Source organism: Pseudoflavonifractor sp. MSJ-30 (genome assembly GCF_018918045.1).
GTDB lineage: Bacteria > Bacillota > Clostridia > Oscillospirales > Oscillospiraceae > Faecousia.
In genome coordinates, this window is the sequence record NZ_JAHLPU010000018.1 from 56,518 (window position 1) to 112,774 (window position 56,257).

Annotated in this window: 57 protein-coding genes, 1 tRNA gene and 2 riboswitches (2 of these 60 running past the window's edge); of the genes, 14 read left to right on the plus strand and 44 right to left on the minus strand. The window is 55.7% G+C overall.

The window, feature by feature from the left end; all coding sequences use genetic code 11:
* On the plus strand, nt 1-287 hold the 3' portion of the coding sequence (gene thiI, locus KQI10_RS02530) for a tRNA uracil 4-sulfurtransferase ThiI (protein WP_216565834.1). 904 nt of this gene lie to the left of the window's left edge; only the last 287 of its 1,191 coding nucleotides appear in the window; the start codon falls outside the window, past its left edge; it ends in the stop codon at nt 285-287.
* Nucleotides 268-732, plus strand: coding sequence for a CinA family protein (locus KQI10_RS02535; protein ID WP_216565835.1), 465 nt, complete (start codon nt 268-270; stop codon nt 730-732). Before thiI ends, KQI10_RS02535 begins: the two co-directional genes overlap by 20 nt.
* Before the next feature lie 50 nt (nt 733-782).
* On the opposite strand, the gene KQI10_RS02540 is transcribed toward KQI10_RS02535, so the two are convergent.
* Nucleotides 783-1,295 (minus strand): hypothetical protein, encoded by a 513-nt coding sequence (locus KQI10_RS02540; RefSeq protein ID WP_216565836.1) that lies wholly within the window; start codon nt 1,293-1,295, stop codon nt 783-785.
* A gap of 14 nt (nt 1,296-1,309) precedes the next feature.
* Nucleotides 1,310-2,359, minus strand: a complete 1,050-nt coding sequence (locus KQI10_RS02545) for a low specificity L-threonine aldolase (protein ID WP_216565837.1) — start codon at nt 2,357-2,359, stop codon at nt 1,310-1,312.
* 128 nt (nt 2,360-2,487) lie between these two features.
* Here KQI10_RS02545 and KQI10_RS02550 point away from each other — a divergent pair, with 128 nt between their 5' ends.
* The gene (locus KQI10_RS02550) at nt 2,488-2,736 is read left to right on the plus strand and encodes a sporulation transcriptional regulator SpoIIID (protein WP_216565838.1); all 249 of its coding nucleotides are present in this window, start codon (nt 2,488-2,490) and stop codon (nt 2,734-2,736) included.
* Nucleotides 2,737-2,770: 34 nt separating this feature from the next.
* Here KQI10_RS02550 and KQI10_RS02555 read toward each other — a convergent pair whose 3' ends face one another.
* Nucleotides 2,771-2,917 (minus strand): hypothetical protein, encoded by a 147-nt coding sequence (locus KQI10_RS02555; RefSeq protein ID WP_216565839.1) that lies wholly within the window; start codon nt 2,915-2,917, stop codon nt 2,771-2,773.
* Between the two features lie 102 nt (nt 2,918-3,019).
* On the opposite strand from KQI10_RS02555, the gene KQI10_RS02560 reads away from it, so the two are divergent.
* The 3 genes from KQI10_RS02560 to KQI10_RS02570 all read left to right on the plus strand — a co-directional run bounded on the left by KQI10_RS02560 (nt 3,020) and on the right by KQI10_RS02570 (nt 5,529).
* Nucleotides 3,020-3,502 carry a 23S rRNA (pseudouridine(1915)-N(3))-methyltransferase RlmH gene (locus tag KQI10_RS02560; RefSeq protein ID WP_216565840.1) on the plus strand — a complete coding sequence of 161 codons (483 nt, stop codon included), beginning with the start codon at nt 3,020-3,022 and terminating at the stop codon, nt 3,500-3,502.
* A gap of 105 nt (nt 3,503-3,607) precedes the next feature.
* Entirely contained in the window at nt 3,608-3,946 is a 339-nt protein-coding gene (locus KQI10_RS02565; RefSeq protein ID WP_216565899.1) for a PadR family transcriptional regulator, read from the plus strand.
* The gene (locus tag KQI10_RS02570; RefSeq protein WP_216565841.1) at nt 3,943-5,529 is read left to right on the plus strand and encodes a DUF4097 family beta strand repeat-containing protein; all 1,587 of its coding nucleotides are present in this window, start codon (nt 3,943-3,945) and stop codon (nt 5,527-5,529) included. Before KQI10_RS02565 ends, KQI10_RS02570 begins: the two co-directional genes overlap by 4 nt.
* Nucleotides 5,530-5,573: 44 nt before the next feature.
* Here the strand turns inward: KQI10_RS02570 and KQI10_RS02575 are convergent, their stop codons facing one another.
* From KQI10_RS02575 to KQI10_RS02625, 11 genes are all read right to left on the minus strand, one after another.
* Entirely contained in the window at nt 5,574-6,299 is a 726-nt protein-coding gene (locus tag KQI10_RS02575) for a 16S rRNA (uracil(1498)-N(3))-methyltransferase (protein ID WP_216565842.1), read from the minus strand.
* A 249-nt stretch (nt 6,300-6,548) separates the two neighbouring features.
* Nucleotides 6,549-6,631: transfer RNA gene (locus KQI10_RS02580), tRNA-Leu, on the minus strand.
* Between the two features lie 37 nt (nt 6,632-6,668).
* Nucleotides 6,669-7,226, minus strand: a complete 558-nt coding sequence (locus KQI10_RS02585) for a histidine phosphatase family protein (RefSeq protein ID WP_216565843.1) — start codon at nt 7,224-7,226, stop codon at nt 6,669-6,671.
* The gene (locus KQI10_RS02590; protein ID WP_216565844.1) at nt 7,223-7,591 is read right to left on the minus strand and encodes a bifunctional adenosylcobinamide kinase/adenosylcobinamide-phosphate guanylyltransferase; all 369 of its coding nucleotides are present in this window, start codon (nt 7,589-7,591) and stop codon (nt 7,223-7,225) included. Before KQI10_RS02590 ends, KQI10_RS02585 begins: the two co-directional genes overlap by 4 nt.
* Nucleotides 7,592-7,601: 10 nt before the next feature.
* The gene (locus tag KQI10_RS02595) at nt 7,602-8,342 is read right to left on the minus strand and encodes an adenosylcobinamide-GDP ribazoletransferase (RefSeq protein WP_216565845.1); all 741 of its coding nucleotides are present in this window, start codon (nt 8,340-8,342) and stop codon (nt 7,602-7,604) included.
* On the minus strand, nt 8,339-8,884 hold the full coding sequence (locus tag KQI10_RS02600; RefSeq protein ID WP_216565846.1) for a bifunctional adenosylcobinamide kinase/adenosylcobinamide-phosphate guanylyltransferase: 546 nt from the start codon (nt 8,882-8,884) through the stop codon (nt 8,339-8,341). Before KQI10_RS02600 ends, KQI10_RS02595 begins: the two co-directional genes overlap by 4 nt.
* Nucleotides 8,881-9,969 (minus strand): nicotinate-nucleotide--dimethylbenzimidazole phosphoribosyltransferase, encoded by a 1,089-nt coding sequence (gene cobT, locus KQI10_RS02605; RefSeq protein ID WP_216565847.1) that lies wholly within the window; start codon nt 9,967-9,969, stop codon nt 8,881-8,883. The genes KQI10_RS02600 and cobT overlap by 4 nt, the downstream gene beginning before the upstream one ends.
* A gap of 2 nt (nt 9,970-9,971) precedes the next feature.
* Nucleotides 9,972-10,730 carry a sugar phosphate isomerase/epimerase gene (locus tag KQI10_RS02610; protein WP_216565848.1) on the minus strand — a complete coding sequence of 253 codons (759 nt, stop codon included), beginning with the start codon at nt 10,728-10,730 and terminating at the stop codon, nt 9,972-9,974.
* Nucleotides 10,727-11,437: an ECF transporter S component gene (locus KQI10_RS02615; RefSeq protein ID WP_216565849.1), complete on the minus strand. Its 711-nt coding sequence runs from the start codon at nt 11,435-11,437 to the stop codon at nt 10,727-10,729. Before KQI10_RS02615 ends, KQI10_RS02610 begins: the two co-directional genes overlap by 4 nt.
* Nucleotides 11,434-13,092: an ABC transporter ATP-binding protein gene (locus KQI10_RS02620; RefSeq protein WP_216565850.1), complete on the minus strand. Its 1,659-nt coding sequence runs from the start codon at nt 13,090-13,092 to the stop codon at nt 11,434-11,436. Before KQI10_RS02620 ends, KQI10_RS02615 begins: the two co-directional genes overlap by 4 nt.
* A complete protein-coding gene (locus tag KQI10_RS02625) occupies nt 13,065-13,934 on the minus strand; it encodes an energy-coupling factor transporter transmembrane protein EcfT (protein WP_216565851.1) in 870 nt (289 codons plus the stop codon). The genes KQI10_RS02620 and KQI10_RS02625 overlap by 28 nt, the downstream gene beginning before the upstream one ends.
* 181 nt (nt 13,935-14,115) lie before the next feature.
* Here KQI10_RS02625 and KQI10_RS02630 point away from each other — a divergent pair, with 181 nt between their 5' ends.
* Nucleotides 14,116-14,544, plus strand: coding sequence for a DUF4430 domain-containing protein (locus tag KQI10_RS02630; protein WP_216565852.1), 429 nt, complete (start codon nt 14,116-14,118; stop codon nt 14,542-14,544).
* 133 nt (nt 14,545-14,677) lie between these two features.
* Nucleotides 14,678-16,360, plus strand: coding sequence for a phospho-sugar mutase (locus KQI10_RS02635; protein ID WP_216565853.1), 1,683 nt, complete (start codon nt 14,678-14,680; stop codon nt 16,358-16,360).
* Nucleotides 16,361-16,406: 46 nt separating this feature from the next.
* Here KQI10_RS02635 and KQI10_RS02640 read toward each other — a convergent pair whose 3' ends face one another.
* From KQI10_RS02640 to KQI10_RS02665, 6 genes are all read right to left on the minus strand, one after another.
* A complete protein-coding gene (locus KQI10_RS02640) occupies nt 16,407-17,570 on the minus strand; it encodes a S41 family peptidase (protein WP_216565854.1) in 1,164 nt (387 codons plus the stop codon).
* A 72-nt stretch (nt 17,571-17,642) separates the two neighbouring features.
* A complete protein-coding gene (locus KQI10_RS02645; protein ID WP_216565855.1) occupies nt 17,643-18,938 on the minus strand; it encodes a murein hydrolase activator EnvC in 1,296 nt (431 codons plus the stop codon).
* A 107-nt stretch (nt 18,939-19,045) separates the two neighbouring features.
* Nucleotides 19,046-19,933: a permease-like cell division protein FtsX gene (gene ftsX, locus KQI10_RS02650; RefSeq protein ID WP_216565856.1), complete on the minus strand. Its 888-nt coding sequence runs from the start codon at nt 19,931-19,933 to the stop codon at nt 19,046-19,048.
* Nucleotides 19,934-19,939: 6 nt separating this feature from the next.
* Nucleotides 19,940-20,608 carry a cell division ATP-binding protein FtsE gene (gene ftsE, locus KQI10_RS02655; RefSeq protein WP_216565857.1) on the minus strand — a complete coding sequence of 223 codons (669 nt, stop codon included), beginning with the start codon at nt 20,606-20,608 and terminating at the stop codon, nt 19,940-19,942.
* A gap of 315 nt (nt 20,609-20,923) precedes the next feature.
* Nucleotides 20,924-22,012, minus strand: a complete 1,089-nt coding sequence (locus KQI10_RS02660; RefSeq protein ID WP_216565858.1) for a CdaR family transcriptional regulator — start codon at nt 22,010-22,012, stop codon at nt 20,924-20,926.
* A 223-nt stretch (nt 22,013-22,235) separates the two neighbouring features.
* Entirely contained in the window at nt 22,236-22,934 is a 699-nt protein-coding gene (locus KQI10_RS02665; RefSeq protein WP_216565859.1) for a pseudouridine synthase, read from the minus strand.
* 73 nt (nt 22,935-23,007) lie between these two features.
* On the opposite strand from KQI10_RS02665, the gene KQI10_RS02670 reads away from it, so the two are divergent.
* Complete coding sequence (locus KQI10_RS02670; protein ID WP_216565860.1) at nt 23,008-23,526, plus strand: DUF4830 domain-containing protein; 519 nt, start codon at nt 23,008-23,010, stop codon at nt 23,524-23,526.
* 70 nt (nt 23,527-23,596) lie between these two features.
* A riboswitch (FMN riboswitch) is annotated at nt 23,597-23,712 on the plus strand.
* Between the two features lie 67 nt (nt 23,713-23,779).
* Nucleotides 23,780-24,523 (plus strand): ECF transporter S component, encoded by a 744-nt coding sequence (locus tag KQI10_RS02675; RefSeq protein ID WP_216565861.1) that lies wholly within the window; start codon nt 23,780-23,782, stop codon nt 24,521-24,523.
* A gap of 175 nt (nt 24,524-24,698) precedes the next feature.
* Here KQI10_RS02675 and KQI10_RS02680 read toward each other — a convergent pair whose 3' ends face one another.
* The 9 genes from KQI10_RS02680 to KQI10_RS02720 form a co-directional block, all read right to left on the minus strand.
* Nucleotides 24,699-25,919 carry a metallopeptidase TldD-related protein gene (locus KQI10_RS02680; protein WP_216565862.1) on the minus strand — a complete coding sequence of 407 codons (1,221 nt, stop codon included), beginning with the start codon at nt 25,917-25,919 and terminating at the stop codon, nt 24,699-24,701.
* A gap of 11 nt (nt 25,920-25,930) precedes the next feature.
* Nucleotides 25,931-27,268, minus strand: a complete 1,338-nt coding sequence (locus KQI10_RS02685; protein ID WP_216565863.1) for a TldD/PmbA family protein — start codon at nt 27,266-27,268, stop codon at nt 25,931-25,933.
* Between the two features lie 17 nt (nt 27,269-27,285).
* Nucleotides 27,286-28,164, minus strand: a complete 879-nt coding sequence (locus KQI10_RS02690; protein WP_216565864.1) for a polyprenyl synthetase family protein — start codon at nt 28,162-28,164, stop codon at nt 27,286-27,288.
* Nucleotides 28,151-28,384 (minus strand): exodeoxyribonuclease VII small subunit, encoded by a 234-nt coding sequence (xseB, locus tag KQI10_RS02695; protein WP_216565865.1) that lies wholly within the window; start codon nt 28,382-28,384, stop codon nt 28,151-28,153. The genes KQI10_RS02690 and xseB overlap by 14 nt, the downstream gene beginning before the upstream one ends.
* Nucleotides 28,359-29,588 carry an exodeoxyribonuclease VII large subunit gene (gene xseA, locus KQI10_RS02700; protein ID WP_216565866.1) on the minus strand — a complete coding sequence of 410 codons (1,230 nt, stop codon included), beginning with the start codon at nt 29,586-29,588 and terminating at the stop codon, nt 28,359-28,361. The genes xseB and xseA overlap by 26 nt, the downstream gene beginning before the upstream one ends.
* A 1-nt stretch (nt 29,589) precedes the next feature.
* Nucleotides 29,590-30,513 (minus strand): DNA-binding protein, encoded by a 924-nt coding sequence (locus KQI10_RS02705; protein WP_216565867.1) that lies wholly within the window; start codon nt 30,511-30,513, stop codon nt 29,590-29,592.
* Nucleotide 30,514: 1 nt separating this feature from the next.
* On the minus strand, nt 30,515-30,976 hold the full coding sequence (nusB, locus tag KQI10_RS02710; RefSeq protein ID WP_216565868.1) for a transcription antitermination factor NusB: 462 nt from the start codon (nt 30,974-30,976) through the stop codon (nt 30,515-30,517).
* 10 nt (nt 30,977-30,986) lie between these two features.
* Nucleotides 30,987-31,352, minus strand: coding sequence for an Asp23/Gls24 family envelope stress response protein (locus tag KQI10_RS02715; protein ID WP_216565869.1), 366 nt, complete (start codon nt 31,350-31,352; stop codon nt 30,987-30,989).
* A gap of 144 nt (nt 31,353-31,496) precedes the next feature.
* Nucleotides 31,497-32,192 carry a ClpP family protease gene (locus tag KQI10_RS02720; protein WP_216565870.1) on the minus strand — a complete coding sequence of 232 codons (696 nt, stop codon included), beginning with the start codon at nt 32,190-32,192 and terminating at the stop codon, nt 31,497-31,499.
* A 101-nt stretch (nt 32,193-32,293) separates the two neighbouring features.
* On the opposite strand from KQI10_RS02720, the gene ybaK reads away from it, so the two are divergent.
* Together ybaK and KQI10_RS02730 are read left to right on the plus strand one after the other, a co-directional pair.
* Nucleotides 32,294-32,767, plus strand: a complete 474-nt coding sequence (ybaK, locus tag KQI10_RS02725) for a Cys-tRNA(Pro) deacylase (RefSeq protein WP_216565871.1) — start codon at nt 32,294-32,296, stop codon at nt 32,765-32,767.
* A gap of 32 nt (nt 32,768-32,799) precedes the next feature.
* Entirely contained in the window at nt 32,800-33,054 is a 255-nt protein-coding gene (locus tag KQI10_RS02730) for a TIGR03905 family TSCPD domain-containing protein (RefSeq protein WP_216565872.1), read from the plus strand.
* Nucleotides 33,055-33,098: 44 nt separating this feature from the next.
* Here the strand turns inward: KQI10_RS02730 and KQI10_RS02735 are convergent, their stop codons facing one another.
* The 9 genes from KQI10_RS02735 to KQI10_RS02775 form a co-directional block, all read right to left on the minus strand.
* Nucleotides 33,099-34,565, minus strand: coding sequence for a hypothetical protein (locus KQI10_RS02735; RefSeq protein ID WP_216565873.1), 1,467 nt, complete (start codon nt 34,563-34,565; stop codon nt 33,099-33,101).
* 105 nt (nt 34,566-34,670) lie between these two features.
* Complete coding sequence (locus tag KQI10_RS02740) at nt 34,671-36,164, minus strand: sodium:alanine symporter family protein (RefSeq protein ID WP_216565874.1); 1,494 nt, start codon at nt 36,162-36,164, stop codon at nt 34,671-34,673.
* 98 nt (nt 36,165-36,262) lie between these two features.
* Nucleotides 36,263-36,358, minus strand: a riboswitch (glycine riboswitch).
* A 209-nt stretch (nt 36,359-36,567) separates the two neighbouring features.
* Nucleotides 36,568-37,128, minus strand: a complete 561-nt coding sequence (locus tag KQI10_RS02745; protein WP_216565875.1) for a flavin reductase family protein — start codon at nt 37,126-37,128, stop codon at nt 36,568-36,570.
* A 91-nt stretch (nt 37,129-37,219) separates the two neighbouring features.
* A complete protein-coding gene (ftsH, locus tag KQI10_RS02750) occupies nt 37,220-39,097 on the minus strand; it encodes an ATP-dependent zinc metalloprotease FtsH (RefSeq protein ID WP_253285076.1) in 1,878 nt (625 codons plus the stop codon).
* 26 nt (nt 39,098-39,123) lie between these two features.
* The gene (gene hpt, locus KQI10_RS02755; protein ID WP_216565876.1) at nt 39,124-39,666 is read right to left on the minus strand and encodes a hypoxanthine phosphoribosyltransferase; all 543 of its coding nucleotides are present in this window, start codon (nt 39,664-39,666) and stop codon (nt 39,124-39,126) included.
* 15 nt (nt 39,667-39,681) lie between these two features.
* Nucleotides 39,682-40,941 carry a tRNA lysidine(34) synthetase TilS gene (gene tilS / locus KQI10_RS02760; RefSeq protein ID WP_216565877.1) on the minus strand — a complete coding sequence of 420 codons (1,260 nt, stop codon included), beginning with the start codon at nt 40,939-40,941 and terminating at the stop codon, nt 39,682-39,684.
* A complete protein-coding gene (gene dnaB / locus KQI10_RS02765; RefSeq protein WP_216565878.1) occupies nt 40,931-42,268 on the minus strand; it encodes a replicative DNA helicase in 1,338 nt (445 codons plus the stop codon). The genes tilS and dnaB overlap by 11 nt, the downstream gene beginning before the upstream one ends.
* A gap of 31 nt (nt 42,269-42,299) precedes the next feature.
* Entirely contained in the window at nt 42,300-42,746 is a 447-nt protein-coding gene (rplI, locus tag KQI10_RS02770) for a 50S ribosomal protein L9 (protein WP_216565879.1), read from the minus strand.
* 13 nt (nt 42,747-42,759) lie between these two features.
* A complete protein-coding gene (locus KQI10_RS02775) occupies nt 42,760-44,727 on the minus strand; it encodes a DHH family phosphoesterase (protein ID WP_216565880.1) in 1,968 nt (655 codons plus the stop codon).
* 466 nt (nt 44,728-45,193) lie between these two features.
* Between KQI10_RS02775 and KQI10_RS02780 the strand changes: the two genes are divergently transcribed.
* Complete coding sequence (locus KQI10_RS02780) at nt 45,194-46,849, plus strand: ribonuclease J (protein ID WP_216565881.1); 1,656 nt, start codon at nt 45,194-45,196, stop codon at nt 46,847-46,849.
* 49 nt (nt 46,850-46,898) lie between these two features.
* The gene (locus tag KQI10_RS02785) at nt 46,899-47,843 is read left to right on the plus strand and encodes a tRNA-dihydrouridine synthase (protein ID WP_253285078.1); all 945 of its coding nucleotides are present in this window, start codon (nt 46,899-46,901) and stop codon (nt 47,841-47,843) included.
* A 54-nt stretch (nt 47,844-47,897) separates the two neighbouring features.
* Here the strand turns inward: KQI10_RS02785 and KQI10_RS02790 are convergent, their stop codons facing one another.
* The 6 genes from KQI10_RS02790 to tgt all read right to left on the minus strand — a co-directional run.
* The gene (locus KQI10_RS02790) at nt 47,898-49,583 is read right to left on the minus strand and encodes a [FeFe] hydrogenase, group A (protein WP_216565882.1); all 1,686 of its coding nucleotides are present in this window, start codon (nt 49,581-49,583) and stop codon (nt 47,898-47,900) included.
* 12 nt (nt 49,584-49,595) lie between these two features.
* Entirely contained in the window at nt 49,596-51,485 is a 1,890-nt protein-coding gene (locus tag KQI10_RS02795) for an NADH-ubiquinone oxidoreductase-F iron-sulfur binding region domain-containing protein (RefSeq protein WP_253285081.1), read from the minus strand.
* Nucleotides 51,482-51,958 (minus strand): NAD(P)H-dependent oxidoreductase subunit E, encoded by a 477-nt coding sequence (locus KQI10_RS02800; RefSeq protein WP_216565884.1) that lies wholly within the window; start codon nt 51,956-51,958, stop codon nt 51,482-51,484. Before KQI10_RS02800 ends, KQI10_RS02795 begins: the two co-directional genes overlap by 4 nt.
* 278 nt (nt 51,959-52,236) lie before the next feature.
* Complete coding sequence (locus tag KQI10_RS02805) at nt 52,237-54,141, minus strand: alpha-amylase family glycosyl hydrolase (protein WP_216565885.1); 1,905 nt, start codon at nt 54,139-54,141, stop codon at nt 52,237-52,239.
* A 93-nt stretch (nt 54,142-54,234) separates the two neighbouring features.
* The gene (locus KQI10_RS02810; protein WP_216565886.1) at nt 54,235-55,494 is read right to left on the minus strand and encodes a cell wall hydrolase; all 1,260 of its coding nucleotides are present in this window, start codon (nt 55,492-55,494) and stop codon (nt 54,235-54,237) included.
* Nucleotides 55,495-55,636: 142 nt separating this feature from the next.
* Nucleotides 55,637-56,257: the 3' portion of a tRNA guanosine(34) transglycosylase Tgt gene (tgt, locus tag KQI10_RS02815; protein WP_216565887.1), read on the minus strand. The gene runs 510 nt beyond the window's last position; the window shows 621 of its 1,131 coding nt (coding positions 511-1,131); its start codon lies beyond the right edge, outside the window; it ends in the stop codon at nt 55,637-55,639.

The following is a 56,257-nucleotide window of genomic DNA, read 5'->3' on the forward strand; positions in this document are numbered from 1 at the left end:
TGACCGTTACCGGCGCCGTGGTGAATATGCCCATTTTCATGCCCCTGGTTGGCATGGACAAGGAAGAGATTGTCACCATCGCCCGGAAAATCGGCACTCTGGAGACTTCCATTCTCCCCTACGAGGACTGCTGCACCGTCTTTACCCCCAAGCATCCCAAGACAAAGCCAACTCTGGGCCAGGTTATCCATGCGGAGCGGAATCTGGACCGGGAGGCTCTGATTACCCGGGCACTGGAAAGCGTTGAGAAAATCAAGGTGGCATACCATGACGAGCCTCTGCTGTAAGGTTCTGGAAGCGTTGCGGGGCAAAACCCTCGTAACTGCGGAAAGCTGCACCGGCGGCGGCATCGGCGCGGCCCTGACCGCCGTTCCCGGAAGCTCCGCCGTCTACAAGGGCGGCATCATCAGCTATACAAACTGGGTCAAGCACAACCTTCTGGGGGTGGATCAGAAACTGCTGGATACTTTGGGCGCCGTTTCCGCCCCCGTGGCCGAGGCTATGGCAGAGGGGGCCCGAAAGGTATTGCGGGCCGATATTGCTGTATCCGTTACGGGCCTTGCCGGTCCCGGCGGAGACGAGTTCGGCAACCCCGTTGGGCTGGTCTTTATCGGCTACAGCGATTGCCGCAAAACCCTCTCCCGCCGCTTCCTCTTCCCCAGTGACCGGGAGGCTGTCCGGCAAAACGCTTGCCGGGAAGCCCTGAAGCTGGTGCTGGAAAACAACGCGTAACAAAAAGGAAGGATCGCATTCCGAAAACGGTTTGCGGCCCTTCCTTTTTATCATTCTCTCGGATCCGATTTTTCGTCCGATTCACAGGCGCGGTAGGAGACAAAGAGTTCCCCGACCCTATTCTGAAAAGCATCCCAGCGGGCACGGTTTTCCATTTCTGCCTTGCGCATAAGCTCCTCACACTGCCGGTTGACCTGTGCAAGCTGCTGCTGCGCGGCGGCGTTGATTCCGTCTGCCTGCTGCTGGGCCTTTGCCACAATTTCCGCCGCCTGACGGTTTGCATCCTCCAGAATATGCTGGGACATGGTTTCTGCGTCCGCGCAGCCCGCCCGGACGGAGCGGAGGTAGTCGTCCGCGGCATTCTGGGCTGCCGTAAATACATCGTTCAGAGCCAAAGCCGCTTCGGCAATGGAGCCGGTGGAATCCATCCGGATCTGCCGGTCCGCTAGCTTCTGCCGCAGTGTCTCCTTCTCCGCCTCCAATGTCTCTTCCCTCTTTTTCAGCTCATAAATGATCTCAATCAGTTCTCCGCGGCCAAGGCGGCGCAGCTCTTTGTCTGTCATGGTGTCTCTCCTTTTTACGCCTGCCGTGCCAATAGCTTTTCCAGCTCCCGGCACAGGGCATCCACGTTTTCCGGCTTTGTCGCCCAGCTGGTACAGAAGCGAACGGCCCGATGGCCGTCATCCACCCGGCACTGTTCGGAAAACACAAATCTCTTTTTCAGTTCTGTCAGAACGTCGTCCGGGAGAATGGGAAAAATCTGGTTTGTCTCATTCCGCACCAGCAGAGGTACATGGTTTTCCGCAAGGCATGACCGTATTCTGTCCGCCATAGCGTCTGCGTGGCCGGAAATTTCGAAGTAAAGTCCATCCTCCAGCAGTGCCTCAAACTGCACCCCCAGCAGCCGCCCTTTGGCAAGCATACCGCCGTGCTGTTTGATCAGATAGCGGAAATCCTCCTTCAAAGCCGGGTTGGAAATCACAACGGCTTCGCCGAACATGGCCCCAACCTTTGTGCCGCCGATGTAGAAGACATCACAGAATTTTGCCAGATCCGGCATCGTCACATCATTGCCGTTTGCTGCCAGACCGTAGCCCAACCGGGCGCCGTCCAGGAAAAGATACAGTCCCAACTCGCCGCAAACCCGATGCAGCGCCTCCAGTTCCCTGCGGGTATACAGTGTACCCAGTTCTGTAGGATTGGATATGTAGACCATTTTCGGCTGGACCGTGTGCTCAAAGCTCTCGTCAGCCCGATGGGCCAGGACGCAGCTGCGCACCTGCTCCGCCGTAATCTTTCCGTCCGCGTTCGGCAGCCAGAGTACCTTGTGGCCCGTTGCCTCGATGGCTCCGGTCTCATGGACATTGATATGGGCGGTATCCGCGCCCAGTACGCCCTGGTGAGGCCGCAGGGCTGCGGCAATCACCGTCAGGTTGGTCTGGGTACCGCCCACCAGAAAGTGAACGTCCAGGCTTTCGTCCCGGCACAGCCCCCTGATCAACTGGGCGGCCCGGGCACAGTGGGCATCCATGCCGTAACCCGGCGTCTGCTCCATATTGGTCTTTGTCAGGGCTTCCAGCACCTTGGGATGGCAGCCCTCGGAATAGTCGTTGTTGAAATAGATCATTTCGGCACCTCATTTCTCTGTGTTCCCATTTTAGTGCCCCAGCCGTTTTTTGTCAAGCTGTCATAAGATCCTTTCCGGAAGAATACCCATGGTAGTGCGGAATCTATCAGCATCGGAGGGGACGCCCGATGAACGACGAGATGGAGCGAAGGACCTGTGAACTGGCTGCCTATGTGATCGAAACCGGCGCCACCGTGCGCGCCGCTGCCCGGAAATTCGGCATTTCCAAATCTACGGTGCATAAGGACCTGACCCAGCGGCTGCCAAAGACCCACTCCGGACTCTCTGAGCAGGTCCGGGAAGTCCTGGATTGGAACAAGCAGCAGCGCCATATCCGGGGCGGTCTCGCCACCAGGCGAAAATACAAAGGGAAATGATCGTGCGGCAGCCGAATTGGGGCTGCCGCCTTTGCTACAGATCGTCCACATCCTGGACGGGTTCTTCCAGAATTTCCTCCGGACGGCCCGTATAGCTTCCCTGGGGATCTGTCTGAATGCTGCCGGAGATGCCGCCCTCCGGGGGCAGAAACAAAGGCGGCAGCTTGCGTTTGCTTTTCATGGTTATCCCTCCCCTGCCAGTCTGCGCAGTTGCCGGAGAAAGATACCCTATTGCGTTCTTTTTTCTCCTATGGTATGCTATGGACGCAAGGAGGACGGAACAATGTTCGAAATCACTTTGATCACCATGGGCAAGCTGAAGGAGAAATTCTATATTTCCGCTGCTCAGGAATATGCCAAGCGGCTTTCCGGCTACTGCCGGTTTACCCTTCTGGAATTGCCGGAGTACCGGCTGCCGGAAAATCCCAGCCCGGCGGAGATTGCCGCGGGGCTGGAAAAAGAGGCGGAGGATATTCTCTCCCGCATCCCAAAGGGCGCCTGGTTCTGTGTTTTTACGCCGGAAGGAAAAGTCATCAGCAGCGAGACCTTCGCTGAAAAGCTGGCTTCCGTCAAGCTGTCGGGCAAGAGCAGCGCCTGTTTTCTCATCGGCTCATCCTTCGGCATGGCCCCAAGAGTCAAGGAGAAAGCGGATTTTAAGCTCTCCATGGGGCCGATGACCTTCCCCCACCATCTGGCCCGGATCATGGTACTGGAGCAGCTGTACCGGGCGGAAGCCATCCAGGCGGGAAGCCGGTATCATAAGTAACGTATTCGGCGGCGGGATGTTCCTGCCGCTGCCTTTTTCTTGCGAGATACCTTGACAGGTGAGGTATCTCATGATAGTATGGGTTTCAGAAAGGTGGTGCTGGCCATGTCAATTGCCGGAGATTTGATCCGTGGGCACACGGACGCAATCATACTGGCCCGTCTGCTGCAATCCGACAGCTACGGCTACGAAATCAACAAAACCATCTCCACCATGACCGGCGGCAAATTTGAGCTGAAAGAGGCCACGCTCTACACGGCCTTCAAGCGCTTAGAGGAGCAGGACTATATTCGCTCCTATTGGGGCGACCAGGGCAGCGGCGCCCGGCGGCGGTACTACTCCATCACCCCGGAAGGTCGGGAAGCCTGCCACCGGCTGCAGCTGGAATGGCTGGAGACACGGCAAATCATGGATCATCTGTTGGAAGGGAAGGATACCTTATGAGAGAAAAGCTGAAAGAATACGTTCACCTGCTCTTTGCCGGAACCGTGGGCAAAGAGGATATGGAGCAGGAGATTTTGCAGAATACATTGGACCGGTTTGACGACTGGGTTTCCAGAGGCTTCTCCGAGGAGGATGCCTACCGGAAAGCGGTCTCCGGCATTGGGGATATCGATGCCCTTCTGGGAAAGGCCGCCTCCCCGGAACGGGAAGATGCCTCCGGCTATGTTCCCCTGGGAAAGCGGATTTGCAATGCCGTGGCTGTTTTCCTGTACATTACCTGCCCCATTCCCCTATTCATTTTTCAGAACGAAATTGGACTGTGCTGTCTGCTGGCGATGGTTGCCTGCGGTGTGGTGATTCAGATTCTCGCCGGAAAGCTGATGGATTCTTTGGAGACATACAACCCCATCTCCGGAGGGACACGGGTCGCCTTGACCGTTATCGCCATTTTCTTTTATATTCTCTGCCCGGTACCCCTGTTTCTTCTGCAGGATGAATTTGGGCTGTGCTGTTTGCTCTCCATGGTAGCGCTGGGTGTGGCCATGCAGCTCATTGCCGGAAAAAGCACCGGGCAGCCAATGAAAGCTGAAGAAGGCCTACAAAGCGAAGTACAAAAGAGTGTCCGTTCCCTGCTGTGGCTGCTAACCCTTGGGGTATACCTTCTCGTCAGCTTCCGCACCCATGCCTGGTGGATCACCTGGATTCTCTTCCCCATTGCGGATTCCCTGACGAAGCTGGTGTTCGCCCTGCTGGGAAAGCATTCCCTGCGCAAGGCAGCCCTCAGCGTCCTGCTGACTGTGGTTCTTTGTGCCTTCCTTTTCAGCATCCCCGTAAAGCGCCTGACCGTTGGCGCGCTCTCCATCAGCAATTCTGCAAACCGCGGCACGGAATCCGCGAGCCAGAGCTTTGACGCCTCCCAGGTGCGGTCCCTGGAAATTGACTGGGTGGACGGCTCGGTCTCCATCCGGCAGGACACCGGGGACACCCTGCGCTATGCCGTCTCCGGCGGCGACGCGGACAGCACCGCATACTCCCTGGAGGATGGGAAACTCACCATCAGCGCCATGGAAAGCAGCGTTCTGAATTTTGGCAGCCACAGAGGTGCGGACCTGACGGTGCTGGTTCCAAAGGGTTGGACGCCAAAGGAGCTTTCCGTAGAGAGTATTTCCGCTCCCATTCAGATTGAAAACCTGACGGGAACGGAATTGGACGTGGACACCGTATCCGGTGTGATGGAATTGAAGGACATCCGGTCCGACAAGCTGAGCCTTTCCACCATTTCCGCAAAGATCACCTGCTCCGGCGCGGCCCATGAGATTTCCCTGGAAACCACCTCCGGGAACTGCGCTCTGGAGCTGACGGAACGCCCCGAGAAAATCGACCTGGATTCCGTCTCCGGGGATTTGGAGCTGTTCCTGCCAAAAACAGCGGGCTTCACCCTGAGACAGGACACCGTCAGCGGCAAATTCCGCTCGGATTTTGACTATACCTGTCCTTCCGAAAGCCGCTATGTATCCGGTGACGGCAGCTGTGCCATCAGTGCCGATACGGTTTCCGGAAATGTAAACATCCGGCAGAAATGAATTTACGGCGTACCGCCTGAGCTGCGGTACGCCGTTTCCGTTATTCAATACTCCCCTGCCGCGTACATGACGGCGGAGAGGGCGCACAGCGGGGCTGTCTCACAGCGCAGTATGCGCTTGCCGAGGGTGCAGACCGTCAGACCGGCGTCCAGCGCCTGAGAGACTTCCCGCTCCTCCAGACCGCCCTCCGGGCCGGTCAACAGGCTGACGGTCTTCCAGTGGCCGCTATCCAGAGCGTCGTGCATGGTGACGGTATCCTCATGCTCGTAAAAAAGCAACGCCTTATCTGCCTGTGCCGCCCGGCGCAGCGCTTCAGCATAGGATCCCAGCACCAGCACCTCCGGGATCAGCCCCCGGCCGGATTGCTCGGCTGCGGAGGCGGCAATCTTCTGCCAGCGCTCCAGCTTCTTTTTCAGGCTCTTTTCATCCGGCCGGGACACGCAGCGCTCCGACGGGAACGCTACGATCTCTACGGCCCCAAGCTCTGTGGCTTTCTGGATCACATGCTCCAGCTTGTCTGCCTTGGGAAAAGCCATATACACACTGACCCGGACCGCGGCCTCGCTCTCCGAAGGGCGGCATTCTCCACAGGTAAGGGTCAGCACCTCCGGGTCCTCTACCCGGCACAGACATTCCCTGCCCTGCCCGTCACAGAGCAGGACTTCCTCACCGGCTTTCAGCCGCAATACCCTGGCGTGTTTGGCGTTTTCTCCGGTCAGCTGACAGGAGGGACCGGAAAGCGCCTCCTGCGTTACAAAAAATCGAATCATACTTGGGCCTCACTTTTGTTTTTCCCCAGTATAGCATACCTTCCCCGGATGCGCAAGCGTCGGAAGTTCAACCGCACGTTTGGTCTTCTCAAGAAGCGGTTCATCGTTTTTCCTTAATTGCAGGGCAGCAGTAGATTTTGTTTTCGTACCGCAGACCGGGGGCAAAAGACCCGCTGTCCAGCCGCCGACGATTTATTCAGAGTTTCCGTAACAAAAAAGAGCAGGTCACTCTTCAGAATGACCTGCTCTTGGTGCGAGAGAGGGGACTCGAACCCCCACGGCATAACCACACGCACCTCAAACGTGCTTGTCTACCATTCCAACACTCTCGCAAGTGCCTGTGTATTATACCGTAGATTTTCTGTTTTGTCAATCCTTTTTTCCGGGAATCGCCCGGTAGGAATTTCCCTCAATCAAATACCCATGCCCGGGGTCGGGCTGCCACTGATAGCGGCTCTTATTCTCCTCCGGGAAAAGATGCTCCATGATGGCGGCGATTACGCCGCCGTGGGTCACAAGCACGGTATCCTCCTGCCGCAGCTCCTGCAGAGCTGCCAGGACACGAGCAAGCATCTGGTTTCCGCTCTCCCCTTTTGGGGGGACGTTTGCCATATTGTCGCCGGTGATCCAGTCCAGATAGGCCGGATCATTTTTCAGTTCTTCATATGTGTGCATTTCGAAAACACCGAAATCCACTTCCCGAAAGGCTGGCCTTTTTTCGTGAGGGACGTCCCCGAAGAGCGCGGCGAGTGTCTGTTCCGTGCGCAGCATGCCGGAGGTCAGGAAACGGACATTGGAGATCTCATAATGCAGTCCCTTCAATTCTTCCCGCCCTGCTTCTGAAAGGGGCAGATCTGTAGACCCGCAGTAGCGGTGCCGGAGATTCGCCTCCGTCTTGCCATGGCGAATGAGGTAAAGTCTGCTCATTTCAGCTTTTGCTCCAATCCGCAGTATATCCGGTACACGTTGTCCGCGTTTTTGGCCAGGTACTGGCATACAAGTCCTGTAGTGTGCCGCCACAGCCGCATCGTCGCGTCGATGGGCACAACACCGCAGAAAATATCCATGCAGATAATGACCTTATCCGATAGGTCCTGCTGCTTCAGCTTTTCCAGAGGATCGATACCTGCCTGAACGCAGGCAAGAACATACTCCTCCAATCTGTCGATACAGGGCCTGGAAAAATCGATGGCCGTATCGGTGCAGAGGAAAATCTGTTCCTCAGAGAACCCAAATTTCTCTTTTGCAAAGGCGTGTTTGCCCTGATAGGCGCCGCCGATAATCAGTTTCATAGAAGCCTCCTTACAGAATGGCCAGAGCCCCCAGGGCCGCCAGCTCAGAAATGGTCAGTGCGTAACCGGAAATATCCCCGTTCATCCCCTCCAGCGACCGGTAGGCTCTTCGAAGGGCCAGGGCGTACCCCGCCATCTGAACAAGCGGCACAAGCCCGGCGCGAAGCCCCAGGCAAAACGCAAAGGTCAGGGCCGCCGCCAGAAAAGCGCAGGGAATCAGCACATCCGCCGGTTTCGCCCGCTTCTCTACATACTGGCTGGTGGACATCTTCGGCAGTACGGAAACAGCCAATGCGCTGCCGCAGCGGCTGACTACCGGAATGACGATCAGCACCCGAAGCTCCGTTTCCTTGTCAAACGATGCGCAGAAAGCAAATTGGCACAGGATCAGCAGCACAACGCCGATAACGGCGAAGGAACCTACATGAGAATCCTTCAGAATCTCTCTGCGCCGTGCCAGATCCCGGTAGGATCTTACGGCATCGGTCACATCCATAAAGCCATCCAGATGTATGAAGCCTGTCGCGAAAAAGGGTATCGCGCACAGAGCAATGCCGGTCACCGCCTGAGGAAGGCCCAGCAGGCCGCACAGCAGCCCCAAAGCCCACCAGAATAACCCGATCTCCAACCCTACCAGAGGCAGGCACCACAGGAGCTTATCCCGGGCATCCTCATCCCAGATTTTACAGGGACAGGGAATGGCGCAGAACATAGACTGGCACATGAAAAAAGCGTGCAGGAACTGCTTCATAGCCCGATGCCCCCTTTGTGAATAATATGGCTTCCGGCGCTGACTTCAATGACCGTATCCGAAATCCCTGCCAGAAACCGATCCAGCTGAGCAAGGCCCCGCCGGTAAATCTCCGTTTCCTCGCCGTATTTCATAGCGTCGGAATAGATATAATCACTGACCAGCACTATATTTTTAACCTGGCCGCAAAGCGCTTCCAGCCCTGCCTGGCACCGGTCCGGGGCCGCCGGATCCAGCTTCCATGTCGTCGGGTCCGGGTAAAGCTCATTCAGCAGCAAGGCTGTGACGCTGTCCAGCAGGAAGGTTCCCTCCTTATCGGTGTGCTCCAGGCATTTGGCAATGTCCCTTCCCTGTTCCAGCGTCTCAAAGCCCAGCCCGGCCCGGTCGACCAAATGATGCCGGATGCGGTCCCGGTCCTCTTCGTCGCAGGGAATCATGGTGGCAAGGTAATAGTGCTTCCCGCCATTTGCCAGCTTCACCGCCAGGTCCTGGGCGTAGGAGGATTTGCCGTTTTTGGCTCCGCCCGTAATGAAGACGATCATTTTGGGTCCTCCACAGTGAACTTGTCCCCTTCCCGGATCTCGTCCAGGTAGCCATCGTCAATGCCCGCCTGGTCAAAGGTCGCCATGTCGTTGATAACGGCGCAGGCGGCGTCCAGAACCTGAAACGCCAACGGGCAGCCGCTGCCTTCGCCCAGTCGCATCCCCAGCAGGAAGATGGGCTGCAGGCCCAAGGCCTCCATGGCGAGCTTGTAGCCGATTTCATAAGAGGCGTGGCTGGGCACCAGGTAATCCCTGACTGTGGGGCACAGCCGCACAGCGCACAGGGCCGCCACCACGGAGATAAAGCCATCAATGACCATAGGCCGATGGCTCGCCGCGCCGCCCAGGAACGCGCCGCACATGGCGGCCAGATCAAAGCCGCCAACCTTCCGCAGCACATCCACGGGATCCGCAGGATCAGGCTTGTTCAGCGCGATGGCGTCAGCGATGACCTGCTTCTTCTTCCGGAAGGATTCGTCCGTAATGCCGCCGCCCCGGCCTGTGACCGTCTCCACGCCGACACCCAGCAGAACAGCCAGGACTGCCGAGGAAGTGGTCGTATTGCCGATGCCCATTTCGCCAACGCCCATGGCATCGGCGTCCGTCTGCATGGCAAGCTCCGCACCGGTCAGAATGGCCTGGATGGCTTGTTCCCGGGTCATGGCGGGTCCCCTGACGATATTCTGGGTTCCGAAGGCAATTTTCTTATTCAGGACCTTCGGTTCATGAATGACGGCATTGACGCCCACATCACACACCGTAATGCCGGAACCAAAGTGCTTCGCCAGCACGGAAGCCCCGGTCTTCGCCCGGGTCAGATTGATGGTCTGCATCAGGGTCACAGACTGGGGGGCACTGGAAACGCCCTCTTCCACAACGCCGTTGTCCGCGGCAAACACAAGCAGGTGGGTCTTGTTCATGGAATTATGGACCTCTCCGGTGATGCCTGCCAGCTGAATGGACAGTTCCTCCAGCCGCCCCAGGCTCTCGGGGGGTTTGGCAAGCGCTGCCTGCCGAAGCTTCGCGGCGGCCATAGCCTCCTGAGAGAGAGGCTGAATGGATGCAAGTAAGTTTTCCAGCGTCATTTTTATTCCTCCAATATTCCCTGCTGAAGCAGCCACTGGGCACCTTGTTTGCCGTCTATCACTTCCAGTGTGTAGCTGGCGTCGGGGCACAGGGCCTCCGCCCGGGTCAAAAATTCTTTCATTGAGATTGTCCCCTGATCCAGGGGGCTGTGGGTGTCAGAATTACGGTCATTGTTGTGGATATGGAAATGACCAAGCCAGGGAGACAGCGTATCCAGCCACTGCTCCACCGGGATTTCGGAACAGATATGGGCATGGCCCACATCCAGGCAGAGCCGGAACCGGGGGTCATCCACCCCGGCAGCAATGTCTGCCATCCACTGCGGATCAGATTCCATGACGTTTTCAATGTAGAGGGTCACATTCTCCGGGATCTTTTTCAGAAAATCCTTCCAGAAAAGAATGGACTGCTCCGTATACCAGCAAGGATAATAGACGTGGGGCAGATAGCCGCCGTGAAAAACCATTCTTTTCGCACCGTAAACCATGGACATCTGAACAGCCTGCAAATAGCGCTTTGCCGCAAGGTCTCGGGCAAGCGAGTCAATGGCACAGGGGAAAAGCTCGTTGAAGGGGCCATGAAAGACCCGATTGGAAACATTCCGAACCTGTGCGTCCACTTTCGGCTTTGTTTCCGACAGAAGCATATCCATATTCATGGCCGTGCAGTAATCCGCAATTTCTATGCCCACCCCAAGCTCCCGAGCGGCGGCCCCGGCCTTTGAATCTATCGTGGAAAGAAAGAGCTGTTCCCGTTTCATAAATTGCCCTCTTCTTTCTGCATCATGCCGTATTTTTTCTGAATGCGGTTCAGCTTATACAGCAGGGGTTTGGTCAGCACCATCAGCGTCACACCGCAGCCCAGGCCGTGGATCAGGTTCACCGGCACACCCCGGCCGAAAATGACCAGCGCATTGGCCCAGGTCAGCTTGCTGAGTACCGTGAACACAGTACAGCAGTCCAGCAAGGGGCCCACGATCAGCAGAATGGACAGAAATCCGAAAACACCCAGCAGCCAGGGCCTGCACCACTTCTGGCGGCCATAGAAAACCAGCCCTGCCCAGAAGCCGGCAAAGCCATAGGCAAACATCTGCCATGGAGTCCAAGGGCCCTGGCTGAAGAAGAAGTTGCTGGCAAAAGCGGAGATGGCCCCGGTCAAAAAGCCCGCCTGAGGGCCAAAGGCGATGCCCGTAATCATAATAACGGCGGTAATTGCTTTGAAATAGGGAATAAACGCAAAGGCCACCCGGGAAGCCGTCGCCAGCGCCGCCATGACCGCCAAGGTCACAAGCTCCCGGGATTGAGGCTTTCTGGATTCAAAGGAGGCAAAGAAGGGCAGCATAATTTCGATGATCACCAGCGTACTGGTCAGGTAGTACCAGCGCCCTTTGATATGGCTGCCGAAATAGAGCGTCGCCGGAATCAGCAGAAAAATGGTCAGGATGGAAAACAGGGTGGATTTTTTCATTGCCCATCCCCCAGATTCTCTTTGTACAACGCTGTTACATCCTCCGCGGTGACGGCATTTTCAAAAATACAGCGGCTCATGCGGTTAGAGGACGTGGTATAGAAGCTGTTGGAGCCGAAGAATTCTCTGGGGCGGCCGGAGGCAATGATCTGCCCGTCAAAGAACATGGCGGCAATGTCCGCATGCTCCGCGCAGAACTCAATATCGTGGGAGACCATAACGATGGTCATCCCCTCCCCTGTCAACCGCTTCAATGTCCTGGCGAACCGGGCCTTAAAGCCGCAGTCCAGGCCTTTCGTAGGCTCGTCCAACAGAAGGAGCCTGGGATTCGTCAGCAGCACCTTGGCCAGAGCCACCCGCTGCTGCTCGCCGCCGGAGAGGTCATAGGGGTGGGCATCCAGCAAGTGGGTGATCTCACACAGCTCCGCAGCATGAATTTGTGCCTGCTTGTCCGGGTTCATCTCCTCCAGCTCCTCCCGAACATTCTGCTTCACAAACAGATTGGTGGGGTCCTGCGGCAGCATGGAAAGGCAGTTCCGGAACAACTCGCCCCGTGGGTATTTCTTAGTCTCTTTTCCAAAGACCTGGATTTTCCCGCGGTAGGGCTTGCTGGCTCCGCAGATTGTCCGCAGGGTGGTGGATTTTCCCACTCCGTTGCCGCCAACAATGGTATACAGGCATCCGGAGGGAACCGTCATGGTCAGGCCCTTCAGAACATCCGGGGACTGCTTTTCGTAGCGCAGCCATACATTCTCAATGTGCAAAGCCGGTTCGGTTTTCGGCAGCTCCGGTAATGGCGGCAGGGTGCGAACCGCGGGCTTTTTTTCGCCGAAGACATCCGTAAGCCAATTCCGCCCTTCCCGGACGGTCAACGGCGCTGTCCCGGTGCCGCCGCACTGGTAAAACGAACGCATGGGCGCCGGGAGCATGGGGAACAGCGGACTTCGGGCGTCAAACAGACTGTGTCCGATCTCCCTGGGACCGGCGTTTGCCGCCAGATGCCCTTTCTCCATCACAAGGACTCTGTCCGCTACCGGAAAAATGTCCTCTGCCCGATGCTCTGTGATCAGGACGGTAATTCCCAATTCCTGATTGATCTTTTTCAGGGTGTTCAGGAAATCCGACGCGGCAATTGGATCCAGCTGGGCTGTCGGTTCATCCAGGATCAGGATTTCCGGCTGCATGGCCATAATAGAAGCCAAATTCAGCAGTTGCTTCTGGCCGCCGGAAAGCTGAGAAATGTCCCGATGGTACCAGCTTTGAATGCCGAAAAAGCTGGCCATTTCCGCTACCCGCAGACCGATGGTCTCCCGGGAGACACCCAGATTTTCCAGACCGAAGGCCAGCTCATGCCAGACTTTATCGGTGACGATCTGATCATCGGGATTCTGCATAACATAGCCGATGGCCGAGGCCTGCTTTGCCCCATCCACCTGCTCCAAAGGGACGCCGTTGTAGAGAATTTCTCCCCGGCAGCTTCCGGTCGGGGTCAGGACGGATTTCAGATGCCGCAAAAGCGTGGTCTTTCCGCAGCCGCTGTTGCCGCAGAGCAGCACATACTCACCTTTGCTGATGGAAAAAGACACGTCCACAATGGTTTCCCTGACCGCGTCCGGATAGGAAAAGCTCAGGTTTCGAATTTCAAGTTGTTCCATACAATTGCCTCCCGAAGATACATGATCGAAGGGACCAGCAGCAGCGCACAGTAGGCCGGAAATCCCAGGGTAACATAGTCGCAGTAAAAATAAGGGGTAAAGCCCGCTTCCGTGCCCCCAAGGGCCAACACAAGAGCAGCGAGCAACGCAATAAGACCAACCAGAAAGGCGTCACTTTTGCGGAAACAATAGATGTGGAAATTGGTACGTTTGGCGCAGCCATAGCCCCGGGCCCGCATGGAGTCTGCCGTCACGATGCTCCCCTCTAATGCCCAGTCTGTCAAGGCAGAAACAATACTGATTCCGCTTTTGATCTGGTCCTTCCGGGACTCTGTAGCGTCCGCGCCCTTACCGATGGCGCTGCGGGCCACAATAATCTGTTTGGTTTTTCTGGTAAAGGACGGAATCAGCCGCAGCACCATCACCAGCAGCAGCGACAGCGCCGGGATCAGATTTCCAAAGAGCGCCGTGAATTTATCGCTGGTCAAAACCTCGCTGTAGCAGCCGAACCAGATCATCGTCAGGGCAAAAATAACGCCCAGAGCCGCGCCGTAGGCCATGGCCTCCAGGGTATAAGGTCTTCCAAAAAGGCGGAACAGGATATGCTCTCCGGATGTATTGATCAGAGGATTCAGCAGCGTAATGAGCACCAACATACCGGCCATGGAGCCGATAAAGGAAAGCCCCTGTCTTCCCTTCAAAAGCAGGTAATAGAGCGAGGCCCCCAGAAAACCGGCAATCGCGTAGGCCGGATGCTGAATGACCACACCGAAGCCGATCACTGTCACAAAATAGAGGAAGTTTACAGCCGGATGGCATCTGGAAAAGGAATCCTGCGACATGGGTTCACATCCTTCTTTCAAATTGGCACAATTATACCAAAATTCCGTTGGAAAAGCAATGGGCAATGCAACTACCGTGTATCCGCAAAAAAGCATTGCCTTTTTTGCCCGGATATGGTATAATACGGCTGCTTTTTAGAGGAGACTTCGGAAAGCAAATTTTTATAAGGAGTTTTATACTATGAAAAAAGTATTCTCTGCTATTCTGTGCATGGTTCTTGTGCTGACGCTGTGCTTCGGCATGGTCGCCTGCGGCAAAAAGGCCCCTGAGGCCACAGAAGCTACCGTTGCCACCATGGTGGAGGGCCAGACCTACGGCGAGGGCGCTACCGCTTTCACTTTCACTGTCACCGACCTGGACAAGAACACCACCACTGTTACCATTAAGACCGACGAAGAAACTGTCGGCGCCGCTCTGGTGAAACTGGGCCTGGTTTCCGGCTCTGACAGTGAGTACGGCCTGATGGTCGATACCGTCAATGGCATCACTCTGGACTACAACAAGGACGGCAAGTACTGGGCCTTCTACATCAACGGCGAGTATGCCACGACCGGCGTGGACTCCACCCCTGTGGAAGCTGATGCCACCTACGCTTTCGTTGCCGAATAAGCGAACCTCTCTCTGCCCCGGAAGAATCCGGGGCAGTTTTCTTTTGCCCCGGAAGATTGACAATGCACCAAAAATGAATTATAGTTGTATCGGTAATATCACCCTGCATTTTTAATTAGGAAAGGTGAAGAGAATGTATTTAGACGATTACAAGCGCTGGTCCGCCGCGGAATTGGAGGATCCCGCGCTGTCCCGGGAACTGGAAGAAATCTCCGGCAACGATGAGCAGATCAGGGATCGGTTTGCCGTTGCTCTGAAGTTCGGCACTGCCGGTCTGCGTGGCGTTCTGGGCGCAGGCACCAATCGAATGAATATCTATGTGGTCCGGCAGGCGACCCAGGGCCTGGCCAACTGGGTAAAAACCCAGAGCGGAAGCCAGCTGGTTGCCATTTCCTACGACAGCCGCATCAATTCCGATGTCTTTGCCAGAACCGCCGCCTGTGTGCTGGCCGCCAACGGCATCCATGTCCGCATTTACGATGCGCTGATGCCCGTTCCCGCCCTGAGTTTTGCCACCCGGTATTATAAGGCCAACGCCGGCATTATGATTACAGCCTCTCATAATCCAGCCAAATACAACGGCTATAAGGCCTACGGCCCCGACGGCTGCCAGATGACCGATGACGCCGCCGCTATTGTCTACGCCGAAATTCAGAAGACCGATGTACTCACCGGCGCCAAGCTGATTTCCTTTGAGGAAGGGCTGTCTTCCGGCCTCATTCAGTATGTGGGTGAGGACTGCAAGGAAGCTCTGTACGATGCCATCAAAGCCCGCTCTGTCCGGCCCGGCCTGTGCAAGACTGCCGGGTTGAAGCTGGTCTATTCCCCCCTGAACGGTTCCGGGTTGGTACCTGTGACCCGGGTCCTTCACGACATCGGTATTGACGATATCACCATCGTCCCCGAGCAGCAGTATCCGGACGGCAACTTCCCCACCTGTCCCTACCCGAATCCCGAGATCTTCGAGGCGCTGAGGCTGGGTCTGGAGCTGGCAGAAAAGAGCGGTGCGGACCTGATGCTGGCGACAGATCCGGATGCGGATCGGGTGGGCATCGCCATCCGCTGCCCGGACGGCAGCTATGAGCTGGTTTCCGGCAACGAGGTGGGCGTTCTGCTGCTGGACTACATTTGTCAGGCCCGCATTGAAAAGGGCACCATGCCAAAAAATCCCGTAGCCGTCAAGTCCATTGTCTCCACGCCTTTGGCTGACGCGGTTGCCAAGAGCTACGGTGTGGAAATGCGCAGTGTTCTGACGGGCTTCAAGTGGATTGGAGACCAGATTGCCCAGCTGGAGGCCGCCGGTCAGGTAGACCGGTTCATCTTCGGCTTTGAGGAGAGTTACGGCTACCTGGCAGGCCCCTATGTCAGGGACAAGGACGCGATCATCGGCTCCATGCTGATCTGTGAAATGGCCGCCTACTACCGCTCCATCGGCTCCTCCATCAAGGAGCGGCTGGAGGCCATCTACGCCAAGTTTGGCCGGTATCTGAACAAGGTGGATTCCTATGAGTTCCCGGGTCTATCCGGTATGGAGAAGATGTCCGGCATCATGGACAGCCTGCGGAAGAACCCGCCTGCCGAGATTGGCGGTTATAATGTTGTCAGCGTCACGGACTATCAGGATTCCGAAAAGACCGGCCTGCCTAAGGCCAACGTTCTGATTTACGCCTTGGAAGGCGGCGCAACTGTAGTCGTTCGTCCCTCCGGTACAGAACCCAAGATCAAGACCTATTTCACCACTCTGGGCAAAGATCTTACTCAGGCCGAGGCCCAAAAGGAACAGCTGGCCGGGGCTTTGAAACCGCTTCTGGCATAAATCTCATAAAAAATGCGTCCCGATCGTTCGGGGCGCATTTTTTATATCACGGTCTTACGACCTTGTCCATCAGGTATTCCAGGGCCGCCTGGAGTTGGGTATCGTTTTCCGGCTCCAGCATGCCGTTGTAGAGCAGTGCCTCGGATTCGTCATCCAGTCTGACCTCCACATCCGGGATCAGGCCGACGCCCTCCAGGTTGTTGCCGTGGCCGGTGTAGTAGCGGCCAATGGACAGGCCCACAGCGGAGCCGTCCGTAAAGCGGAAGACATTCTGATAAAAGCCCTTACCGCTGGTAGGCTGCCCAAAGGTTTTCGCGGCACCGTACTCGCTGAGATCCGCAGCAAACAGTTCAGCGGCGGAATAGGAGTTTTCGTTGATGAGCACAGCCATGGGAACATTCAGGCATTTTTCATCGGAGGTCATGGTCTCATCACTGCCGTCCGTACCAACGGTGCGCATCAGGTCACCCGCAGGCAGCAGGTAGTCCAGAACCTTGACCAGCTCGTCCGCATAGCCGCCGGGATTATTCCGAACGTCAAACAGGAGCATATCCGCCCCCTGTTCCAATACATCCTCTATGGCCGCAATGGTCTCCTGGGCACAGCGCTCGTCAAAGTTGCGGATGGTCACAAGGCCTACATGCTCGTTCAGCAGCCTGGCCGAGGCAACGACTGTCTCCATCCGCTTCCGGGTCATATAAAGGCTGATGCCATCGCCGCTGCGCAGGACGGTCACCGTTACGGAGGTTCCCTCTTCGCCCTTGATCATAGCGGAAACCTCAGAGATGGTCATACCCTCCACGCTGGTTCCGTCTACCTGAACGATGATGTCCCCCAGTTCCATGCCCGCCTCAGCCGCCGGGCCGCCTGCCTGCACCGCAACGACCTCCAGTCCTGTGCCGTCTTCCGTGGCCTGGACCGTGACGCCGATGCCCACATAGGCATTGGCGGAATTGTCCGCAAAGTCGTCATATTCAGACGCGGGGATATAGTAGCTCCAGCGGTCTCCCATGGCTTGCACCATGGCATCAGCCGCCGCGTCCTCAATTGCCGTCTGATCCGGTTCCCCGGCAAATCGAGTCAGAATCAGGTCTTCCAGGTCCAGCAGCTTGCTGCTCTCTGTTCCGGAGTAGACAAATGCCAGAGTCGCCCCGCAGGCCAGTGCCGCAACCAGCACATAGGAAAGCACGATCAGAATCTTCTTTTTCATTTCCTTCACTCCTCTTGGTTTTCTATAGAATACTTCCCACATTTCAGCTCGGAAATGTGGGAAGTACAGGCATTACAGAGAAACGTAGGCGCAGGGATTCACATAAGCGCCATTGTAGGCAATGCCGAAGTGCAGGTGGTATCCGGTGGCAATTCCGGTACGGCCCACATAGCCGATCAGCTGCCCGGCGGAAACCGCCTGTCCGGCGCTGACCACATAATTGTTCAAGTGCATGTAAATGGAGGAAAAACCATCGCCGTGGTTGATGGTCACGTAATATCCGGCAGCGTTGGAATAGGTCGTCGTTGTGACAATGCCGGAACGGGACGCGTAAACAGGCGTATTTGCGGGGGCCGCCAGGTCAACACCCTGATGGTAGCTGGACGCGCCCGCCGTAGGGGAGGTCCGGAAACCAAAGGGGCTGGACATATAGGTGTAACTGCAGGGCCGGAGCCAGCTGCCGCCGGAGGACGGCGTGGAACTGCCGTTGTTGCCGCTGCCGCCGCTGTTGCCGCCGGATGGAGCGGTTGTCGCGGGAGCGACGGTGGTGTAGGTTGCCATATAGGCCAGCCACTCCTGATGCTTGGCGGCGTTGTATTCCTTTTCCATCTGGGCAATCTGCTTCAGCAGATCCTGATCTTCGGATTCCAATTCATCCTGCAATCCCTCAATCTCCTGCCCCTTGGCGACCAGCTCAGCAATGACGCCGTCAGCCTCTTCCCGCTTGGCGTCCAGCTCGGCCTGGGTAGAGTTGAGTTCTTCCTTGGTCTGCTCCAGATCCGCCTTTTCCGTTGCCAACTCTTCCTGCGCTGTGGCTACGGCCTTTGTAGCCTCGTCCAGAGCCTCCAGACGGCGGTTATCCGAGGCGGCGATCTCTTCGATCATGCTCATTCTGTCCAGCAGGTCAGAGAAGCTGTTGGCCTTGAAGAGGACCTCCCAATAGCTCAGGGTTCCCTCTTCCTCCATGGTGCGGATTCGTGTCTTGTATTCTTCGTTCAGATTGTCGTAGTTTTCCTGAGCCGCGTCCAGTTCGTCCTGCTTGTCCGCAATTAGAACGCCGTAGGCAGTGATCTGCTCGTTGATATTGTCTACCTGGGCATGCAGCAGACCGATTTCCTGATCAATCAGGTTTTTTCTGGCTACGATATCCGAAATTTCGTCTTCATTGGCCTTGTACTGATCCTGCAGTTCTTTCATCTGGCTCTTCATTTCCGTCCGCTTCTCCTGCAGACCGTTGATCTGCTTGCGGATCTCGCTGGAGGAAGCGGCATAGGCCTTTGTGGGCATCAGACTGAGAACCAGCGTCAGTACCATGATCGCAGCCATAACAGCTGCCAGAATGGAAACCAATTTCTTACGATTTTTCATAAAGCCTCCTTTGGATACTATCCGATGTATGCCGTTGGTCCGGCACAGGCTTCGGCGCGGAATACGCCAAAGCGCAAATTGGTTTGGACACCGAAAGTCATTTGGAATCAGACATCCATGAACTTTCGGATAGAGGTCCAGCTGCCGACGATGCCGACAAACAGGCCTGCGGCGGCAAATACAAGAATCATGGGCACCAGCAGTGTCTCAAAAGGCACGAAGGTAAAGAGCTTCAGGGCATCCACCGTGGAAATCTTTTCCACCAGGGCATCATAGCCGATCCATTCCAGACCGAAGGCCAGAACGGCACCCATCATACCCAAAGTGAAGCCCTCGACCATAAAGGGCAGCCGGATAAAGCCGTTGGTTGCGCCCACCATCTTCATAATGGCAATCTCATCCCGCCGATCATACATGGCCAGCTTGACCGTATTGGAAATAATCAGAAGAGAGATGACCAGCAGCACCGCAATCAGCGCCACGGAGGCGATGTGCAGTACCTGCTGAATGGTGCTAAAGCCCTGGGCAAGAGCGTAGGCAGCCTTGGTATCGGCCACGCCGGGGATCTGCCGCAGCTGAGCATCGGTCTGCTCCATCAGCGTGTTGTCTTCCAGAGTCACCACATAGCGGTGCCGCAGATCGGTGGGCTGAACGCCATTAAAGGCGGAGTCGCCATTGTGGTCCTCAACGAAATCCTGCAGTGCCTGTTCCCGGGACACAAAGGTGGACTGCAGAACGTTATTCAGCGCATTGATCTTCGTGCCGATGCTTCTTGCCTCGGCGTCAGACAGGTCGCTGTCCACATACACAAGGATTTCGCTGGTCTGGTTCAGATCCTGGACCATAACATCCAGGTTGTATGCCAGAATGGAGAAGCTGCCCACGATGATCAGGCAAGCCACCGTAACGCACACGGCGGCGAAGGACATAAAGCCATGGAGGAAAATGCCCTTGAAGCCCTCCTTCAAAAGATATCCGATATTGCTGAATTTCATGGTGACTTACCTCTCTCTTCCGTCGCTGACCACATAGCCGTCGTCAATGGCAATGACCCGCTTGGCAAACAGCTCCACCAGGTTCTTTTCGTGGGTAACGACCAGAACGGTGGTGCCCAGATTGTTGATCTCCTGCAGCAGGGCCATAATCTCGAAGGAACGGGCGGGGTCCAGGTTGCCGGTAGGCTCGTCAGCGATAATGGTAGAGGGGTTATTGACCAGCGCGCGGGCAATTGCCAGACGCTGCTGCTCACCGCCGGACATCTCGCCCGGATGCCGGTTTGCCTTATTTTCCAGCCCGACCAGCTCCAGCACATAGGGGACCCGGTCCCGGATCTCCCGCTCCCGGGCACCGATTACACGCATGGCAAATGCCACATTGTCATAAACGGTCATATTGGGGATCAGGCGGAAGTCCTGAAACACAACACCGACGGTACGGCGCAGCAGGGGAACCTCCCGCTTGCGGATCCGCTCCAGAGCATAGCCGTTGACCTTCACGGTTCCGGAGGTGGGCCGCAGCTCGCCGGTGATCAGCTTGATAATGGTGGATTTTCCGGACCCGGAGGGGCCGACCAGAAAGCAGAATTCGCCGTCATCGATCTGCATGGTCACGCCGTTCAGCGCTTTATTCCCCTGCTCATAGCATTTTACGACATCTGTAAATTCGATCATTTGCATTTATCTCCAGTTGAAATATCCGCATCCCCGAGGGCACCCTTTTCAGGACACGCCGCACCGGTCTGCGCACAATGTACACGAATTGTAACACAAAACAGCCGAAAAGTCAATGACGTGCCAGAAAAGCGGGTCGTATTCCGGATTTTTTAACAAAATATTCCGATTTCGGTCACAGTTTTTCCTGTTCAACCACAAGATGTTGTGGTTTTCCGAAGAGGCATACACAATCCTGTCTTTCCACATGGTATACATAAAAACAGCCATCCCAATGCGGGATGGCTGCAATATCCAATTTCAGGAGCAGGGAACTTATCGGGTCTCCCGGGAGGCCAGGTACTTACGAACCATCAAAGCGACCTTGAATACAATGGCATGGTCGAACTGCCGCAAATCCAGACCGGTGAGCTTCTTGATCTTCTCCAGACGGTACACCAGCGTATTCCGGTGGACGAACAGCTTCCGGGAGGTCTCGGATACGTTCAGGTTATTCTCAAAGAACTTGTTGATGGTGAACAGGGTCTCCTGGTCCAGACAGTCGATAGAACTCTTCTTGAAGATTTCGCTGAGGAAAATCTCGCACAGAGTGGTAGGCAGCTGATAGATCAGACGGCCGATGCCCAGATTTTCATAGCGCATGATGCTCTTCTCGGTATCAAAGACCTTTCCGACCTCAATAGCGGTCTGGGCCTCCTTGTAGGAATCCGCCAGCTCCCGCAGATGCTCGGAAACTGTGCCGATGCCAATGGATGTTTTGACCCGCAGCTCATTTTTCAGCGTATTCTCAATATTCTGCGCGATCTTCTCAAGCTCCTCGCTGGGCGTATTGACAGTGATCTGCTTGATGACAGCAACATCGCTTTCGTTGATGCTGAGGACAAAATCCTGCATCTTGTCCGGGAACATGCCGGACAGAACATCCACAGTCGCCACATCGCTGCGGCCCACCTGCCGAATCAGAAACACCGCCCGAGGGGCATCCGTGGCAAAGTGCAGTTCTTTCGCGCGGATGTAAATATCGCCGGGGAGAATATTGTCCATGATGATATTCTTCACAAAGGTGCCCCGGTCGTGCTTCTCTTCATAGAAGATTTTGGCATCATTCAGGGCAATGTAGGCCATGGAGCAGAAGCTCTTTGCCATTTCATCATCGCCGGAGCAGAACACGGCATATTCAAACAGGTTGGAGCTGCCGACAATGGCCTTGAAGCACTTCTGGGCAAAAACCGTAATGCCATCAACGCCACCACCGATCCGCAGCGCGGCGTCCGGCCAACGCTCTCCCAGCAAAGAGACATCGGTGCAGGACACAACGCAGCCCTCGGTATCGATCACACCGAAGGTTCTGTCGGAAATATCCTTTAATTGAACGATCACGCTTTGAAATACACTGTTGGACATGTGGAGCCCCTCCTTAGAATGTTGCATAAATACGCATTCCACAAAATTGCAGTCTTATTATACACAAGATTTGCACATATTGCAAGTACCTTTTGACATTTTATTGCAAATTCCCGCTCACTTTTTAGGTATTCTTCCCAGAGAGTTGTCAAATATGTAAAAAAGGGGGTCGTTTATTCCGGCAATTTGCCGATTTCTTTTCTATGGCCGTTTCCAGGCGTTTTCACGGTTCAATGCTCAAAAGCTCTTTTTCCGTCAGTTCCCGCACCTGGCCTCTGGGGAGGCCCGAAAGCGTCAGGTTCCCCTCCTGAATCCGTTCCAGATAGAGGACCGTCATGTTCCGGGAGGCCATCATCCGACGGACCTGGTGATACTTCCCTTCCCGCACCGTGACGCGGCTCTCCCCGGGGCCGATGGGCTCCAAAAGCGCCGGGAGGCACTCCGTTCCGTCCCGCAGCGTCAGCCCGGCGGCAAAGGACTGCACATCCTCCGGCGAGGCAGTCCCCTCATGGCGGGCGTAGTAGATTTTCGGTACTTCTTTTTTAGGGGAAATCAGCCGGTGCAGCAGATCGCCGTCATTGGTAAAGAGCAGCAGCCCTTCCGTCTGCTTGTCCAGACGGCCCACAGGCTTCAGGTCCCAATGCCGCATCTGCTCCGGCAGAAGTTCCATAACCGTCTTTTCCACGGAATCCTCAGTAGCCGTTACGAATCCGGCAGGCTTGTTCATAATGACGACCCGTCTCTGATATCCGCCCATAGGCGCGCCGTCCAGAAAAACAAGATTTTTCCCCGGTTCGATTTTTTTGCCAGGGTCCTTCTCCGGCTTCCCGTCCACGCTGACCCTTCCGGCCTTCAACAGCAGCTTGACCTGGCTTCTGGTACCCGCGCCGCTGTCACTCAGAAATTTATCCAAACGTTCCATGGAACTCCTCCGTTCTAATGTCCCTGCCGAAGCCATAGACTGCATTGAAAAACAGCTTTCGGGAGGGAATCTTATGGTTGTATTGACCGCAAAGGTCGATTTCAAAAAGATCATGCTGATACTGGGGGCCGCGGCAGCTCTGCTGCTGGTGGCGATCCTGTTCTTCGGCGGCAGCAAGCAGACCTTCGGGCAGCAGGACGCCTCCGGGAATGACCAGCGGGTGGCGTTTCTGAAGAGCTTCGGCTGGGATGTGGTCGGCTCCCCAAAAGAGTCCGGACAGGTGCAGATTCCAGCCCAGGGGAATGAGGTCTTCGACCGATACAACGCGCTGCAGAAATGCCAGAACTACGACCTCAGTAAATTCGCCGGAAAAAAGGTCATGCGCTATGTCTATGAGGTCAAGAATTACCCCGGGGCTACGGAGCCGGTATACGCGACGCTGCTGGTGCACAAAAATAAGGTCATCGGTGGGGACATAACCAATACCGCGCCAGGCGGTAAGGTTCAGGGCTTCCAGATGCCGAAGATTGCCCCGTCAGCGACCACCGTGCCGACGGAAACACCGACCGAGACTACCAAAACGGAATTCTGACAAAAGTATACCATAAAAAATGAGGCTTGACAAGAACGCATCCCTGTGCTATGCTTTCGCTAACTGAATACTGTGTCTTCAGGGCGGGGCGAAATTCCCCACCGGCGGTAAAGTCCGCGAACGCTTCGGCGCCGAATCGGTGTGATTCCGATACCGACAGTATAGTCTGGATGGAAGAAGATACGCAATTACTGCGTTTTTTCGCGCCCTGAGTGTATGCTCAGGGCGCATTTTTACGTTGAGGTGACAAAAAATGAACGAACTATTCTCTCAGATCCAGAAAAACGGAAGTTTTCTGCTGATCACCGCTGCCATTATCGTTGTGATCGGTCTGCTTGCCCGGCTGACGGAACGGAAATTTGACCATCTGCGCCATGTAAGTCCCGCCCGGCGAGTCAGCATTATCGGCATCTGCTCCGCCATTGCCGTTGTGCTGCACATTCTGGACTTTCCTCTGGTATTCCTGGCTCCGGAGTTCTACAAGCTGGACTTTTCCGAAGTGCCCGTTCTGCTGGGAGGCTTCTTTCTTGGACCCAGCGCCGCTGTGGCCATTGAAGGCATCAAGATCCTTCTGAAACTGCTGCTGAAGAGTACCTCCACCGCCTTTGTAGGCGACTTTGCCAATTTCTTCGTGGGCTGCTGCTTTGTACTGCCCGCAACCGTCTGGTATCATCTGCATAAGAACAAGACCGGCGCCATTGTCGGCCTGGTCATTGGTACCCTGACCATGACAGTCATCGGCAGCGTGTTCAATGCCTGGTATCTGCTGCCCAAATTTGCCCAGCTCTACGGCATTCCTTTGGAGGTCATCATCGGTATGGGTGCCAAGATTCACAGCGGCGTTTCCGGGGTCTATTCCTTCGCCGCCCTGTGCGTCGCTCCGCTGAATCTGCTGAAGGGCACGGTGGTTTCCCTGCTGACCATGCTGCTGTATAAGCGGGTGGCCAGACCTCTGTTCCGGATTCACGAATTACCTGCAGGCTCTGAGAATCCCTAAAGAATTCCATAATTTCCTTATTTTGAGACCAAAGGGACGATGCCTACATTGTCCCGAGGCCCGGTTTTCAGAAGGTCACGTTGGAACGTACCGCTCTGTTTCCGAAGCTTCGGGACGATGAGGGCATCGTCCCCTGCTGTTTTTGAGATCGATGCAAGATGTATCGCGTCGAATTTTATTTTGTCACCTGCAGCTTTGTGACCATCAAGCTGTCGGGGCAGCAGTTCGCCAGGGTGTTGGGAATTGCTCCCAGGTAGTTCTTGCCCAGGATATCGAAGAAGTCGCCGCTGATGTTCAGCTCCGGCAGACGGCCTACCAGCCTGCCGCCCTCCACAAGGTAAGCCATCTGGACAGGGGTCGCAAAATGGCCGCTGGGGGTATAGTCGCCGCCGCTGGCGGACATGACATAGACAGCCTTTCCGGGAACGATCCTGCGGATATCATCGGCGGTCCGGGCCACATACAGGCCCTGCATAGTCAGGGTCGGCACACCGTCATAGGCAGACCCCGCATGGCCGGAGACCGGCAGGCCAAATTTCGCGGCGGAGTTTTTCGTCGTCAGCACAGCTTTCAGCGTCCCGTTCTGTATGAGAAGGCTCCGGTCCTCCGGACTCACCGTGCCTTCATCGTCAAAGAAAAAGCTGCCAGGGTTTGTGGCGGAATTCCGGTCGTCTCCGAAGCTCAGCTTTTCGGAGAAGCATTCCTCCCCCAGCTTTCCGCCGAGCAGAGACGCGCCGGAAACATATATTTCGCCCACGAAATGGCTGATGGCCTGACCCAGCAGCTCGCCCGCGGAGATAATCACGGGCCACTCCCCTTCTTCCAGCTCCGCCGGGGTGTTGTAAGCATCGTACACCGTCTTGCAGCCAGCAACGACCTTCTCCGGATCGAAGGTCCTGCCGCTGTACTGATAGAACGCGTCCATCAGATTGCCGGAGCCTCTGCTCTGGAACAGCAGGCTGATAGCCAGCGAGCTGCCGCTGCTCTTCAGGTTCCGTCCGTTGGAATTCCGGTATTCGCCGGATTCCCAAGTCAGACAGATCTTGTTGCTGACAGCAAAGCCGGGGCATTCCTTCCCGATCTCATCCAGCATGGCCTGCATGGTGGGGATCAGCTCCTTTTCGGGGACGATCTCCGCGCTGTTGTCCCGGGTTCGCTCCAGAGCGCCGTCCAGAGCGCTGACATAGGGAATGCCAAGCTCCAGGGCCTTTTCCGCCTGGGCGGTGAGCTTTTCCTCGTCCGGCTCACCCAGACAGCCCGCCACGCCGATCTTGCCGTTGGCATAGACCCGGACGGTGCCGGTGGTCTGCTCTTTTTCCCGGTAGCTGTCGATCTTGCCGCCGGTGATGTTCAGGGTCACGGAACGACTGCTGTTCTTCAAAAATTCCTTATCCATCTTTTCCCACCTCACTGCACGTTCATTTCGGATACCCGGACGCAGGGGCCGCCGAAGCCAACAGGAAGGCCCATCTGCTCCATCTTGCCGCAGCCGCCGGCCACAAAGGACAGCAGCGTCAGCTCATTGGACAATCCATCAATCAGGCCGAGGGTCTCAAAGACGCTGCCTGTAATGACGCTGATCTGGATGGGCTTGCCCAGATGGCCGTTTTCGATCTCATAGGCCAGACGCGGGGCGATGGTGAAGGTGCTCATACCGCTGCCGTGGGAGATGGTCTTGATGTAGTAGCCCTTCTGGATGGGGGCAATCAGCTGCTCGAAGGTCTGGTCGCCCGGCTCAATATAGGTGGTGGTCATACGGACGATGGGCTCAAAGGTGCAGTCAATGGCCCGAGCGTTGCCGGTGAGCCCCTCTTCCAGCGCCGCGGCGGTCTGGCCGCTGTGGAGCCGCCCTGCCAGAATGCCGTTTTGAATCAGGTAATTCTTTCTGGCCTTGGTACCCTCGTCGTCGTAGGGCACATAACCGCTGCCGGGGTACTCGCCGCACTCTGCAATGGACAAAATGGGAGAGCCCACCTGTTTGCCGATCTGCCATTCCTGGCGCATGGATTCATCGGAAAGCATGAAATCGGACTCGGACTTATGGCCGAAGGACTCATGGGCAAATACGCCCGCCGCCTCGGGGGACAGCACCACCGGGTACTTTCCGGGCACCACCGGCACGGACTCCCGCATGAACGCCGCCTGCTCCCGCATGGAGGCCCGGATCTCGTCCGTCAGGCCCTTCAGCTCCTCAAACCGGGTGCAGCCCCGCTGCCAGGCGGCGGAGAACTTCTTCTCCCCCTCCGCCATGCTGCACCGCAGAGACAGACCGCAGGTCTGATAATCGTATGTAATATCCGCGCCCAGGGAGGACCGGAAGGTAAACACACTGTTCCGGTCCAGATAGATGCCAATCGGCATGGCGCAGGCGCTGTCCTCGCTCAGCAGGGGCAGATAGCTCCGCAAAAGGGCCTGCTTTTCCTCCACGGGGATATTCCGCACAGAGTGGTCCTCAAAAATAAACTTTCTGTCCCTGTTTCGCTCCAGCTTGGAGACGATGGGATCTTTTTCGATGTCGGGGTTGGGAGACGCCGCGTCATAGAGCCGGTCCAGAGTCTTTTGAACATGGGCCACATCTGTGACGGAGGCGTAGTACCACATCTTTCCATCGTATACCCGCAGGAACGCCCGAACCTCCACAGGGGTCTTGAATTCCTGCAGATTGCCGTCCTGGTACTGGATCACCGTCCGGCTGCGGTCCTCGATCCGGACATCCGCATAGTAGTTTTCCCGAAATTTGACCATTTGGTTTTTCTCCTTCTTTAGCTGCGCCGCCGGGTCAGGCTCAGGGCCAGCCCACGCATATAGCCGCTATCCTCAAAGGCATCCAGTCGTTCGATTGCCAGGTTCGTATATTTCTCTACCCGCTTTTCGCATTCGTCAACGCCGTACAGCCGTACAAAGGTATTCTTATCACTGTCCATGCCCACGGCCTTGCCAAGCTCCTTGGCGTCGCCGATCACATCCAGAATATCGTCCCGGATCTGGAAAGCAAGCCCCAGAAGCCCCGCAAACTCAGCGGCGGCCTGACGCTGTTTCTCGCTGCCGCCTCCGGCGATAACGCCCAAAACGCAGGCAGCATTGATCAGCGCCCCGGTCTTCCTGCTCTGGATATCCAGAACCTCCTGCTCGGTACACTGCCGCTGCTCGCTAAGAATATCCAGCACCTGCCCGCCGATCATACCGAGGGAACCGGCGCATTCGCTGAGTACACCAATGGCCAGGGCCATATCGGCAGGATCAGGGAGTTCCGCCCGGGCAGCCATGGCAAAGGCATCCGTCAGCAGGGCGTCTCCTGCCAGAACGGCGATTCCCTCGCCGTAGACCTTGTGGTTGGTCAGCATGCCCCGGCGGTAATCGTCGTTGTCCATACAGGGCAGATCATCATGGATCAGGCTGTAGGTATGGACCATCTCCATAGCCGCCGCAAAGGGCATGGCCTTTTCATAGGGTCTGCCGCACATCCGGCAGAAATCCAGAGTGAAAATGGGCCGCAGCCGCTTCCCTCCGGCCAGAAGGCTGTAGTTCGCGGCCTCAAAGATCAGTTTCTGAGGTTCTTCCAGAAAGGGAGCGTAAACTTCTTTCAGGTATGCCTCGATCTTCTCCCGGTATAGCCCGGTGCGCTCCTCAAGGCTGTTCATCGAAAGGCTCCTCCGCAGGCTCGCCGTCCGGTCCGGCGGTGATCTTACTGACCTGGAGTTTGGCGTCCTCCAGGAGCTTGCCGCACGCGCGCACCAGCTCGGTGCCCTCCTGGAAGAGCTTCAGGGATTCCTCCAGCGCCACATCCCCCCGCTCCATGGCCCGGACGATCTGCTCTAAGCGAAGCATATTCTGTTCAAACGTCTGATTCTGCTGATTCATGTTCCGTCTCCTTTGTATTCAAAACCGAAGCGGTTATTGTACCGTCGCTGATATTGACAAGAATACTGTCCCCCGGGTTCACCTGATGGATGGACCTGAGCAGTTCTCCGTTTCCTGTCTGAGCCATGGCATAGCCTCGGCTCAGGACCTTCAGGGGACTCATGGCGTCCAGCTTGGCAACACAGCTTACAAACCGGGCATTGCTGGCCGAGATCATCCGCTCCTGAGCGGAGATCATCCTGTTTTTCAGAAGCCGCAAATCTTTCTCTTTTCGTTCTAGGTAAGCCGTGGGGCCGCGCAAAGCAGGGCTTGCCGCCAAGGCGTCCAGCCGCTGCGCGGCCAGCTTCAGCTGCCGGCTCAGAGCTGCCGCCATTGCGCCGTTCAGCGCGTCCAGATTTTGCAGCAGAGCTTCCTGATCCGGCACTGCCAGCTCCGCGCCATTGGAGGGTGTCGCTGCCCGCAGATCCGCCACGTAGTCCGCAATGGTCACATCCGGTTCGTGTCCAACAGCGGAAATAATGGGGATTTCCGACTCATAGATGGCGTAGGCCACCCGTTCATCATTAAAAGCCCAGAGGTCCTCCAGCGAACCGCCGCCCCGGCCCACAATCAGCTGATCCGCCAGACGGTGCGCGTTGGCATAGCGGATGGCAGCCGCAATCTCGTCAGGAGCCTCCGCACCCTGAACCCGGACCGGCAAGAGCTTTACCTGCGCCAGCGGATAGCGCTTACGCAAAATGCGCAGAATATCATGAACCGCCGCCCCGGCAGAGCTGGTGACCACGCCGATGGTTCCCGGATATTTCGGCAGCTTCTTTTTCTTTTCGGGGTCAAACAGGCCCTTGGACGCCAGCTTCGCCTTCAGCTGCTCAAAGGCCGCGTACAGGTCCCCTACACCGTCCACGCTCATAGCCGAACAATAGAGTTGGTAAGCGCCGTCTCTTGGATATACGGAGATCCGTCCCAGGGCAATGACCTTCATGCCGTTGGCCGGCCGGAAGCGCAGGCCAATGGCGTTTCCTTTGAACATGACGCATTTCAAGGCCGATGCTTCGTCCTTCAGGGTAAAGTAATGGTGTCCGGATGGGTAGCATTTATAGTTGCTGATTTCTCCCCGGACAGCCACCTGCGCAAGCATAGGGTCCGCGTTCATCTTCCCCTGAATGTATTCATTGATTTGGGTAATGGAGAGTATCTGGGGCATATCACACCTCCGTCAGCCGCCTGGCAAGCACCGCCACGCCCATGGCATTGTCTGTAGAATACTGGGGCTGGGCAAATATGGGATTCAACGGTGCCATCCACTGCCGCAGCATGGAATTGGACGCCACGCCGCCGGAAAACAGCACCGGCAGCCCGGGATATGCTTTCAGTGCCTGTTCCGTGGCCTGGTATACCGCCCCGGCAACACAGCGCAGGGCAAAGGCCGCCGTATCCGCGGGACTGTTCCCCTGCTCAAAATACTGGGTCACCTTGTTCTGCATCCCGGAGAGGGAAAAGCTGCTGTTTTCGCACTTGACCCGGAATTTGTCCTTTTTCTCCGCCTCCCCGCTCAGGGCATCCAGATGCTTGCCCGACGGGAACGGGAGACCCAGAAGCTGACCCGTCCGGTCAATCAGCTGACCGGCGGAAATATCCGTCGTGCCGCCGATTTTCGTGCATTTCACATTCCTGCCCTCCGGCTCTGCCAGCAGAAGCTCTGTGGTTCCGCCAGAGAGATGCCAGGACAGAAAGGGAGCGTCCAGTAGCTCCAGCCGTCCCGCGCTCCACAGAGCCGCCGCGATATGTCCCTGCTGGTGGGAAACCTCCACCAGGGGCACATGGAATGCTTCGCTTAAAAGCTTTGCGTGAGAGTACCCTACCAAAAAGCAGGGCATATAGCTGCCCTCCACTGCCCTGGGACGGGTGCTGACGCCTACCGCCGTGATCGTATCCCCCTGAATATGGGAAAACAGCCTGCCGGACAGCTCCGGCAGGCTTTTAATGTGTGCGAAAACGGCATCGGATTGGCGCAGTCCCAGCTCTCCCTGTTTCACAGGCAAGAGCTTTCCGCAATTCTCCCCCCAGTCGCCATTCAAAAAGGCAATGGAGGTGGTGTAATTGCTGGTATCAATACCAATCACGCCCATGTCAGTTTTCCTCTTTGTTCCCGGTCAGACTCCGGGCAAACGCACCCAGAATACCGTTGGTGAACGCGCCGGTGTCGTCACCGTCGTAGAGCTTCGCCAGACGGACCGCCTCGGAAATGGCGACGCCGGTGGGCACATCGTCTACGTACAGAATTTCATAAATGGCCAGCTCCATAACACACCGGGTCAGCCGGGAAATACGGCTGATATCCCAACCGATGGAGAAGCGCTTGATAACCTCGTTCAGCTCGTCGCTGCGGTTGGCAACGCCGGACACCACGGAATCGATATACCGCAGCTGAGAATTGCTGGGACGGTCCGTATAGACGGCATTCTCCTGAGAAAGAGAGGGATAGTATTCCTTATTCAGACGGGTGGCGACCACCTGCTCCGGCTCCTCGCCCGTAAACTCCCGGGCATAAATCAAATGAACGGCCAGTTCTCTCGCATCTGCTCTTGTCATTCCAAACCTCTTACTTTCGGGAAATGCCGCTGACATTCACATTCACCGCGGTCACCTTGACGCCGGTCGTGGATTCCACAGCGGAGGCAACAGCGGTCTGCACATTGCCGGCTACGTCTACAACACTGTAGCCGTAATGGATCAGGATATCCATGTCAATGGTTACGGAATTATCCTCGGCAATTTGGATCTTCAGACCCCGGCCCCAGTTCTTGCCGATCAGGTCCGCGACCTCGTTGCCGGGCTTGGCATAGATTCCGGCGGCGCCCTCCACCTCGGAAACCGCATGCTCCGCGATAACCGACACAACATCTTCAGAAATTAAAACACGCCCATTCTCTTCAGTCTGGGTGATGTACTGCCTATATTCAGCCATAAAAATAACCTCCTAAATCACTGCATTGCTTGCTGCTTTCCACAGTTTTGATTATTGTATCACAAATCCAGAAAAATACAATGTTTTTTTCTCTGTTTCCGCAAATGTGGAAACACCCGGCGGTTCATTCCCGCCGGGCATTCATTATGATTTCTTTTCCGCTTTGCGCTTATCAATCATTTTATGCAGACAGGTCAGCGCATCGTTCAGGCCGCCCAGGCGGTCGATAAGGCCGGAGGCCACCGCTTCCTTGCCGTAGAGAATGGTGCCTACATCCGTGGCCATCTCCCCCGTTGCCATCATATACTTTTCGAATTCCCTCTTGGATATCCGGGAGTTGGCTGTAACGAATTCCGCGATCTGTTCCTGGATACGCTGGAAGTACCGGAAGGTCTGGGGCGCTCCCACCACCAGCCCGGTCATGCGGACAGGATGCACGGTCATGCTGGCCGTAGGGGTAATGAAGGAACGCTTTGTGCACACCGCCAGAGGGATGCCGATGGAGTGCCCGCCCCCCAGCACCAGAGACACTGTAGGCTTTCGCATCCCCGCAATCATTTCCGCTATGGCAAGCCCTGCCTCAATGTCGCCGCCCACCGTATTGAGCAAAAGGAGCAAGCCGTCCACATCGTCGCTCTCCTCGATTCCCGCAAGCAGGGGCAGGATATGCTCGTATTTCGTGGTTTTCACCGTCTCCGGGGCCACCTGGTGGCCCTCAATCTGGCCAATAATGGTCAGCGTGTAAATATTGCCCTTTTCCGAACGGGTCATGTCGGAACCCAACTCCACAATCTGGTTCCGCTCCTCTTTTTTGATATCCGCGTTTTTCTCCGTTTCCATGTTCGTCCTCCTTTTTTACATAGGATATCCCAAAAGCGGAGATTCAATTCCCTATTGCAAAAAGGAGGAAAGGCGGCTATAATAGGGGGCGGTGATTCAGAATGTCTGCAAAAACAAATGCTATCCGCCTTGTGGAAAAGGCCGGCATTCCTTACGAGGAAAAATTTTACGAATATGATGAAAGTGACCTCAGCGGCATCCACGCGGCCCAGGTTCTGGGCATGCCGGAGGAACAGGTCTTCAAAACTCTGGTGGCCCGGGGCGAGCGAACCGGCATCAATGTGTTTTGCATCCCCGTGTGCTGCGAACTGGACCTGAAAAAAGCCGCCAAGGCGGCCGGAGACAAAAACATGGAGCTGATCCATGTAAAGGAACTGCTGGGGCTGACTGGCTATATCCGGGGCGGCTGCAGCCCTGTGGGGATGAAAAAGAAATACCCCACCTATATCGACGAACTCTGTCAGCTGTCGGACACCATTGCCCTGTCCGCCGGAGAGCGGGGCCATCAGATGATCGTTCCCCCGCTGCCCATTGCGGCACTGCTGGACGCCAAACTGGCAGACCTTACCAAATAAGAAATTCAAAGATCAGAAAGGAAAAACGCATTATGCATTACGAGTACACCACCAAGGGCACCTGCTCCCGGACCATTTTCTTTGACCTGGAAGACGGAAAAATTCACAATGTGCAGTTCATCGGCGGCTGCAACGGCAACCTGAAGGGCATCGGCGCCCTGGTAGAAGGCATGAAGGCCGAGGATGTGATTGACCGGGTAGCCGGCATCCAGTGCGGTATGAAGAGCACCTCCTGCCCCGATCAGCTGGCCACCGCCCTGAAGCAGGCGCTGGCAGAAGCAAAGTAAATTTTGACAGCATTACAGGGACGACCGATGGCCGTCCCTGTTTTTTACTGTTCTTTTTTCTTCCGTTTCTTCGCGTGCTGGGGTTTATAGGCCAGCATCCGCCAGATCAAAGCCACAAGGATTACGGCAATCAGTGCCAATATCCACAGTAGGTGAAAAGATGGCCTCTTGCCGGAGGGCACTTTCTCCGGCAGAACCGTCTCCGGAACGGTTTCCGGTTCCGTTACAGGGATGGTCTCAGGCTCCGTGACGGCCTCCGTGGCCGCGGTTGTCTCCGGCCGGGTCTCCGGTTCTGTCTCCGGCACAGTTTCAGGTTCCGGCTCCGTCAGTACCGGGTCGATCCGGGTCTCCTCTGCCCCGCACACGTCGCATTTTCCGACGCTTTCCCCGGTCTCCTCCCGGGTGGCAGGCTTGATCACCTTCCACTCGGAAATGCTGTGGGAGGTGTGCAGCTGATAATCCGAAAGGAAAGTATATCCGCAGCCCTTGCAGGTGTATTTTGTGTAGCCAAAATGCGTGCAGTCCGCCGGGACCACTGTCTTCTCATAGTCCGGCTTCTCGCAGGTTTCCGGCCGCAGTTCTCTGGAGTAGTCTCTGGTTTCGTTCCTTTCCACAAAGGCGTCGTTGTCGGTGATACGGTAGTTAAAGTTGACATTCGTCTTCAGATCGCCATAGACCTTTCCGCAATAGCCGTGGTATCTGTCGCTGTGTTCAAAAAAACTCACTTTTCCGGAAACAGTATTGTCCGTGATCAGTCCGCTGCGTCCCATGGCAATGGGGTACTGCATCAGCATCCCCACTACGCCGCCGCTGTGAACATAGCCATGCTCGGAAATATAGCCATCCAGCTTGATATCACAATTCTCAACGGTCATAAAGCCCGCGGCATAGGCGCCGCCCATAAATTGGAAATCCATAGTAGAGTCGTCTGTATCTACGCAGATCAGGGTCACATCGGTTTTGCACCCTACGATATCGCCTACGCCATAGCCCGCCAGGCCCCCAAGCCCATACATACTGTTATAAGCCCGCAGTTCCAGCCGCCCGGTAACGGAGCAATCCGTAATGGTGCTGTCCATGCTGTAGCCCGCAATGGGGCCCGCCAGACAGGGCTGGGCTGACTGGATCACACCATGAACATTCAGCAGGTTCAGATTTTTAACTTCCGCATTCGTAAGCGCCGAAAAAAGGCCGCAGAAAACAGCGTCAAACGTCTGCTGGGTACCGTCCACCACCGTGAACATTTCCGCCCCCGGTTCGGAAAGCTCCAGATTCAGAATGCTGTGTCCCTGACCGTCAAAGTGGCCGGAAAAAGCAAACGGAGTCCAGGTCTGCCCCTTCATATCCAGATCTTCCATCAGGATATAGCTCTCGGTTGGGGCTTCCTTGACCGCGTACAAATCCTCTACAGTATAAATTTCCCGAACATTCCGTGCTTCCTCCGTTTCGTCCGCCCAGACGGGGACCGTCAGAAGCAGCAGCGTCAGCATGAATGCAATTACCTTTCGCATGGTCTTTCCTCGCTTTTTGTCGGGACGCCGACTTTTTCCATATCATATCAAATTTCGATGCCATACGCAACTAAAAAAACAGGGCCCGCAGGCCCTGTTCCGAATTTACGGGTTGACTGTTTTCTCCTGCTCTTTCTGCACTTCCGGAAAAGCGGAGTACATAGGTTCAATGTCTCTGCCGTGAAGGCGGCGGTCTATGTAATTTCGGGTAATTTTCCGAACCATACCGCTGAGCGCTACCACGCCAATCAGGTTGGGAATGGCCATAAGACCGTTAAAGGTATCGCTGAGGTCCCAGGCCAGGTCCAGCTGCATGGTCGCGCCCACAATAACAAAGAGTACAAAGAAAACCTTGTAGCCCATGGCTGCTCTGGTGCCGAAAAGATACTCAAACGCTTTGGTTCCGTAGTGGCTCCAGCCGAGGACCGTAGAGAAAGCGAAAAGCAGAATTGCAATGGCAATAAAGGCACTGCCGAAGCTTCCGAAATGCAGACTGAACGCCTCAGCCACCATGGCGGTCTTTTCCATGGAAGTCAGCACAGCACCGGTATTCAGGTCCACCAATCCGCTGGTGAGCACCACCAGTGCCGTCAGGGTGCAGACCACAAGGGTATCGGCAAAGACCTCAAAAATGCCCCACATTCCCTGCGCCACAGGTTCCTTTACATTGGAACTGGAATGGACCATAACGCTGGAGCCCAGGCCCGCCTCATTGGAGAAGACGCCCCGCTTCATGCCCCAGGTCACCGCCGCCTTCACACCGCTGCCGACGATGCCGCCCCCAACTGCCTTCACAGCAAAGGCGCCCTTGAAGATAGAGGCAAACGCCGGAAGGATGCTTTGATAGTTCCAGACAACGCTGACCAGCGCCCCAAGCACATACAGCAGTGCCATGACCGGCACGAGCTTTTCCGTAACCGCCGCAATCCGTTTCAGGCCGCCGACCACCACCAGCGCAGCAACGACCATCAGGAAAATGCCTGCGACCCAGTTGGGAATGGAAAAAACCGCCCGCATGTTGGTGGCGATGGAATTGATCTGTCCCATATTGCCGATGCCAAAGCTCGCAAAAATGCAGAACACGCTGAACAGCAGTGCCAGGATCTTACCCACCTGCCTGCAGCCCTTGAAACTGCCAAGGCCATCCCGCAGGTAGTACATGGCCCCACCGGACCATTCCCCTGCCGTGTTCTTCCGGCGGTAATAGATTCCCAGTACGTTTTCGGAATAGTTGGTCATCATACCGAAAATCGCAACAATCCACATCCAGAAAATTGACCCGGGGCCGCCTGCCGCAATGGCCGCGGCAACACCCGCGATATTGCCGGTACCGATGGTCGCCGCCAGAGCTGTACAAAGGCTCTGAAACTGGCTGATGGAACGGTCCTCCTTGCCGGTGTGGGCAGTAACATGCTTGTTCTTAAAAATGGCACCGACGGTATTGTCCATCCAGCATTTGAAGTAAATCAGCTGAAAGCCCTTCGTCAGCACCGTCATCAAAATGCCGGTACCCACCAGCAGCACCAGCATGGGCAGGCCCCAAACAAAGTCATTCACTTTCCCGTTGACCGTGGCTATAAGATCCCGCAGTCCGTTCATAAACAATCCTCCCTTTTCTATGAAAAACAGGAATACCCGCATGGGGTACTCCTGTCAAAAAAGTTCAGATACGCCGCAGTCAATACGCCACTGCGGAATCAAAATACTCTGTCCTTTTGCCTGAGAGATTCGGTGAGAAACACCCCTTGCACCTTCGGCCTCTGAAAAATTCAGATGTCTCCAGAGTGCGATCCACCGGCGGTCCTGCCGCGCAAACGCGGCACCTGAGAGTGTTACTCCTTCGGTCGGGCAAACGCCCTGTTTTCCGTCAGCTTCCTATCGCACAATATTCAGTTTTCGTTGGGGTAACTATAGCATACCCCTGCCGAAAATGCGTTTTCGGCAGGGGTTTTGTATACTCGCCCAGTTTCGGCAGGATTTTTACTTCCCGCCTTGTAAAAAATCACTTCAGCTGCATGCCGTCCCGAAAAGCGTGACCGGCGATTTCGCCCAGCTTGCGGTAGGTATTGTGTACAGGGTCAAAGACGATCGGCTCCAGCTTCTCAGGATCGATCTTGCCGGTTTCATCCAGCACAGCTTCATCAGCACAGACATTGACGATCCGGCCCACCATCCGGCCGGTGCCGGGGTCATAGCGCACCAGCTCACACTCCAGCGCCATGGGCAGCTCCCGAATCAGAGGCGCGTCCACCTGGCTGGCCTTTTCGGCATGGAAGCCCGCCCGCTGGAACTTGTCCGGCACCTGATTGGCACTTACAATACCCACAAAGTCGCAGGCCGCCGCCTGCGCGGCTGTCGCCATGCTGATGGTAAACGCTTTTCTCGTCAGAATATTCTTTACGGTTTTGTGGCCGGCACTAAGGCAGATAGAAATCTCTTCGCTGTCGCTGATGCCGCCCCAGGCGGCGTTCATTGCGTCCGGGGTGCCGTTCTCGTCATAGGCGGCGATGATAAATACAGGCTGGGGATAGGTCCATGCCTTTGCTCCGAAATTCTTACGCATGCATATTCCTCCTTGCTTTTGATAGCTTTATTATAGCACTTTCTGTCAAGCGCGAAAAGCCCCGGCAGACTGGTCTGCCGGGGTGATGCAATCATTCGCTGTCTTCCTCGCCATAGCCATCGGTAAGCGCGGTAGCGGATGCCTCGGAAAGCTCTCTGCCCTCCATCATGTCCGCAAACTGCGCCCCGGTCATGGTCTCATGCTCCATAAGGTAGGATACCACCTGCTGCAGCTTGTCGCCGTCCTTTTCGAGAATGGCCTTGCAGTCTTCATAGGCCCGGTCGATAAGAGATTTGACCTCCTCATCAATGGTTCCGGCCACTTTCTCGGAGTAGCTCTTGGTATTCTGGTAGTCCCGGCCGATGAAGACCTCGCCGTCGTCCAGATAGGAGACTGTGCCCAGTTTTTCGCACATACCATAGCGGGCTACCATATCCTTTGCGAGCTTGGTCGCCCGGTCAATGTCGTTGGACGCACCCACGGAGATGTCGCCTACATACAGGGCCTCAGCCACACGGCCGCCCAGCAGACCCACGATCTGCTCATACATTTCGTTTCGGGTCAGGTTGGAGGAATCGTCCTTGGGCAGATACCAGGTAGCTCCCAGACTTCTGCCGCGGGGCACAATGGAAATCTGACGCACGGGGTCGTGGGAGGGCAGCCGGTACATAGCCACGGCGTGGCCCGCTTCGTGGATGGCGGTGGTCTTCAGATCCCGGCGGGACTGCACATGGCTCTTCTTGGCGGGACCCGCCACGATCTTCATCAGCGCCTCGTTGATGTCCTCCATATTCAGCACAGGCCGGTTCTCCCGGGCCGCCAGAATAGCGGCCTCATTCAGAAGATTGCTCAGATCCGCACCGGTAAAGCCGGAGGTTGCCCGGGCAATGGTGCGCAGATTGACAGAGGAATCCAGCTTCTTGTCTCTGGAATGGACCTTTAGAATCTCCTCACGGCCCTTTACATCCGGGGCGTTGACCTGAATCTGCCGGTCAAACCGTCCGGGTCGCAGCAAGGCAGGATCCAAAATATCCGGCCGGTTGGTGGCGGCAAGGACGATAATGCCCTCGGTATGGCCGAAGCCGTCCATCTCCACCAGCAGCTGGTTCAGGGTCTGCTCCTTTTCATCGTGGCCGCCGCCGAGACCTGTTCCGCGCTTGCGGCCCACGGCGTCGATCTCGTCAATGAAAATAATGGAAGGAGCCAGCTTCTTCGCCTGCTCAAACAGGTCGCGGACACGGCTGGCGCCCACGCCCACATACATTTCAACGAAATCAGATCCGGAAATGGAGAGAAACTGGACCCCCGCCTCTCCGGCTACTGCCCGGGCAAGCAGGGTCTTGCCGGTGCCCGGAGGACCTACCAGCAGAATGCCGTGGGGAATGCGCGCGCCGATGTCGGTAAATTTTTTTGGATTGCGAAGGAAGTCTACGATTTCCTCAAGCTCTTCTTTTTCCTCGTCCGCACCGGCAACGTCAGCGAAAGTCACTTTCTTTCCGTCCGGCACGCCCAGAACAGTTCTGGCTCTGCCGAAGTTTGCCATAGGATTATTGCCATTCATGCGGCCCATGATCAGGGTCCACAAAACCAGCAGAACCGCGCCCACAATCAGCAGCGGGAACACAATATCATAGGCTGTAAAACTCTTTGTGGGAATAAAATCATAGCTTTCCAGAATGCCCTTATCATGCTGTTGCTGGAAAAGGCTCTCATACTCGCTGCGGAACTGCTCCGGCTGGGCCAGATTGGTCCTGATCTCCGTGCGGCCGTTCACCGGGCTGCGCAGCTCCAGGGTAATGGTGTTGTCCTTCACCACAAAACTCTTGACCTGCTCCTGCTGAAACAGCTCCACGACCCTGGAATAGGGCACGGAGTCGGTGGTCCCGCTCATAAGGCCGCTGGCCCAGGAAAGAACCAGAAACAGAACCACCAGATACAGAATGGTTGGAATGAACTTACGATAATTCAATGCTGCAAAAACTCCTTATTTCTCGCTCAGGCCCCATAGGCCTCAGGTTTCAGAACGCCGATATAGGGCAGATTTCGGTAATGCTCGTTATAATCCAGGCCATAGCCCACCACAAACTCATTGGGGACAGTATAGCCAACATAGTCGGCCTTCAAAGTAATGCCGGGTTTCCGCCGCTCGGGCTTATCCAGGAAGGTGCAGATCTTCAGGGATGCGGGCTCCTTGGAAAGCAGATGACGATAGGTAAAATCCAGAGAGCTGCCGGTATCGTAGATATCCTCCAGAATCAATACATGGCGGCCCTTGATATCGGAACCGATATCCCGCTTCACCACCATATTGCCGGTGGAGGTCGTACCCGCATAGGAGGATATCCACATAAAGTCCATCTGACAGGGAGTCTTGATCTGCCGGATCATATCGGCATAGAAGACGACAACGCCCTTAAGGACACCAACAATAATGGGGTCCTTGCCCTGATAGTCCCGGGTCAGCTCCTCGCCCAGCTCCTGAATGCGCTGCCGAATCTGCTCCTCTGTGATCAGAACCTTCAAAATATCTTTTTCCATGATTTGACCTCCGTTTTATTCCTCTGTGAGAGTGACCCGCACCGCGGGAAGGGTTCCGGCGCAGAATCGAACGTCCGCACCCAGACCAAAAACCGCCAGCACTCCCCGGTCATCCGCCAGCACAGGGAGCTGTGCCCGGCGGGCTGCGGGGATCTTACGGTCGATATACATTTTTTTCAGGCTCTTCGTGCCGCCGGAAAGCCGCATTTCGTCCCCTGTCCGGCGGCTCCGAATAATCAGCGTCCCCTCCGGCTTCACCAAAAAGCTGTCCGGCTTTTCGTCCAAGTCAGCGGCTGCTTCGCAGGAAAAAAGAAGATTCCCGATTTGTGTTGTACCCGGAACAGCAAGCGCCGTCTCGGGAATCCCCGCCGTGTCTTCTATACGAACCAGCCTGCCATATTCCCGTCCGATGGTCACTCCGCCCGGGAACTGCATCCTTGCCGACGGTCTCCGGTGGAAGACAAGCTGCTCAGCCTGTAAAATATGGGACTGTTCCGGCTCTTTAACGCCGGAATGTTTGAGAAACCGTTCCAGCGCCCTTCTGCGGAGGGCTGGCTCCATGGCCCGCAGCTCCAAAACCTCCGGAAGTCTGTCCGGAATGTCTGCCTGCAGGCAGCTTTCATCCTGCCGCAGCAGCAGTGCCATGGAGGAAAGATTCTCTCCTATTTTGGGGTTCTCTGCCCGCAGAAGCGGCATGATCTCCCGGCGCACACGGTTGCGCAGAAACGCGTCTGAGCCGTTGGAGCTATCCTCCACGTGGGGCAAGGCATATTCTGCCAGGAATTTTTCCACTTCCGCCCGGGTGACTGTCAGCATAGGGCGAATCACATTCCCGCTGACCGGAGCAATGGCCCCCAGTCCTTTCAGGCCGGTACCGCGAATCATACGCATAAGCACCGTCTCGGCATTGTCGTCCGCCGTATGCGCGGTGGCGACTTTGCCGGGAAGCGCGCGCAAAAAAGCATACCTCGCGTCCCGGGCAGCAGCCTCCAGCCCTTTTTTTCCGGGGATGATCACCCCGCTGCCCACATGGAGCGGGATATCATAGCGACCGCAGAATTCTCGGACAAAATCCTCATCCCGATCCGACTCCTCCCCCCGAAGGTGATGGTTAAAATGGGCAGCCTCCAGCTCAATCTCCAGCTCGTCTTTCAACAGGTACAGGGCAAACAGCAGCGCAACGGAATCCGCGCCGCCGGATACCGCCGCCGTCACCCGGTCCCCCGGCGTGATCAGGGCGTATTCCCTGTTAAAGGCACGCAGTTTATTCAGCATGCTTCCACTCCCGATCCGCAAAGGACTGGTACTGACCCACCCACTGGAGCTTTACCGTACCGGTCTCGCCGTGACGGTTTTTTGCAACAATGCATTCCGCCGTACCCGTCTCCTCGGTGTTCGGATTATAATATTCGTCCCGATACAAAAACATAACGGAGTCCGCATCCTGCTCGATAGCGCCGGATTCTCGAAGGTCCGAAAGGATAGGCCGTTTATCCGTCCGGCTCTCCACCGCACGGGACAGCTGGCTCAGGCAGATCACAGGCACATTCAGTTCCTTTGCCATGATCTTCAAAGACCGGGAAATTTCGCCGACAACAACAACACGGTTCTCACTGTTCTTTCCGTAGCCGGAGCCCTGCATCAGCTGCAGATAGTCGATAATGATGAGGCCCAGGTTGTCCAGCCGGCGGCATTTTGCATTGATGTCGGCCACGGTGATGGTGGGATTGTCATCAATGCGAATATCCATCCGGCTCAGATCCGAAGCGCCCATGCAGATCTTATTCCACTCATCCTCGCTGAGCTTGCCGGTTGCCAGCTTCTGCATTTCCACATAGCTTTTATTGGCAAGCATACGCATGGCCAACTGCTCTCTGGACATTTCCAGGTTGAAAATGGCAACCGTTTTGTTATAGTTGCTGGCGACATTCACCCCGATATTCAGAGCAAACGCGGACTTACCCATAGCGGGACGGGCTGCGATCAGCAAAAGATCGGATTTGTTCAGTCCATTGATTTTGGTATCCAGGTCCCGCAGACCTGTGGACATACCCGCAATGGCGGAGTCGGACTTGGACAGCTCATTCAGGTGGTCGAAAACCCGATGCATGGTCGTTCCGATATGCTCCAGGCTATCGCCCCGCTCGCCCTTGCGCAGAGCGTAGATCTTTTTTTCAGCGGACTCCAGAATTTCTCCGGCAGTACCGGTCTGGTCATAGACCATCTCGGTAATATCCCCTGCCGCCTGGCCCAGGCCCCGGAGCATGGCCTTTTCCTGGACAATATTGGCATACCGCACGGCATTGGCAGCGGTAGGCGTAATTTCCATGAGCTGCTTCACATATTCCAGAGAATTCTCGTGGTAGTAGCCCAGCTCCTTCAGCTTGTCCAGAATGGTAATGGGGTCAATGGTCTCCGAGAAGTTGAACATGGTATAGACCGTTTCATAGATCTCCCGGTTCTGCTCCTGGTAGAAATCCTCCGGCTTCAGAATGCCGATAATATCCGAAATGCAGCGGCTGTCGATGAGAATAGAGCCGAGAACGGCCTGCTCCGCCTCCAGAGACTGGGGCTGCTGTCTGGCCATCAATTCTTCATCCATGGTCTCTCTCCTTTTTGCGGGTAGGGTTCTTTTAGATTTCCTCGATCTTGACCGTCAGAGGCGCGGTGATTTCATAGCCAAGCTTGCAGGTCACGGTATAGGTGCCCACATTTTTAATGGCGTCGTTGATCACAATCTTCCGCTTATCCAGAGCAATACCGGTCTTTGCCTTCAAAGCATCGGCAATTTCCTGATTGGTAACGGAGCCGAAGAGACGGCCGTTTCCGCCGCCCTTGGCGTTCACAACGACAGTCATCTCCCGCAGCTTCCGGGAAACCTCCATTGCCTCAGCCTTTTCCTTGGCAATGCGCTCCTGGGTGGCTTTATCGTTCATGCGCATGGTATTGACAGCATCGGCAGTGGCCTCAATGGCGATCTTTCTGGGCAGCATGTAGTTCCGGGCATAGCCGTCGGAAACCTCCAGCATCTGGCCCTTCTTGCCCTTTCCACGAACATCCTGCAACAAAATAACTTTCATTTTCTGATTCTCCTTATTCTTCATAGAAAGCGTCAATGGACGCGATCAGTTTGTCCAGTGCATCCTTTACGGTTACGCCCTGCATTTGCGCTCCGGCTGTGGCAGCGTTGCCGCCGCCGCCCAGAGGCTCCAGAATCATCTGCACATTGGCCGTGCCGATGCTGCGGGCGGAAATAATGGTCACGTCTCCATCGGGATACAGCACGAAAGAGGCGGTAATGCCGGAAATATTCAAAAGCTCATCGGCTGCCTGGGCGGCAAGGATCCGGTTTGTGGTCTGTTCCAGCGCCGCAATAGCCAGATCGTCCCGATAGAGCTTGGCCTCCTTGATGATCTGGTATTTCTCCAAAGTATCGTGGAAGTCATTTTGCAGAAGCAGCTTTACTTCTGTGGTATCCGCGCCTATGCGGCGCAGGACCGCGGCGGCCTCAAAGGTCCGTTCGCCGGTTCGGACGTTAAAGAACTTGGTGTCCAGGCAGATACCGGCCATCAGGCTCTTTGCCTCAATGGGCAGCACATCCCGGCTCTCCACGGCATAACTCACCAGTTCCGTCACCAGTTCGCAGGCGGAAGAAGCGTAGGTCTCGTGAAGGTTGACCACCACGGGATTGATATAATCCGCTGCCCGGCGGTGATGATCCACCACGCACACCTTGGAAATAGCCTCCAACAGGGGCTGGAACTCCACCTGATCCGGTCGGTTGGTATCCACGACGATCAGGATGCTCTTATTATCGCAAGCCAGCAGCGCGTCCTGACCGGACAGGAAGATATCCCGATATTCCGGTACGCCCCGCAGCTCGTCCAGCAGTCTTGGGCAGGCATTGTGCTCCAGATCAATAACAATGCTGGCCTTTTTCCCCTTCTTCCGGCACAGGCAATTAATGCCCACCGCCGCGCCAAGGGAATCCAGGTCCGCGTTTTTATGGCCCATGATGAATACATGGTCGCTCTGCGCGATCAGCTCCATCATGGAATTGGCGGTTACCCGGGAACGGACCTTGCTGCGGTACTCCGTCTCCTTGCTGCGGCCGCCGTAGAAATCAAAATTGAACCGATCCTTGATAACGGCCTGATCGCCGCCCCGGCTCAGGGCCATTTCAATACTCAGGGCCGCAAAGCTGTACCCCTCCTCAAAGTCCGCGCCGTCCACACCCAGGCCGATGGAAATGGAGGCAGCCAGGCCGGAAGGACTTTGGATCTTATGGATCTTCTCCAGCAAGGAGAACTTGTCCGCCTTGGCCCGGTCCAGGTCCCGCTTTTCAAAAATGAACAGAAAACGATTCCGCTCCAGACGGCGCAGAAGTCCCCGGTACTCTTCCGTCCACTGGGTAATGGTGTCGTTCAGGTTGGCGTTGAGCTTGGAAATGGCGCTCTCCGTCAGGTTCTGAGTCATCTCCTCGTAATTATCAATCAGAATAATGGCGACTACAGGGCGGGAACGAATGTATTCGTCCCGAATCTGGTACATCTCCGTCAGGTCGCTCAAATACAGCACACCCAGGCGGTTGTCGGATCCCCGCAGGATGCTGCCGTAGACCCGGTAGCGGCGGCCATTCAGGGTCACATCCCGAGGTGCTTCATTTTTTCCTTCGGTGAGAAAGTCCAGGGACGCACCCGGCAGAATATCCTCCAGTTTTTCATCCACCATGGCATTCAAGCCGCCGGTCAGCTTGGAAAAGCGAAAATTCTCCCAGGTAACGCTGCCGGTATCCATCTGCACCATGAGTGCGGGAAGCGGGCCATCCCCCTTGCAGGCACTTTCCAGTGTATCGGGATCCGATTGCAGGTACTGAGCAAGCATATGCTTCCGGTGATTCCGCTCCACCAGATAGAAAGTCAGGGTAAGCAAAGCAACAGCCAGTTCGCCAATGCCCAGCCAGGTATGCCCCGTCAGAAAGGACAGGGCACAGAAGCAGAAAAGTATGAAGAAATAGATGCCCTTTCCGGGCTTCAGCAACCGCTCCAGCTTTTTATCCATAGTCTGCTCCTTTCCGCTAGCCGCTTGACCGAATCCATAGGTTCATTTATTATAGCAAAAAGAGTACGCTCGCGCAACTGTTTTTCTGATCAAATTCGCCGTAAAAAAATGTTTACGAAAATAAATGTATACTTTTATCCGGGAGTGTGCTATACTATGCATCGAATTGCGCGGGTAGGCAGACCCGGCAGACAAATATAGACCGGCATTTGAAGGCCGCTGTGAAGAGCAGAGGTTCCGTTTCCGCCCCGCATACGCCCATGGGCACACAGGCGAGGGCAGGCAGAACACAACATTGCTTTTCGGTTATATATGTGGGCGCTGCCCGGAGAAAAACGAAGCGTTACAGGGCTTCCGATTCCCGGCTCGGCCGCTTTGTTTGCTATGTAATTTGATGGGAATCTCTGAATTGTTCAGGGTCCCCTTGTGTTCTATTTGTTATTTTTGAAAGGAGATTTCACACAAATTGGCTGAAAAACTGAAAATTATCCCTCTGGGTGGACTGGACGAAATCGGTAAAAACATCACCGTTTTGGAATATGGCAAGGATATGATCGTCGTGGACTGCGGCGTGGGCTTCCCGGATGAGGACATGTACGGCGTGGATCTGGTGATTCCCGACTTTTCCTATCTGGTGGCAAACCAGAAGAAACTGCGGGGTATGTTCATCACCCACGGCCACGAGGACCACATCGGCTCCATCCCCTACTGCATGAAACAGGTAAACTGCCCCATCCACGGCACCGCCATGACCAATGGTCTGATCAAGTTGAAGCTGGAGGAGCACCATCTGGCGGATTCCGTAAAGCTGATCACCCACAAGCCCGGTGACGTGGTCAAGGCCGGATGCTTCAGCGTGGAATTCATCCATGTAAACCACTCCATTGCCGACGCTGTAGCCTTTGCCATCAAAACCCCTGTGGGTACCGTGGTCATGACCGGTGACTTTAAGATCGACCCCACCTCCTCTGACGGCATGATGAACCTGGCCCGGCTGGGCGAGCTGGGCAATCAGGGCGTTCTGGCCCTGCTGGCCGACTCCACAAATGTGGAGCGCCAGGGCTATACCCCCAGCGAAAATGTTGTGGCCGAAAGTCTGGACCGGCAGTTCCGCAACTGCGACCAGCGCATCATCATCACCACCTTCGCCTCCAACATGCACCGCATCCAGAGCGTTATCTCCACCGCGCAGCGCTACGGCCGCAAGGTGGCCGTTACCGGGCGCAGCATGGAGAATATGCTGAAGGTCGCCCAGGAGCTGGGCTACCTGAAGGTCAAGCAGGGCACCATCGTGGACCTGAACACCATCAAGAGTATCCCCAAAAACAAGCTGGTCATTGTCTCCACCGGCTCCCAGGGTGAGAATATGTCCGCACTGTACCGGATGGCATTCTCCACCCACAAACAGGTGGACGTTACCTCCGGAGACCGGATCATCATCTCCGCTTCTGCCATTCCCGGAAACGAAAAGGCCATTTCCCGAATCATCAACGAGCTTTATCGGAAGGGTGCCGACGTGGTTTATGAAAAGAGCGAAGGGCTCCACGTCTCCGGCCACGCCTGCCAGGAGGAGCTGAAGATTATCCACGCTTTGGTCAAGCCCCGGTTCTTTATCCCTCTCCATGGTGAACAGCGGCATCTGCAAATCCACGCCAAGCTGGCCCAGTCTATGGGCATGAACCCCCGGAACATCCACATTGGTGAAATTGGCACCGTGTTCGAGTTCACCGGGAAGTCCTGCAAAGAAAACGGCTCCGTGCCTGCGGGCAAAGTCTTTGTGGACGGCACCGGTGTGGGCGACGTTGGCAGCGTGGTCCTGCGTGATCGGAAGCACCTGGCCCAGGACGGCATGATCGTTGTCTGCGTCAACCTGAGCAGCCAGGATGGCAGCGTGGTCTCCGGCCCGGACATCATCACCAGAGGCTTTATCTATGTAAAGGAATCCGAGGATCTGATGGAGGAACTGAAGACTGTGGCCATGGAGGCCATTGACCGCTGCCAGCGCAAGCGGGTAAGAGACTGGTCTGCCATTAAGTCCGCCATTAAAAACGACATCAGCGGCTACCTGTTTAAGACCACCAAGCGCAATCCCATGATCCTGCCTGTTATCATGGAAATCTGATTTTTCGGGAGCGGCCAGTTCTGCCGCTCCCGATTTTTTGTGAGGTTTTATGGAAATTTACTTTGCCCCCATGGAGGGGCTGACGGACAGCGTCTACCGCCGGGGGCATCATAAATATTTTCCCGGTGTGGACAAATACTATATGCCCTTCATCTCCCCCACGATCCACCGCAGCCTGACAGAACGGGAAGCCCGGGAGCTTCCTTACGCGGACACTGAATGCTTCACCGCCGTGCCCCAGCTGCTGACCAAAAACGCGGAGGATTTTCTTTGGGCCGCCCAACAGTGCGCGGACCGGGGCTATAAAGAAGTCAACCTGAATCTGGGCTGCCCTTCGGGAACGGTGTTCTCCAAGGGCAAAGGCTCCGGGATGCTGCGGGACCCGGACAGTCTGAAAAGGTTTCTGGATGAGATTTACGCCTCCGCTCCCCTGCCCATCTCTCTGAAGACACGACTTGGCGTGGAAGATCCCCGTGAATTTGAAACGCTGCTGGAGATTTACAATCGTTATCCCGTTTCTCTGCTGATTATTCATCCCCGGGTACGAAAGGCCTTTTATAACGGCACCGTGGATATGGTTCAGTTTGAAAAAGCCCTGGCGGAAAGCAAAAATCCCATCTGTTACAATGGAAATCTGTGTGCAAAGGAGGATATCCATTCCTTCTCCGCTGTGCATCCGGCCGTAGGCAGCGTCATGCTGGGCCGCGGCCTCATTGGCGATCCCGGCATGCTGTCGCCAAACGGTACGGATGCCAAGACACTGCTTGCTTTTTACGATGAACTGCTGGAACAGTATACCCGCCTCTTCGGCGGCCCAAGAAACGCCATGTTCCGCCTGAAAGAAAACTGGCGCTATCTTCTCTGCCGCTTTGAGAATGCGGAAAAGCTGGGGAAACGGCTGAAAAAATCCACGGATGTGAACGAATATCGGGCTATTACCCATGAGATCATCCTGAACTGCCCTATGCGGAAGCAACTGGCGCCAGACTGGTAGTTCAACCACAAACATAGCAACAGGGCGTGACCAAAGCGGTCACGCCCTTGAAATTTATTTGGGATTATGCAGCAGCTCGTGGGCCTTACCCTTGAAATAACCGTTGTAGAACACATCCATCAGGGGGTTCTCATCGGACTTCCGCAGGATACGGTCTTTATCTGCTTTGTAAAGGCCCTTGGCCCGGGCAGCCTTGTGTCTGGGACCGGCAGGGATGGGCTGTCCGCCGCCCATGATGCAGCCCCGGCGGCAAGCCATGACCTCGATCAGGTGGTACTCTTTCTCTCCGGACTTCACCTGCTCCATGACCTTCCGGGCGTTGGCAAGACCGGAGACCACGCAAATCTTGACGTCCATCCCATTATAGGGAATGGTGGCTTCCTTGATGCCCTCGTCGCCGCGGATGCCGCTGGCGGCAATGGCGTTCAGGGTAGCGGCATTGTGGTCATCCGCCAGACGGCGCAGAACAGCTTCGGTAACACCGCCGGTGACGCCAAAAATCACACCGCCGCCGGAACTCAGACCGAAGGGCATATCGCATGCCTCCGGCTCGATCTTGTCAAAGGCAATGCCGAAGTTCTTGATCATCCGGGTCAGTTCCGTAGTGGTCAGGACCACGTCCGTGTCCTGCTCGCCCTTGGTGAAGGAGTTGGGCCGAATGGCCTCCATCTTCTTGGCGGTGCAGGGCATAATGGACACAACAAAGGTCTTTTTGCCGCCGGAATTGGCGGGGTCACGGTAGTAATCCTTAATGACCGCGGAGAACATTCCCTGGGGAGACCGGCAGGTCGATACATTTTCCTTCATTTCCGGGAATTCGTTGTCCACGAATTTCACCCAGGCGGGACAGCAGGAGGTCAAAAGCGGCAGCTTTCCGCCGTTTTTCACCCGGTCCAGGAACTCGGCGGATTCTTCCATAACCGTCAGGTCCGCGGAATAGCTGGTGTCAAACACCTCGTCAAAGCCCATGGCATGGAGCGATGCAACCACCTTGCCCATGGCGTTTTCACCGTTGGGCAGGCCAAAGGCATCACCCACCGCCACCCGAACGGCGGGGGCGATCTGGGCAACGACCCGGGTATTGGGGTCACCCAGAGCGGCGTAAACCTCGTCCATGTGGGTGCGGATGGTCAGAGCGCCGGTGGGGCAGAATACACGGCACTGGCCGCAGCTGACACACTGAGTTTCGGACAGCTTCTTGTTGAAAGCAGGGGTTACCTCTGCCTCGGTGCCACGGTGGGCAAAGCCCAGAACGCCGACGCCCTGGACTTCCGAGCAGACCCGGACACAGTTGCCGCAGAGGATGCACTTATTGGGGTCCCGGACAATGGCGGGAGAGCTGTAGTCTACGGGCTTCAGTTCCTTGTAGTCCTGGAAGCGGACCTCCCGGATGCCCATTTTATGGGCCAGGTCCTGCAAGACGCACTCGCCGGACTTGACGCAGGTGGTGCAGTCCCGGCAGTGGGCAGCCAGCAGCAGCTCCACAATCAGCTTCCGGTGGCGGCGCAGACGCTCCGTATGGGTATAGATGACCATACCGTCTCTCGGCTCCTCGGAACAGGAGGCGAAGCACTGGCCCCGGTCATTCTCCACGGTACACAGGCGGCAAGCGCCAAAGGTGCTCAGCTCCGAATGGTAGCACAGCGTCGGCATATCAATGCCGGCCTTGCGGATAATGGTCAGAACGTTTTTCTCATCGGTGAATTCAACTTTTTTCCCGTTAATCGTAATGGTTCCCATGACTGCCCCTCCTTACGCTTCTACATAGATGGCATCAAAGGCGCAGTTTTCCTTACAGGCGCCGCACTTGATGCAGACGGTGGGATCGATATGATAAGGATTCTTGACCTTGCCGGAGATGGCGTTCACAGGACAGTTCCGGGCGCACTTGCCACAGCCCTTACAGAAATCAGGATTGATGACATATTTGCGCAGAGCGGTACAGACCTTGGCCCGGCACTTCTTATCCACGATATGCTCAATATACTCATCCCGGAAGGTGCTGAGGGTAGAAATAACGGGAAGAGGCGCGGACTTTCCAAGGCCGCACAGGGCCATGGTCTTGACCATGGTTGCCAGTTCTTCCAGCTTGTCCAGGTCTTCCAGTTCACCCTGGCCGTTGACGATCTTCTCCAGGATTTCCAGCATCCGCTTGGTACCCTCCCGGCAGGGAACGCACTTGCCGCAGCTTTCCCGCTGGGTAAAGGACATGAAGAAACGGGCCACTTCAACCATACAGGTATGCTCATCCATGACCACCATGCCGCCGGAGCCTACAATGGCGTTGAACTTCTTCACGGAGTCAAAGTCCAGAGGCTCGTCCAGGTGCTGCTCGGTCAGACAGCCGCCGGAGGGGCCGCCGATCTGGACCGCCTTAAAAGTTGCGCCGTTTTTCAGGCCGCCGCCAATGTCAAAAATGATTTCCCGGAGGGTAGAACCCATGGGAACTTCAATCAGGCCCGTATTCTCAATGGCACCGGTCAAGGAGAAGGTCTTGGTGCCGGGGCTTCCGGCAGTACCGATGGAGCGATACCAATCCGCACCCTGGAGGATGATCTTGGGCACGTTGGCATAGGTTTCTACGTTGTTCAGCACCGTGGGACGCTCCCACAGACCCTTTTCAACGGTTCTGGGAGGCTTCACACGGGGCATACCACGGTTGCCTTCGATGGATGCGGTCAGCGCGGAGCCTTCACCGCAGACAAAGGCACCGGCACCCCGGTTGATGTGCAGATGGAAGGAGAAGTCATATCCAAGGATATTGTCACCCAGCAGTCCCCGCTCTTCCAACAGCGCAATGGCATGGCGCAGACGGGCAACGGACATGGGATATTCGGCACGGACATAGATATAACCGTCAGAGGAGCGGACCGCGTATCCGGCGATCATCATGCCCTCGATCAGCTTAAAGGGGTCGCCTTCCATAACGGAGCCGTCCATAAAGGCACCGGGGTCACCCTCGTCACCGTTGCAGACCACATAGCGGATGGGGTCTTTCTGCCGGGCCACCTGCTTCCACTTCTTGCCGGCGGGGAAACCGCCGCCGCCACGGCCACGGAGTCCGGACTTATCGATTTCTTCAATGACCTCATCCCTGTCCATCTGGAACATGGCCTTTTCCAGGGCCTTAAATCCGCCGGAGGCCAGATATTCATCCAGAGACTCGGCGTCCAGCTTGCCGCAGTTTTCCAGAACGATGCGGGTCTGCTTGGCGATAAAGGGGATCTCCTCAGGGCCGACGTACTTCTTTTCACCCTTATGGTACAGCAGCCGCTCGATCACATCGCCGCCCAGAATGGTCTTTTCATAGATTTCCTTGCAGTCCTCCGGCTGGACCTTCACGTACTGGACCATCTTGTCGCCCTTCTGGATGCGCACCAGAGGGCCAAGCTCACAGAAGCCCTGGCAGCCGGTCTTTTTCACGCCGATATTGGGCCGGTCATGGTCATCATGGGGTGCAAAGACCAGATCGATTTCAGGGTTATCCGCAATCAGATCTTCCAGCAGCTTGTGGATCTTATCAGAACCGGTGGCAATACAGCCGGTACCGGAGCAAACCAGCACGCGGCAATCGTAGCCGTTCAATTCCGCAACGGCTTTTTCCCTTTCACGGGACAGATCTTCAATATTCTGGATCATCAGCCTTTACCTCTCAATTCCGCAATCAGTGCCAGGGCCTTTTCCGGTGTCATGGCCGGATAGACCTGCTCGTTGACCATCATGGTAGGTGCCAAACCGCAGGCACCCAGACAGGAAACCGTTTCCACCGTAAACATCATGTCATCGGTGGTGTGCTTCTTTTTGCTCAGGCCCAGTTCTTTCCAAAGGGCCTCCAGAACCGGGGTGGAGTGGCGCACATGGCAAGCCGTGCCGTCACATACCTTAATGACATATTTACCCTTGGCTTCAAAAGAAAAGTTTTCGTAGAAAGTAGCAACACTGTAAGCTTTTGTCTCGGTAATTCCGATCTGCTTTGCAATGTAGGCGAGGAGTTCACCGGGCAGGTAGCGATATTCCGCCTGAACGTCCTGCATGATGGGGATCAATGCCTTGGCCTCTCTGCCGTAGTGGGCAATGATCTCATCCGTCTTCCGGTAGTAGGATTCATCCAGCATAGTTTATTCCTCCTTTGATGTAGGCAGGCTCATTATATCAGAATAAACATTTTTTTGCAACAAACAGAGGCCGTAATTGTATATTCAGACAGTTTTTTGTGCAAAGCGCATTGATTCTGTACAGAAAATTCTCTCATAAAATTAGCGCAAGCTAACTACTTTGCCTGTCAATTGGAAACAATTGACAAAAATTACGCCGCACTATCGGCAATTCTGTCCATAGTGCGGCATGTTATGAATTCCTGTATTATCGTCTGCTTATGCAGCAGGCGTTTTCATCATTTCAATTTGCAGGAAAACAGATAGACGGCGTGGGGTTCCATATGCAGATCGATTGCGTTCAGTCCTTCACGCTGCCAATGCAAAACGCTTCCCAGCAAGTCCTTTTCCCCTGCCGGTTCGGCCGCTCCTACCGCCCCAAGAGGCAGGCGAACGGTCTGCGCTGTATCAGACTTGGAGATCACGCCGACAATCACGTCTTCCCCCGTAAATCGGGCAATGGCAAAGGTATCTTCCCGGGCATACAGGAACTTCATACCGCCAAGGCGCAGGGCCGGGTGTTCCTTTTTGAGCGCGCACAGGGCATGATACAGCCGATAATGCGCGCATCCCCGGAAGTCCTTCCCCCAGGGCATGGGATAGCGGCAGCCCTCATTGGAATCAATAGTGCCGTCAATTTCCGCCTCGTCCCCATAGTAAATGGAGGCGGCACCCGTGAGCAGGAACTGGAAGCAGGCCGCTCCCTTAAAATCCGCCTGCGAGATCTCCGGATTGTTGTGCAGTCGAGGGGTATCATGACTGTCGAACAGGTTGAACTGTGTCTCCCACAGGGCAAACGGCAGCTTGGCCAGATGCTGCATGACCCGCGCCTGGAGGTCCTGCGCCGTCATATGGCAGCGCACAGCCTTTAATTCAGGAATTCGGGACATGAACAGATCCGGCTCCCCATAAAAGGAGCGGATGACCCGGCCGCACCCATAGTAATTCATGGGGGAATCCCACTCCGCGCCCTGCAAATACTGGGCGCAGTCTCCCCAGTCCTCCGCCAGGATATAGGCCTGGGGATTCTCCTGTTTGATGCTCTTCCGGATTTCCGGCCACAACTCATGAGAAAGCTGCACCTCCCCGTTCCGCGCGAACACATCAGCCACGTCAAACCGCCAGCCGTCAATGTTATAGGGCGGCTTCAACCATTTTTTCAGAACACTGTCAGGACCGCGGTATACGACTTCCCGCAGGGAATCGGAGGTATAGTTCAATGTCGGCATGGAGGGCAGATCCCACCAGCCGTGGTAATGGTTGTCTTTGTCAAAGAAGTAGTAGCCCCGTTCCACGGAATCCGGGTTATTATAGGCGCCTTCCGTTTTGGGGAAATAGATACCATCCTTATTGAACCACCGATGGGCCGTGCCGGTGTGGTTGATGGAGATATCCAGAATCAGCTTCATGCCGTTTTCATGGAGCGCTTTGCTCAGCTCCGCCAGCGCTTCATCCCCGCCGAAATGGGGGTCCACATGGAAATAATCCAGGCAGTCGTATTTGTGGCAGGAGGGTGCGTAGAAAACCGGGTTCAGATATACCGCGGTGACGCCCAGTTCTTTCAGGTACGGAATTTTTTCCCGGATGCCCCGGAGGTCACCGCCGTAGAAATCCATGCAATGGCCCTGCTCATAGGTCAGCGGCGTATCGTCCCAGTGCTCCATGCGAATGGAGGAATAGCCGTCCTGCGTGTACTCCCCTGTCTTTACGTCGTTGCCTGGGTCCCCGTTGCAGAAGCGCTCCGGGAAAATCTGATAAAACACGGCATTCTTCACCCAAGTGGGCTGGACATAGTCTGTAAGCAGCACAAAGTCATAGGTATGCTCCGGAAGATAGGTGGTAATCTCCTTCTGCGTGTAGAAATAAATACAGTCCGCACAGGCAATGTAAAAATGGTATTGGGTCCGACGCTCAATAATCGGCAGCTCGCAGGCCCAATAAACAAGACCATGCGCTTCTTTTTCCCGATGCATAGGGACTTTCAGTTCTCCGCCATTGGGAACAGAACGCAGATAAACATACTTTACCGGGGCATCCTCATACATTCGCAGACGCACCGTGACAGTTTCCCCAATCTTTGGGGACGGATTTGAAACAAATTCCGCTGAGCCATCAGAATAGACGCTTTCGAGCCAGTTTTCCATAGTACCTCTCCGTTCGTTTTTCTTTTATTCTACACACTTACGGCAGCGATTGCAAGACAGAAAATGAGCGCCGCAAACGCGGCGCTCATGGAATCATTTGGTAAGGGCATCCGGATGGGAATCTTTATAATGCCACGGGTAGCAGAAGATATGCCCGCCAATGGTGCCCCATTTGCTGTCCGTGGTGCGCACTGTTCCATAGAAGGTCACTTCTATCGGCAGAACATAGGGACCGTACAATGCCCTGTCAATGGCCTCATACTGGGCCTGGCTGGGCTTTGCCGTGAGAATCAGCCGATGGGGCACAAACTGGCTTTCATCATTAATCATATTCGTGATGGAATTCCCGAAGTCACCGGACACCAGACGGTTCAGAACGACCTCAGCAATGGCCTGCTGCCCTTCCTCGCTCTCCCCTCTGGCTTCCACATAGATAAGCTTCGCCAGGAGCTTGGTCTCCTCGTCGGTCAGCTTCAGAGAACCATAACGGGGTTCCACATACTCCCGAACGGGTTCCTTGTAGACAAAGGGCTCCTCAGGCATCTTACTGGGGTCAAAAATAAATGCGCCGTCATAGCCCCAGCAAATCTCGTCTGTGCCGAAGCCATTCTCAAAGCGATCCTTTAGCCGCCAGCTGTTGCGGTTATAGGTGGAAGGGTCGTAAACCTCAATCTTGCCGTCCTCGTTAAACCCCTTCAGCAGAATGAAATGCTGGGCCTTGGTGAAGAGCGAACGTCCATTCATCAGCTGAATGACGATCTTGCCCTCCCGCAGAGCCTCCTTGACATAGTCGTAGTTTTCCGCTTCCGTCATTGGAAGCTGCAGCTCCTTCGCCATAAGGCGGATACGATCCACATTGTTTTCGGCTTTGCCGCCGAACCAGCGGGCCAGCTCGTCAGGATAGTACTGGTGGCCGGTCAGATACGTCGCTACCACTGCCATACAGCAGACGCTGCAGCCGTTGTCCTTGATGGTGCCCGTACCGTACATAACATCCGCGTATTCATCCAGAGTATAGTCCGGGAAGAAATGCTCATGGCTTTCCTCCGCCGAAACTGTTTCCTCCGACTCGGCGGACACCTCCGCATCCTCGCTGGCTGCCTCGGTACTCTCAGCAGATGTCTCCGTGGTCTCGGATGCCTCCGCGGTCTCGGATGCCTCCGCGGTCTCGGATGCCTCCGCGGTCTCGGCTGCCGCCTCCGTGCTCTCGTTGGATGTTTCGTTGCTTTTTGTATCTTCTTTCTCTGCCGCCGCAAAAAAAGGAACCGTCTGCAGCAACAGCAGCGCCGCCAGAAAGACCGAAAACATCCTCGGCATCCGCGGTCCGATATAATCATGGGAAAAGATGCCCATAGTGCCTCCCTTTTCCAATCAGCGCCCACAGCCGGGCACGGGAAAACTTTCATGTAACAGCGTGATTATACCATGAAGTCCCAGCCTTTTCAACCGGCGTTGCAAAAACTTAAGATTCCAAAAGTTTAAGTTTTCCTTATGCTCAAATTCTTCTGTTCAGCTTTTCCGAATACTCTGCCCGGAAGTCGCCGAAGGAACCGGCATCCAGGGAATCCCGGATTCGCTGCATAAGATTGTTATAAAAATACAGATTATGCATAACGCAAAGACGCATAGCCAACATCTCCTCCGCCACGAACAGATGACGAATATAAGCCCTGGAATAGCGCCTGCACACCGGACAGCCGCACTGAGGATCGATGGGACTGTCGTCCAGCTGGTATTTGGCGTTTTTCAGGTTGATGGCGCCCTCCCAGGTAAAAAGCCGGGCATGCCGGGCGTTCCGGGCAGGCATCACGCAGTCGAAGAAGTCCACGCCCCGGGCAACGGCCTCAATAATATTGGTGGGGGTACCCACACCCATGAGATACCGGGTCCGGTCTGCCGGCATAAACGGCTCTACGGCATCGATGATGTCATACATCTCCTGGGCTGTCTCCCCTACCGCCAGGCCGCCGATGGCATAGCCCGGCAGGTCCAGCTCCGCAATGCGCTTCATATGCTCCACACGAATATCGGCATAGGTACCGCCCTGGTTGATGCCCCACAGCATCTGTTGAGGATTCACTGTATCGGGCAGGCTGTTCAGACGGGCATTCTCTGC

Coding starts and splice junctions, on each gene's coding strand:
- KQI10_RS02680 (WP_216565862.1), bottom strand. CDS start 25,919: ATGGATAAGGAATTTTTGAAGAACAGCAGTCGTTCCGTGACCCTGAAC.
- KQI10_RS02735 (WP_216565873.1), bottom strand. CDS start 34,565: ATGCGAAAGGTAATTGCATTCATGCTGACGCTGCTGCTTCTGACGGTC.
- ftsE (WP_216565857.1), bottom strand. CDS start 20,608: ATGATCGAATTTACAGATGTCGTAAAATGCTATGAGCAGGGGAATAAA.
- KQI10_RS02715 (WP_216565869.1), bottom strand. CDS start 31,352: ATGGCTGAATATAGGCAGTACATCACCCAGACTGAAGAGAATGGGCGT.
- KQI10_RS02640 (WP_216565854.1), bottom strand. CDS start 17,570: ATGAAAAAGAAGATTCTGATCGTGCTTTCCTATGTGCTGGTTGCGGCA.
- KQI10_RS02545 (WP_216565837.1), bottom strand. CDS start 2,359: ATGATCTATTTCAACAACGACTATTCCGAGGGCTGCCATCCCAAGGTG.
- KQI10_RS02635 (WP_216565853.1), top strand. CDS start 14,678: ATGTATTTAGACGATTACAAGCGCTGGTCCGCCGCGGAATTGGAGGAT.
- KQI10_RS02730 (WP_216565872.1), top strand. CDS start 32,800: ATGCATTACGAGTACACCACCAAGGGCACCTGCTCCCGGACCATTTTC.
- nusB (WP_216565868.1), bottom strand. CDS start 30,976: ATGACAAGAGCAGATGCGAGAGAACTGGCCGTTCATTTGATTTATGCC.
- hpt (WP_216565876.1), bottom strand. CDS start 39,666: ATGGAAAAAGATATTTTGAAGGTTCTGATCACAGAGGAGCAGATTCGG.
- KQI10_RS02660 (WP_216565858.1), bottom strand. CDS start 22,012: ATGTCCAACAGTGTATTTCAAAGCGTGATCGTTCAATTAAAGGATATT.
- KQI10_RS02810 (WP_216565886.1), bottom strand. CDS start 55,494: ATGGGCATCTTTTCCCATGATTATATCGGACCGCGGATGCCGAGGATG.
- KQI10_RS02560 (WP_216565840.1), top strand. CDS start 3,020: ATGTTCGAAATCACTTTGATCACCATGGGCAAGCTGAAGGAGAAATTC.
- KQI10_RS02800 (WP_216565884.1), bottom strand. CDS start 51,958: ATGCTGGATGAATCCTACTACCGGAAGACGGATGAGATCATTGCCCAC.
- KQI10_RS02550 (WP_216565838.1), top strand. CDS start 2,488: ATGAACGACGAGATGGAGCGAAGGACCTGTGAACTGGCTGCCTATGTG.
- KQI10_RS02610 (WP_216565848.1), bottom strand. CDS start 10,730: ATGAAACGGGAACAGCTCTTTCTTTCCACGATAGATTCAAAGGCCGGG.
- KQI10_RS02600 (WP_216565846.1), bottom strand. CDS start 8,884: ATGATCGTCTTCATTACGGGCGGAGCCAAAAACGGCAAATCCTCCTAC.
- cobT (WP_216565847.1), bottom strand. CDS start 9,969: ATGACGCTGGAAAACTTACTTGCATCCATTCAGCCTCTCTCTCAGGAG.
- KQI10_RS02805 (WP_216565885.1), bottom strand. CDS start 54,141: ATGGAAAACTGGCTCGAAAGCGTCTATTCTGATGGCTCAGCGGAATTT.
- KQI10_RS02785 (WP_253285078.1), top strand. CDS start 46,899: ATGGAAATTTACTTTGCCCCCATGGAGGGGCTGACGGACAGCGTCTAC.
- KQI10_RS02565 (WP_216565899.1), top strand. CDS start 3,608: ATGTCAATTGCCGGAGATTTGATCCGTGGGCACACGGACGCAATCATA.
- KQI10_RS02570 (WP_216565841.1), top strand. CDS start 3,943: ATGAGAGAAAAGCTGAAAGAATACGTTCACCTGCTCTTTGCCGGAACC.
- KQI10_RS02670 (WP_216565860.1), top strand. CDS start 23,008: ATGGTTGTATTGACCGCAAAGGTCGATTTCAAAAAGATCATGCTGATA.
- KQI10_RS02690 (WP_216565864.1), bottom strand. CDS start 28,164: ATGAACAGCCTTGAGGAGCGCACCGGGCTATACCGGGAGAAGATCGAG.
- KQI10_RS02740 (WP_216565874.1), bottom strand. CDS start 36,164: ATGAACGGACTGCGGGATCTTATAGCCACGGTCAACGGGAAAGTGAAT.
- dnaB (WP_216565878.1), bottom strand. CDS start 42,268: ATGGATGAAGAATTGATGGCCAGACAGCAGCCCCAGTCTCTGGAGGCG.
- KQI10_RS02625 (WP_216565851.1), bottom strand. CDS start 13,934: ATGTCGCAGGATTCCTTTTCCAGATGCCATCCGGCTGTAAACTTCCTC.
- KQI10_RS02585 (WP_216565843.1), bottom strand. CDS start 7,226: ATGAGCAGACTTTACCTCATTCGCCATGGCAAGACGGAGGCGAATCTC.
- KQI10_RS02645 (WP_216565855.1), bottom strand. CDS start 18,938: ATGAAAAATCGTAAGAAATTGGTTTCCATTCTGGCAGCTGTTATGGCT.
- ybaK (WP_216565871.1), top strand. CDS start 32,294: ATGTCTGCAAAAACAAATGCTATCCGCCTTGTGGAAAAGGCCGGCATT.
- KQI10_RS02535 (WP_216565835.1), top strand. CDS start 268: ATGACGAGCCTCTGCTGTAAGGTTCTGGAAGCGTTGCGGGGCAAAACC.
- KQI10_RS02590 (WP_216565844.1), bottom strand. CDS start 7,591: ATGAAACTGATTATCGGCGGCGCCTATCAGGGCAAACACGCCTTTGCA.
- ftsX (WP_216565856.1), bottom strand. CDS start 19,933: ATGAAATTCAGCAATATCGGATATCTTTTGAAGGAGGGCTTCAAGGGC.
- tilS (WP_216565877.1), bottom strand. CDS start 40,941: ATGCTGAATAAACTGCGTGCCTTTAACAGGGAATACGCCCTGATCACG.
- KQI10_RS02595 (WP_216565845.1), bottom strand. CDS start 8,342: ATGAAGCAGTTCCTGCACGCTTTTTTCATGTGCCAGTCTATGTTCTGC.
- KQI10_RS02575 (WP_216565842.1), bottom strand. CDS start 6,299: ATGATTCGATTTTTTGTAACGCAGGAGGCGCTTTCCGGTCCCTCCTGT.
- KQI10_RS02675 (WP_216565861.1), top strand. CDS start 23,780: ATGAACGAACTATTCTCTCAGATCCAGAAAAACGGAAGTTTTCTGCTG.
- KQI10_RS02615 (WP_216565849.1), bottom strand. CDS start 11,437: ATGAAAAAATCCACCCTGTTTTCCATCCTGACCATTTTTCTGCTGATT.
- KQI10_RS02790 (WP_216565882.1), bottom strand. CDS start 49,583: ATGGGAACCATTACGATTAACGGGAAAAAAGTTGAATTCACCGATGAG.
- KQI10_RS02665 (WP_216565859.1), bottom strand. CDS start 22,934: ATGGAACGTTTGGATAAATTTCTGAGTGACAGCGGCGCGGGTACCAGA.
- KQI10_RS02620 (WP_216565850.1), bottom strand. CDS start 13,092: ATGGAACAACTTGAAATTCGAAACCTGAGCTTTTCCTATCCGGACGCG.
- KQI10_RS02555 (WP_216565839.1), bottom strand. CDS start 2,917: ATGAAAAGCAAACGCAAGCTGCCGCCTTTGTTTCTGCCCCCGGAGGGC.
- xseA (WP_216565866.1), bottom strand. CDS start 29,588: ATGCCCCAGATACTCTCCATTACCCAAATCAATGAATACATTCAGGGG.
- rplI (WP_216565879.1), bottom strand. CDS start 42,746: ATGAAAGTTATTTTGTTGCAGGATGTTCGTGGAAAGGGCAAGAAGGGC.
- KQI10_RS02540 (WP_216565836.1), bottom strand. CDS start 1,295: ATGACAGACAAAGAGCTGCGCCGCCTTGGCCGCGGAGAACTGATTGAG.
- KQI10_RS02685 (WP_216565863.1), bottom strand. CDS start 27,268: ATGGTCAAATTTCGGGAAAACTACTATGCGGATGTCCGGATCGAGGAC.
- KQI10_RS02720 (WP_216565870.1), bottom strand. CDS start 32,192: ATGGAAACGGAGAAAAACGCGGATATCAAAAAAGAGGAGCGGAACCAG.
- KQI10_RS02775 (WP_216565880.1), bottom strand. CDS start 44,727: ATGGATAAAAAGCTGGAGCGGTTGCTGAAGCCCGGAAAGGGCATCTAT.
- KQI10_RS02705 (WP_216565867.1), bottom strand. CDS start 30,513: ATGGGCGTGATTGGTATTGATACCAGCAATTACACCACCTCCATTGCC.
- xseB (WP_216565865.1), bottom strand. CDS start 28,384: ATGAATCAGCAGAATCAGACGTTTGAACAGAATATGCTTCGCTTAGAG.
- KQI10_RS02745 (WP_216565875.1), bottom strand. CDS start 37,128: ATGCGTAAGAATTTCGGAGCAAAGGCATGGACCTATCCCCAGCCTGTA.
- KQI10_RS02630 (WP_216565852.1), top strand. CDS start 14,116: ATGAAAAAAGTATTCTCTGCTATTCTGTGCATGGTTCTTGTGCTGACG.